This window comes from Hymenobacter sp. YC55 (genome assembly GCF_029433095.1).
GTDB lineage: Bacteria > Bacteroidota > Bacteroidia > Cytophagales > Hymenobacteraceae > Hymenobacter.
Genome location: NZ_JARNTX010000003.1, coordinates 515,036 through 572,706 on the forward strand (window position 1 = coordinate 515,036; position 57,671 = coordinate 572,706).

General features: G+C 59.0%; 38 protein-coding genes (2 of these 38 running past the window's edge). 24 read left to right on the forward strand and 14 right to left on the reverse strand.

The features are described from left to right. The 5 genes from P1X16_RS22425 to P1X16_RS22445 form a co-directional block, all read left to right on the forward strand. Window positions 1-1,484, forward strand: the 3' portion of a protein-coding gene (locus tag P1X16_RS22425) for a GAF domain-containing sensor histidine kinase (protein ID WP_277233977.1). 274 nt of this gene lie to the left of the window's left edge; 1,484 of the gene's 1,758 nt are visible here — the last part of the coding sequence; the start codon falls outside the window, past its left edge; its stop codon occupies window positions 1,482-1,484. A gap of 311 nt (window positions 1,485-1,795) precedes the next feature. Beyond that, on the forward strand, window positions 1,796-4,168 hold the full coding sequence (locus tag P1X16_RS22430; RefSeq protein WP_277233979.1) for a glycoside hydrolase family 127 protein: 2,373 nt from the start codon (window positions 1,796-1,798) through the stop codon (window positions 4,166-4,168). A 49-nt stretch (window positions 4,169-4,217) separates the two neighbouring features. Continuing rightward, the gene (locus tag P1X16_RS22435; RefSeq protein ID WP_277233981.1) at window positions 4,218-5,873 is read left to right on the forward strand and encodes a M1 family metallopeptidase; all 1,656 of its coding nucleotides are present in this window, start codon (window positions 4,218-4,220) and stop codon (window positions 5,871-5,873) included. Between the two features lie 113 nt (window positions 5,874-5,986). Next, entirely contained in the window at window positions 5,987-8,122 is a 2,136-nt protein-coding gene (locus P1X16_RS22440) for an alpha-L-arabinofuranosidase C-terminal domain-containing protein (protein ID WP_277233983.1), read from the forward strand. Between the two features lie 617 nt (window positions 8,123-8,739). Beyond that, window positions 8,740-12,711 carry a T9SS type A sorting domain-containing protein gene (locus tag P1X16_RS22445; RefSeq protein ID WP_277233984.1) on the forward strand — a complete coding sequence of 1,324 codons (3,972 nt, stop codon included), beginning with the start codon at window positions 8,740-8,742 and terminating at the stop codon, window positions 12,709-12,711. 78 nt (window positions 12,712-12,789) lie between these two features. On the opposite strand, the gene P1X16_RS22450 is transcribed toward P1X16_RS22445, so the two are convergent. Then, window positions 12,790-17,118 (reverse strand): hypothetical protein, encoded by a 4,329-nt coding sequence (locus P1X16_RS22450; protein ID WP_277233986.1) that lies wholly within the window; start codon window positions 17,116-17,118, stop codon window positions 12,790-12,792. Further along, on the reverse strand, window positions 17,118-18,719 hold the full coding sequence (locus tag P1X16_RS22455; RefSeq protein ID WP_277233988.1) for a hypothetical protein: 1,602 nt from the start codon (window positions 18,717-18,719) through the stop codon (window positions 17,118-17,120). Before P1X16_RS22455 ends, P1X16_RS22450 begins: the two co-directional genes overlap by 1 nt. 466 nt (window positions 18,720-19,185) lie before the next feature. Between P1X16_RS22455 and P1X16_RS22460 the strand changes: the two genes are divergently transcribed. Further along, the gene (locus P1X16_RS22460) at window positions 19,186-20,250 is read left to right on the forward strand and encodes an SLATT domain-containing protein (RefSeq protein WP_277233991.1); all 1,065 of its coding nucleotides are present in this window, start codon (window positions 19,186-19,188) and stop codon (window positions 20,248-20,250) included. Between the two features lie 107 nt (window positions 20,251-20,357). Continuing rightward, window positions 20,358-22,118 carry a hypothetical protein gene (locus P1X16_RS22465; protein ID WP_277233993.1) on the forward strand — a complete coding sequence of 587 codons (1,761 nt, stop codon included), beginning with the start codon at window positions 20,358-20,360 and terminating at the stop codon, window positions 22,116-22,118. A gap of 144 nt (window positions 22,119-22,262) precedes the next feature. Here the strand turns inward: P1X16_RS22465 and P1X16_RS22470 are convergent, their stop codons facing one another. Further along, on the reverse strand, window positions 22,263-22,619 hold the full coding sequence (locus tag P1X16_RS22470; protein WP_277233995.1) for a hypothetical protein: 357 nt from the start codon (window positions 22,617-22,619) through the stop codon (window positions 22,263-22,265). Between the two features lie 490 nt (window positions 22,620-23,109). On the opposite strand from P1X16_RS22470, the gene P1X16_RS22475 reads away from it, so the two are divergent. From P1X16_RS22475 to P1X16_RS22490, 4 genes are all read left to right on the forward strand, one after another. Next, a complete protein-coding gene (locus tag P1X16_RS22475) occupies window positions 23,110-23,271 on the forward strand; it encodes a RagB/SusD family nutrient uptake outer membrane protein (protein ID WP_277233997.1) in 162 nt (53 codons plus the stop codon). A gap of 159 nt (window positions 23,272-23,430) precedes the next feature. Then, window positions 23,431-26,430, forward strand: a complete 3,000-nt coding sequence (locus P1X16_RS22480) for a glycosyl hydrolase 115 family protein (protein ID WP_277233999.1) — start codon at window positions 23,431-23,433, stop codon at window positions 26,428-26,430. Between the two features lie 303 nt (window positions 26,431-26,733). Beyond that, window positions 26,734-27,330 (forward strand): hypothetical protein, encoded by a 597-nt coding sequence (locus P1X16_RS22485; protein ID WP_277234001.1) that lies wholly within the window; start codon window positions 26,734-26,736, stop codon window positions 27,328-27,330. Window positions 27,331-27,573: 243 nt separating this feature from the next. Then, window positions 27,574-27,924, forward strand: coding sequence for a nuclear transport factor 2 family protein (locus tag P1X16_RS22490; RefSeq protein WP_277234003.1), 351 nt, complete (start codon window positions 27,574-27,576; stop codon window positions 27,922-27,924). 404 nt (window positions 27,925-28,328) lie between these two features. On the opposite strand, the gene P1X16_RS22495 is transcribed toward P1X16_RS22490, so the two are convergent. Continuing rightward, the gene (locus P1X16_RS22495) at window positions 28,329-30,014 is read right to left on the reverse strand and encodes a glycosyl hydrolase (RefSeq protein WP_277234005.1); all 1,686 of its coding nucleotides are present in this window, start codon (window positions 30,012-30,014) and stop codon (window positions 28,329-28,331) included. A gap of 327 nt (window positions 30,015-30,341) precedes the next feature. Then, a complete protein-coding gene (locus P1X16_RS22500) occupies window positions 30,342-31,217 on the reverse strand; it encodes an AraC family transcriptional regulator (RefSeq protein ID WP_277234007.1) in 876 nt (291 codons plus the stop codon). Between the two features lie 361 nt (window positions 31,218-31,578). Between P1X16_RS22500 and P1X16_RS22505 the strand changes: the two genes are divergently transcribed. The 8 genes from P1X16_RS22505 to P1X16_RS22540 all read left to right on the forward strand — a co-directional run bounded on the left by P1X16_RS22505 (window position 31,579) and on the right by P1X16_RS22540 (window position 44,677). Further along, a complete protein-coding gene (locus P1X16_RS22505) occupies window positions 31,579-33,414 on the forward strand; it encodes a sodium:solute symporter family protein (protein WP_277234009.1) in 1,836 nt (611 codons plus the stop codon). Between the two features lie 197 nt (window positions 33,415-33,611). Next, complete coding sequence (locus P1X16_RS22510) at window positions 33,612-34,829, forward strand: glycosidase (protein ID WP_277234011.1); 1,218 nt, start codon at window positions 33,612-33,614, stop codon at window positions 34,827-34,829. A gap of 13 nt (window positions 34,830-34,842) precedes the next feature. Next, window positions 34,843-36,069, forward strand: coding sequence for an AGE family epimerase/isomerase (locus tag P1X16_RS22515; protein ID WP_277234013.1), 1,227 nt, complete (start codon window positions 34,843-34,845; stop codon window positions 36,067-36,069). 351 nt (window positions 36,070-36,420) lie between these two features. Next, window positions 36,421-39,441: a TonB-dependent receptor gene (locus P1X16_RS22520; protein ID WP_277234015.1), complete on the forward strand. Its 3,021-nt coding sequence runs from the start codon at window positions 36,421-36,423 to the stop codon at window positions 39,439-39,441. Between the two features lie 24 nt (window positions 39,442-39,465). Next, window positions 39,466-40,941 carry a RagB/SusD family nutrient uptake outer membrane protein gene (locus tag P1X16_RS22525; protein WP_277234017.1) on the forward strand — a complete coding sequence of 492 codons (1,476 nt, stop codon included), beginning with the start codon at window positions 39,466-39,468 and terminating at the stop codon, window positions 40,939-40,941. 13 nt (window positions 40,942-40,954) lie between these two features. Continuing rightward, a complete protein-coding gene (locus tag P1X16_RS22530; protein WP_277234020.1) occupies window positions 40,955-41,833 on the forward strand; it encodes a hypothetical protein in 879 nt (292 codons plus the stop codon). An 82-nt stretch (window positions 41,834-41,915) separates the two neighbouring features. Continuing rightward, a complete protein-coding gene (locus tag P1X16_RS22535) occupies window positions 41,916-42,878 on the forward strand; it encodes a glycosyl hydrolase (RefSeq protein ID WP_277234022.1) in 963 nt (320 codons plus the stop codon). A gap of 110 nt (window positions 42,879-42,988) precedes the next feature. After that, entirely contained in the window at window positions 42,989-44,677 is a 1,689-nt protein-coding gene (locus P1X16_RS22540) for a DUF5060 domain-containing protein (protein WP_277234024.1), read from the forward strand. A 130-nt stretch (window positions 44,678-44,807) separates the two neighbouring features. On the opposite strand, the gene P1X16_RS22545 is transcribed toward P1X16_RS22540, so the two are convergent. Continuing rightward, a complete protein-coding gene (locus tag P1X16_RS22545) occupies window positions 44,808-45,248 on the reverse strand; it encodes an SRPBCC domain-containing protein (RefSeq protein ID WP_277234026.1) in 441 nt (146 codons plus the stop codon). A 299-nt stretch (window positions 45,249-45,547) separates the two neighbouring features. On the opposite strand from P1X16_RS22545, the gene P1X16_RS22550 reads away from it, so the two are divergent. Further along, window positions 45,548-46,066 carry a GNAT family N-acetyltransferase gene (locus P1X16_RS22550; RefSeq protein WP_277234028.1) on the forward strand — a complete coding sequence of 173 codons (519 nt, stop codon included), beginning with the start codon at window positions 45,548-45,550 and terminating at the stop codon, window positions 46,064-46,066. 740 nt (window positions 46,067-46,806) lie between these two features. Here the strand turns inward: P1X16_RS22550 and P1X16_RS22555 are convergent. The 5 genes from P1X16_RS22555 to P1X16_RS22575 form a co-directional block, all read right to left on the reverse strand. Continuing rightward, a complete protein-coding gene (locus P1X16_RS22555) occupies window positions 46,807-47,001 on the reverse strand; it encodes a hypothetical protein (protein WP_277234030.1) in 195 nt (64 codons plus the stop codon). A gap of 367 nt (window positions 47,002-47,368) precedes the next feature. Continuing rightward, a complete protein-coding gene (locus P1X16_RS22560; RefSeq protein WP_277234032.1) occupies window positions 47,369-47,830 on the reverse strand; it encodes a hypothetical protein in 462 nt (153 codons plus the stop codon). Between the two features lie 77 nt (window positions 47,831-47,907). After that, window positions 47,908-48,480 carry a Crp/Fnr family transcriptional regulator gene (locus tag P1X16_RS22565; RefSeq protein ID WP_277234034.1) on the reverse strand — a complete coding sequence of 191 codons (573 nt, stop codon included), beginning with the start codon at window positions 48,478-48,480 and terminating at the stop codon, window positions 47,908-47,910. A 263-nt stretch (window positions 48,481-48,743) separates the two neighbouring features. Then, window positions 48,744-49,307 (reverse strand): cysteine hydrolase family protein, encoded by a 564-nt coding sequence (locus P1X16_RS22570; protein WP_277234037.1) that lies wholly within the window; start codon window positions 49,305-49,307, stop codon window positions 48,744-48,746. A gap of 298 nt (window positions 49,308-49,605) precedes the next feature. After that, window positions 49,606-50,181, reverse strand: coding sequence for a DUF308 domain-containing protein (locus P1X16_RS22575; protein WP_277234040.1), 576 nt, complete (start codon window positions 50,179-50,181; stop codon window positions 49,606-49,608). 464 nt (window positions 50,182-50,645) lie between these two features. On the opposite strand from P1X16_RS22575, the gene P1X16_RS22580 reads away from it, so the two are divergent. After that, window positions 50,646-51,254: a Crp/Fnr family transcriptional regulator gene (locus tag P1X16_RS22580; protein ID WP_277234042.1), complete on the forward strand. Its 609-nt coding sequence runs from the start codon at window positions 50,646-50,648 to the stop codon at window positions 51,252-51,254. Window positions 51,255-51,625: 371 nt separating this feature from the next. On the opposite strand, the gene P1X16_RS22585 is transcribed toward P1X16_RS22580, so the two are convergent. Together P1X16_RS22585 and P1X16_RS22590 are read right to left on the reverse strand one after the other, a co-directional pair. Continuing rightward, on the reverse strand, window positions 51,626-52,033 hold the full coding sequence (locus P1X16_RS22585) for a carboxypeptidase regulatory-like domain-containing protein (protein WP_277234044.1): 408 nt from the start codon (window positions 52,031-52,033) through the stop codon (window positions 51,626-51,628). A gap of 46 nt (window positions 52,034-52,079) precedes the next feature. Then, window positions 52,080-52,544 carry an energy transducer TonB gene (locus P1X16_RS22590; protein WP_277234046.1) on the reverse strand — a complete coding sequence of 155 codons (465 nt, stop codon included), beginning with the start codon at window positions 52,542-52,544 and terminating at the stop codon, window positions 52,080-52,082. 447 nt (window positions 52,545-52,991) lie between these two features. Between P1X16_RS22590 and P1X16_RS22595 the strand changes: the two genes are divergently transcribed. Both P1X16_RS22595 and P1X16_RS22600 read left to right on the forward strand, forming a co-directional pair. Continuing rightward, complete coding sequence (locus P1X16_RS22595; RefSeq protein WP_277234048.1) at window positions 52,992-53,906, forward strand: response regulator transcription factor; 915 nt, start codon at window positions 52,992-52,994, stop codon at window positions 53,904-53,906. A 343-nt stretch (window positions 53,907-54,249) separates the two neighbouring features. Then, the gene (locus P1X16_RS22600; RefSeq protein WP_277234050.1) at window positions 54,250-55,029 is read left to right on the forward strand and encodes an SDR family oxidoreductase; all 780 of its coding nucleotides are present in this window, start codon (window positions 54,250-54,252) and stop codon (window positions 55,027-55,029) included. Window positions 55,030-55,146: 117 nt separating this feature from the next. Here P1X16_RS22600 and P1X16_RS22605 read toward each other — a convergent pair whose 3' ends face one another. Further along, entirely contained in the window at window positions 55,147-55,590 is a 444-nt protein-coding gene (locus P1X16_RS22605; RefSeq protein ID WP_277234052.1) for a hypothetical protein, read from the reverse strand. A gap of 88 nt (window positions 55,591-55,678) precedes the next feature. On the opposite strand from P1X16_RS22605, the gene P1X16_RS22610 reads away from it, so the two are divergent. After that, on the forward strand, window positions 55,679-57,671 hold the 5' portion of the coding sequence (locus tag P1X16_RS22610; protein WP_277234054.1) for a hypothetical protein. Its footprint extends 68 nt past the window's final position; only the first 1,993 of its 2,061 coding nucleotides appear in the window; its start codon is at window positions 55,679-55,681; its stop codon lies off the right edge, out of view.

Here is a 57,671-nt window from a genome sequence, read left to right on the forward strand (position 1 = left end):
CGCTGGGCCAGCCGGCCGAGCCCTGGTGGCGAGAGATGTGGCCGTTTCTACTCGACATCTTCGAGCCGGTGCTAACGGGCAAAACCACTTACTTCGAAGATCAGCTGGTGTTACCCAACCGGCGGGGCTTGGTAGAGGAAGCGTACTTCACGTTCTCCCACAGCCCGATCTACAACGAAGCCGGCCAAGTAGGCGGCATCTTCGTGACGGCCCTGGAAACGACGGCCACCGTGCTGCAGCAGCGCCGGCTGGCCTTACTCAATCAGCTAACTGCGCAAACCGCGCTGGCGGCCCTGCCCGCCGAAGCGGCCCAACACCTGATTGCGGCCCTGGCCACCAACGCCGCCGACATTCCGTTTGCGCTACTCTACACCCGCGCCGCGGCGGCTCCGCACGCGGAACTGCGGGCCTGGTTTGGCTTGCCTGCGGGCGAGCCCACGGCCCCGGCGGTTATTGATTTGACGGGGCTCGCCGCCGATACCAAGGACTGGCCCTTGCTCCCGGCCCTGCAACAGGAGCAGCCCGTGCTAGTGGACTCGCTGGAAGATCGGTTTGGGCCCTGGCCCGCGGGCGACTGGCCTACCCCGCCCACCCAAGCTTTGTTGATGCCATTGCGGCCCGGTGCGGCGGGCGACTCGGCCGCCGTGCTGGTGGCCGGCCTCAGTGCGCGCCGTCCCTTAGACCAAGCCTACCGCGACTTTTTTTCGCTAGTGGCCGATTACGCCGGTCGGGCCCTGGCCCGGGCTGCCGACACGCACGAGGCCCAGCGCCTCAATCAGGCCCTGCGGCAAACAAACGCCTCGTTGGATTCTTTTGTGCACATCGTGGCGCACGACCTCAAGAGCCCCGCCAACAATCTACGCGGCCTGTTAACTCTCTACCACGAAGAAGCGCCTGGCGTAACGCGGGACCATGTGGTTACCTTGCTTGACCAGGAGGTGCACCGGCTTACCGGCACCGTACAGGGGCTGCTCGACGTGCTCCACACCCAGCACGGGGAAATTACTGCCCCCGCGCAGGCCGTGGCCTGGGCCACCATATACGCCCGCGTGCAGGCCGAAGTGGCCGACTTGCTTGACCAGCAGCACGGTACTCTGATCACCGATTTCCATCTCGCCCCGACCATCCGCTACCCGGCTGGTTATCTGGAAAGCATCCTGAAAAACCTGGTGCAGAACGCTCTTAAGTACCGGGCCGTGGAGCGGGCGCCCGTGGTCGAGGTGCGCACCCGGCGGCACGAGACCATGGTGGTGCTCACCGTGACCGACAACGGCCGCGGAATCGATCTGGCCCGCGACCGGACTCGTCTGTTTCAGCCCTTTACGCGCCTCACGCCCGAGGGCGAAGGCAGCGGCCTCGGGCTGCACATGATTCAAACGCTAGTCTACCAGCGCGGCGGCAGCTTGGAAGTGGAAAGCGTCCCCGGGGTGGGCTCCACCTTTACTGTGCGCCTGCCCGAAGACTTCCACTTGCTCTCCCCCTAGCGCGCACCCCGTGCTACTTCCCCAATATCCTCGGGGTTAAGGCGCTGGGTAGGCAGCTAGATCTTTTTACAACGGCGAGCGGATTCGACGATGAAAGGCTATATTGATTCTTTTACACAATCGATTAAGTAATCAACTCAGCCTTACAGGCGCGAACCCTGCTAGAGTTTTTTGTACAAGAGATTGTGCTTACAATTTCAAGAGATCATCAAAAACCGGTACAACAGTGACCTTGGAGCTGGTGCACCCCGGCTTGCCCTATACCGCTACTTCTGCTTGCTTTTCCTTGTCCTGCCCCTTGCCCTTTACCTATGACCTTATTCTCGACACGCGTTTGGTGGTTGCCGGTACTGATTGGAGCTTTAGGCAGCTCAGTAGCGCAAGCCCAAACCTACTTGCCGACCCCCAACGACACGCGCATGAAGGTGCAGCCCCGGGTACCGGTGAAAGCTTATGCCTTCAACCTCGCCCAGGTGAAACTGCTCGACAGCCCGTTCAAGGTAGCCGAGCAGGCCGATACCAAGTACCTGCTCAAGATCGAGCCCGACCGGCTACTGGCCGATTTCCGGGAACACAGCGGCTTAACGGCCAAAGCGAAACGCTACGGCGGCTGGGAATCGTCGGGGCTGGCGGGGCACACGCTAGGCCACTACCTGTCGGCTTGCGCGCTGGCTTATGCCTCCACCGGCAACCCCGAGTTCAAGCAGCGCGTCGACTACTTGGTAAACCAACTCGCAGAGTGCCAGAAGGCCCGCAAAACCGGCTACGTAGGAGCCATTCCCAAGGAAGACCAGCTGTGGGCGGAAGTAGGTAGCGGCAACATCCGCTCGCGCGGCTTTGATTTAAACGGGGCCTGGTCGCCCTGGTACACGGTGCACAAGATCATGGCGGGCTTGCTCGATGCCTACTTGTACTGCGACAATAAAACGGCCCTGGCCGTCAACCAGGGCCTGGCCGACTGGACTGGCAACACCATCAAGAGCCTCGACGAGGCCAAGATGCAGCAGATGCTGGTGTGCGAGTACGGGGGAATGGCCGAAACCCTGGCCAACACCTACGCCCTGAGCGGCGACAAGAAGTACCTCGACCTGTCGTACCGCTTCTATGACAAGCGCATCCTCGATCCGCTGGCGGCCCGCACCGATATTCTGCCCGGCAAGCATTCCAACACCCAAATCCCGAAGGCCATTGCCAGCGCCCGCCGCTACGAACTAACCGGCGATAAAAAGGACGCCGCTATTGCCGAGTTTTTCTGGCAAACCGTAACCGAAAACCACTCCTATGCCACCGGCGGCAACAGCAACTACGAGTACTTAGGCGAGCCCCGCAAGCTCAACGACAAGCTCAGCGAAAACACCACCGAGACTTGCAACACCTACAACATGCTGAAGCTCACGCAGCATCTGTTTGCCCAGCACCCCTCGGCAACGTTGATGGACTACTACGAAAAAGGGCTCTACAACCATATTCTAGCCTCGCAGCACCACGAAACCGGCATGACCACGTACTTCGTGCCCCTGCGCATGGGTGGTCGCAAAACCTACGGCGACGAATTCAACACGTTCACCTGCTGCGTGGGCTCGGGCATGGAAAACCACGTCAAGTACGCCGAAAACATCTATTGCCAGGGCGCGGACGGCAGCCTCTACGTTAATCTGTACCTCCCCTCGGAGCTAAACTGGCAGCAGCAGGGCGTAATCCTGCACCAGCAAAGCCAGCTGCCCGCCAGCGAGCAGGTAACGTTTACGGTGACGGCCGCCAAGCCCCGCGCCTTTAAACTGCGCCTGCGCCGCCCCCGCTGGACCAAGAATCCGCAGGTGCGCGTGAACGGCAAAGTGGTGGCAGTACCCCCCGATGTGGAAGGCTACCTCGTGCTCGACCGCAGATGGAAAAATCAGGATCGGGTGGAGCTGACTTTGCCCGTCGCCTTCTACACCGAAGCATTGCCCGACAACCCCAACCGACGGGCAGTGTTCTACGGCCCCACGCTGCTGGCCGGGGTGCTCGGCAACACCGAGCCCGAGCCAGTTACTGGCGTGCCGGTCCTGGTAACGGCCAACAGCCGCGTCAACGACTGGGTGAAAGTTGTGGATGCCAAGCAGCTGCGCTTCCAGACCGCAAACTTGGCAGTGCCGCACGACGTGCCGCTGATTCCCTTCAACCAGACCGGCAACGAGTACTACACCGTGTACTGGGACGTTTTCACGCCCGACCAGTGGGCGGCCCAGCAGCGCGTCTACGAGGCGGCCCGCCAAAAGCAGCAGGAACTGGAAGCCCAGACGGTGGACGTGCTGCGCGTAGGAGAAATGCAGCCCGAGCGCGACCACAACTTCACCATCACCGACAAAGCCGAAACCGGCGAGGAACACGGCCGCAAATGGCGCATGGTCAACGAGGGCGGCAACATGAGCTTCAGCCTACAAGTAGCGCCCAGCAAAGTAAACACGCTGCAACTCACGTACTGGGGCATGGACAACCGCGGCCGCGTGTTCGACGTGCTGGTTGAGGGCGAGAAGATTGCCACCGAAGACCTCAACCAGTACAAAGAGAGCCGCTTCTACGACATCTCCTACCCGATTCCGATTGCCTTAACCAAGGGCAAGCAGCAAGTGAAAGTAAGCTTCCAAGCCAAACCCAACAACAGCGCCGGCCCGGTCTACGGCATCCGCAACGTGCAGCAGTAGGTTGTAGCTTGGTTGCAAGTACTACCCCACCTTTGAACGACTCTCTGGTATGGCCCTGAAAAAAGCTTTTCTCGTGCTGGTCGGCGCCGGCTTGCTAGGTCGAGCGCAAGCCCAAACTCCCGCCCCCGTTGCTTTCACCCGGGCCGATACGCTGCGCGGCGCCCTCACGTCCCTGCGCACCTGCTACGACTTGCACTACTACCACCTCGACGTACAGCTCGACCCGGCCCGCAAGTTTATCAGTGGCTCCAACCTGTTTCGCTTCACGGCCACTCAGGATTTCACTTGCTTGCAGTTCGACCTTTTCGCCAACCTGACCGTCGACAAGGTGCTCTACCAAGGCAAGCCGCTGCCGTTTACCCGCGAGGCGAATGCCGTGTTCGTTACGTTTGCGCAGCCTGTCAAGCAGGGCACCCAGGACGAATTTACGGTGCACTACTCGGGCAGCCCTACCGAGGCCAAGCGGGCGCCCTGGGATGGCGGCCTGGTGTACGCCCACGACCAGCAAGGCCAACCGTGGGTGGCCTCGGCCTGCCAAGGCGTGGGGGCCAGCATCTGGTGGCCCACCAAAGACCACCAAGCCGACGAGGTGGACAGCATGCTGATCAGCGTGACGGTGCCCAAGGGCCTCAAAGACGTATCCAACGGCCGCCTGCGCAAAACGGTTAAACTCAAGGGCGGGGCCACGCGCTTTGACTGGTTTGTTGCCAACCCCATCAACAACTACTGCGTGGCCCTGAACGTGGGCGACTTCCAGCACTTCAGCGACTCCTACCAAGGTGAAAAAGGTCGGCTAACGCTGGATTACTGGGTGTTGCCCGAAAACGTAGACCAGGCGAAAAAGCAGTTCTCGGTTAACGTAAAGCCCATGCTCAAGAGCATGGAACACTGGTTTGGGCCGTATCCCTTCTACGAAGACGGCTACAAGCTAGTGGAGTCGCCGCACCTGGGCATGGAGCACCAGAGCGCCGTGGCTTACGGCAACAGTTTCAACAACGGCTACCGGGGCCGCGACTTATCGGGTACGGGCTGGGGCTTGAAGTGGGATTTTATCATCATCCACGAAAGCGGCCACGAGTGGTTCGGCAACAACATCACCAGCCAGGACCTGGCCGACATGTGGGTGCACGAGAGCTTCACCAACTACTCGGAAAGCTTGTTTGTGGAAAGCTTGTTTGGCAAGCCGGCCGGCCAGGAATACGTGCACGGCACTCGCCTGGGCATCGCCAACGACGCCCCCATCGTGGGCGTGTTCAATTTAAACAACAAGGGCTCCGGCGACATGTACCCCAAGGGGGGCAACCTGCTGAACATGACCCGCACCCTAATCAACGACGACGAAAAATGGCGGCAGATTTTGCGGGGCCTCAACCAAACCTTCTACCACCAAACTGTCACTGGCACCCAGGTCATCAACTATATCAACCAGCAAAGCGGCCAGGATTTCACCAAAATGTACGAGCAGTACCTGCATTACCCCAACATCCCGACCCTGGAAGTGCGTTTCGAGAAAGGTGAGGCCCTGGGGCGGTGGGTAGCCGACGTGCCGGGTTTTACCATGCCCGTGCGGGTGCGCCAGAAAGGCGGCGAGTACCGCTTCGTAACGCCCACTACCAGCTTCAAACCCCTCGGCATCGCGGGCCTCACCAAAGACAACCTTGAGGTCGACACCTTCAACGCCTACATCGGGGTGCTCCTCGACTAAGCACTCACGGTAAGGTAGGCGGCTCGCCGCCGCGGCAGGAGAAACGCGCAGATGCGCAGTTTCTTTCTTACCGGACCCCAGCAAAGCCTTTAATTCTTAACTAAAACCATCACATGACAAAGTATACTCTCGCAAGGATAGTGCTGACAATGGGCATTGGGGTAGTAGGACTAATAGGTTTTGCTGGAATTCGGGCCAACGCCCAAACGCCCGAGTTAACCTTGGACTTAACTAAACCGGGAACCCCGGTTAGTTCCATGCTCTATGGGTTGATGACCGAGGAAATCAATCATTCCTACGATGGCGGCTTGTATGCCGAGCTTATCAGCAACCGCATCTTCAAAGACAATCCTACCACGCCCGAAGGCTGGAGTCTGGTACAGGATAATACCGGCTCGAAAGCGGCTATCAAGCTCATGGCCCCCACGCAGGACAACGTTCCGTTTGCCGAACGCCGGCACGCCATCAACGAGGCCCTCACCACTTGCTTGCGCCTCACGGTTGAAAAAGTTGATGGCCGAGTAGGCGTCGCCAACGAAGGCTACTGGGGCATCCCCATTCAGCCCGCTACCACCTACCAGGCCTCGTTCTACCTCAAAGGCACGGGCAGTATTCCGCCGCCCCGGCCCCGCCCGGGGCAGCCCACCCCGCCGGCCGAGCCAGTGGTGGGAAACAACACCGCGGGCCCCATCAAGGTAAGCCTCGAGAGCAGTGACGGCAAAACAGTGTACGCCTCCGGAACCGTCAACCTTGAAAAAAGTATCCTTTGGAAAAAATTTAACTTAACCCTGACCACCGGGGCAACGGTGAAGCCCACCAAAGATGCCCGGTTTGTAATTTCCACCGACCGCACGGGCCTCTATTACTTCAACTTGGTTTCGCTTTTTCCGCCCACCTACAACAACCGGCCGAATGGCAACCGGCCGGACCTGATGAAAATGATGGTGGACCTGAAGCCCAAGTTCCTGCGCTTTCCGGGCGGCAACTACCTGGAAGGCCCCTTGCTCACGGATGCCTTTCCGTGGAAAACAACCCTGGGGCCGTTGGAAAGCCGGCCGGGCCACCGCGGCTCCTGGGGCTACCGCGCATCGGATGGCATGGGGCTGCTCGAGTTTTTAATGTGGTGCGAGGAAATCAAGGCCGAACCCGTCTTGGGTGTATTCGCCGGTTACTCTTTGAACGGGGATCATATCGACGCGGGGCCGCTGCTTAAGCCCCATGTGGAAGACGCGCTCAACGAAATCGAATACGTGATGGGCGACGCCAGCACCTACTGGGGCGCCAAGCGCGCCGCCGACGGGCATCCGGCGCCGTTCAAGCTTACCTACGTGGAGATTGGCAACGAAGACTGGTTTGACCGCAGCAACAGCTACGATGGCCGCTTTACGCAGTTCCGGGAAACTATCGAAGCGAAATACCCGCAGCTGCATTGCATTTCCACGATAGCCGATGCGCAGTTTCCCAAGCAAAAAGTAACCAGCGGAAAAAAGCCGGAGGTGCTCGATGAGCACTACTACCGCAGCGCCTGGGAGATGTGGCAAAATGCGTCGCAGTACGACAGCTACGACCGCAACGGGCCCAAGATATTTGTGGGCGAATGGGCCACGCGCGAGGGCGTACCCACCACCAACTTGAATGCCGCCCTCGGCGACGCCGCCTGGATGACGGGCATGGAGCGCAATGCCGACCTAGTCGTCATGTCGTGTTACGCCCCCTTGTTTGTTAACGTCAGTACGGCCACTGCCACCGCCAAAAAAGCCTGGCAGTGGGATTCAGACTTGATTGGGTACGATGCGCTGACCAGCTACGGTTCGCCCTCGTACTACGTACAGAAAATGTTTAGCCAGTACCTGGGCACCCAAATCGTGCCCACGACGGGGGCCAACATCCCGACCCACACCCGCCCCCTTACCAAGCAAGACAGCGCGGCCGGTACCACTCCGAAGCCTATTCCGACCCTATTTTATGCCGCCACCCAGGACGAAAAAACGGGGGCCGTCTACCTGAAAGTCGTTAACACCACGGCGAAAAAACAGCCCGTTGCCATCCATTTGAAGGGCGTCACGAACGTGGCGTCGACTGCAACGCTGGTGACGCTCAAGGGCGCCAAGCCCGAGGACACCAACACTATTGCGGAGCCTAAAAAGATTGTTCCAATTACCTCGAAAATCAAGCGGGTGGCGCCGCAGTTCACCAGGACTCTCGAGCCTTACTCGGTGAGCGTCATAGAGCTGCAAACCAGGAAGTAGAAACTCGGACCGTAGCCTAGTAGAAGAAGCTGGTTCAGTTGAGCCGCGTTGGAATGCGGGTGGGTGGTTTTAAGGGGGCGGTTGGCAACGTAAGGGCTGTCTTGCACGCGGCCTAGAAGTTACTTTACGAGCAGCAGTACGCAACGCGGCACCGGCAGCAAGATTTTCTACTAATAAAGGTGCCCCGCAAGGTGGGTTTGCAACTTGTCGTGGTGGCTGGGGTCGGCAGCGACAACGCTACTATAAGTTGCTGGCCGGCCGGGTCGAGTGCCAATTCCGCCTCGTCCCCTATCCGCAGGCGGTACACGCCGGGGGCGAGGCAGCGCCGAACAAGCACTTACCAACTTGCCACCAAGCCCCCAAGCTGCGCTGGCTGCAACCTTTACAACATCCCCAATTTCTCTTTCAAGGAAATCCAGGCCGGCATTGCTTGAAATAATTAACTATTTCAGGAATAACTTGACTAATTTCTCGATAAAATCAAGAATCATGTATTTACTATTCTTAACTTACTACCCTTATCTGTGTTGGGCGTGATTGGTTGAACCTAGCAGGAATAATTGCATTATTCTCCTAGCCAGAGCGGTGCATTTCTGCGTAATTTAGTTGCAAAGCTTATGAGCCACCTTCTACTGTTTAGTACTCTAAACTGGCGCAAAAACGTATTCGGAAGCTGCCTAGGACTTTTCTGGTTGCTGTTAGGGTTACTTCCTACTTATGCGCAGGCGCAAAGTTCGACGCCCTTCACGGTGCGCGTAACGCCGGTAGGGCCCCTGAATCTGTGCTCCGGGCCGCCTCTAACGTTGACTGCCACGGCGGTGTACCCCCCGTTCAACGTTGGCACGGGCTTCAACGACAGCAACGAGGGGGTCAGAGCCCTGCTCGTGCAACCCGACGGCAAAGTGCTGGCGGGGGGCTACTTTGCCACTTACAACGGGGTTCGGCACAACCGCATCGTCCGCCTCAACACCGACGGCAGCCTAGACCCTACCTTTCAAACTGGCACCGGCTTCGTTGACGGGGTAATCAGCCTGGCCTTGCAGCCCGATGGCAAGGTGCTGGTGGGGGGCTTTTTCACTTCCTATAATGGCACAAGGCGCAACCGCATTGCGCGCCTCAACGCCAACGGCAGTCTGGACCCAAGCTTTGACGCGGGTACCCGAATAGGTAACGGCGGCGTGCTAAGCCTGGCCTTGCAGCCCGACGGCAAAGTGCTGCTAGGGGGCTTCTTCAGCAGCAACAATGGTACTTCGCCCACTCCCAACAGCATCGTCCGCCTGAACGCCGACGGCAGCCTGGATCCGACATTCAACATTGGTACGGGCTTCAACAACGGCGTAAGAGCCGTGGCCTTGCAGCCCGACGGCAAGGTGCTGGTGGGGGGCTTTTTCGACTCTTATAACGGCAACGCCAGCAAGCGCGTAGCCCGCCTGAATACCGACGGCAGCTTCGACTCCAGCTTTAAAACCGGTATTGACGCGGCGGTATACGCCCTTACGACGCAGCCGGCGGACGGCAAGGTGCTGGTCGGCGGCACCTTCACTTCTTTTAACGGCAGTCCGCGCAACCGCATTGCCCGCCTCAACCCCGACGGCAGCCTGGACTCGACTTTCGACGCCGGCTTTGACGATGAGGTGTATGACATAGCCGTGCAGCCGGATGGCAAAGTGCTGGTGGGCGGCACCTTCACTGCTTCCAAGGGCGACTCAACCAAGCGCATGGCCCGCCTCAACCCCGACGGCAGCCGGGATGTTACCTTCCGCATGGGTTCGGGCTTTAATACCGGTAAAAGCCTCGGCAATTACGCCCTCGGGGTGTACGACGTAGCCTTGCAGCCCGACGGCAAAATCCTGGCCGGCGGCAACTTTTCAACTTACAACCGGGCCCCGCGCAACCACATTGCCCGCCTGGAAACCGATGGCCTCCTCAATACCAACGCCACCGCCCTGCCCGGCACGAGCACCACTTCCTGGTGGAAAGACAACGCGCCGGTTGCCGGCGCGGGCAATACGCTTACCGTGACCAGCCCCGGGGACTACTATGCCAAGGTGACGGTAAACGGCACCGAGGTAGCTTCGGATATAGTGAAAGTGAACCCTCCCCCGGGCCTGGCCAGCGCCAGCCCGACTCCTGCCTTTGGCGGCGCCGGCACCACCATTACGCTCAACGGCACCAACCTGCAAGGCATAAAGCGCGTCCTTTTCAGAAGCGAGAACCTGCGAACCTGCACGGCAGCCTTCGTTTTGCTCTCGCCCACGCAGCTTCGGGTTACCGTGCCCGACAGTGCCGCCACCGGCCCTTTAACGCTTGTGGACTTGTGCGGCGCCCCCAACGGAAACACCGTTAGCTTTCGGGTGCTGCCCGTTGTCACCAGCTTCTCGCCCCAAACCGGAACCACCGGCACCACCGTTACGCTGAGCGGCACGGGCTTCCCGTTGAATGTGCCAGTGGCGGTGCGTTTCCCGGGCGTTGGTACGCCAATGCCCGTCACGAGCGCTGCCCCGCGGCAACTCCAGGTACTAGTGCCCGCTGGCGCGACCACCGGGCGGCTGACGCTGCTCACCCCCACCGACACGGTCACGAGCGCCGATGATTTTGTGGTGCCCAACATGGGCGCCAGCGATTTGCTGGTCACGGATACCCGGTCGCTGCCAGCCGGCACCTACCACAGCATCACGGTGGCAAAGCCGGGCGTGCTAACGCTAAGCGGCAACGCCACAATCACCGGTCAGCTGAGCGTGCAGGAAGGCGCCACGCTGCATACCGGCACCAGTCTCGTTTTGGGCGCGGGCAGCTTTGCGTTAGCAGCCGGCGCGACGCTTAGCACCAGCCATGCGGAAGGCATTGCCAGCAGCGGGCCCAGCGGGGCGGTGCAAACCGCCACGCGCTCCTTTTCTACCGATGCCACGTACAGCTATACCGGCCCGCACCGGCAAGTGACGGGCACTGGTTTGCCCAGCCGGGTACGGGCCCTAACGACGAGCAACCCCGTTGCTCTCGAACTCACCGGTCCCGTTCTCATCGCCCAAACTTTAACCTTGGCCGGGGCCGGCAACCTGCACCTAAACAACCACGCCCTGACCTTGCAATCCGACGCTAGCGGCACCGCGTTGGTGGTGAACAGCGGCACGGGCACGGTGGTCGGGCAAGCCACCATGCAGCGCTACATCAACCCGGTTATAAACCGCGCCACCGGCTTCCGCTACTACGGTTCGCCGGTGCGCGGCGCCACGGCCGGGGTTTTGGCGGGAGCCGCGGTATATGATTACGACCAAAACCGGTCGGCCACCCAGCGTGACACCTTGCCCCTGATCACCTACGGCTTTTCCCCGCAGCCCATTGCCGCTACCACCCGGCTAACCAAAGGGCGCGGCTACGCGGCGGCTATTCCGGCGGCCACCACCGTGCATTTTACGGGCACCCTCAACAACGGCGACACCACCTTAACGCTGGCGCGCAACAACAGCACTTTTGCTTATTACGCCGGCTGGCACTTGGTTAGCAACCCCTACCCTTCCCCGCTCGACTGGAACAAGGTGCTGCCCGCCGACCGCGCGGGCTTGGAAGCCGCCATTTACGTGTACGAGAGCACCGGCCCGGGCAAGGGCTACTACCGCAGCTACGTGAACGGGGCGGGCACGGCTAGCCCTATTATCGCGGCGGGGCAGGCGTTCTTTGTGCGGGTGAAAAAAGGCAATGAGAGCGGCAAGCTCACGTTCCGCAACTCGCAGCGGGTAGTGGATTACGCCACCCAAGTGAATTTCAACCGGGTAGCCCGAGCCAGGGAAGAGTTTGGCGTAACGGCTCGCCTTAGAGACGGCAACGGGTGCAACGCCTTGGGCTGCAAGGGGCTAAGCTCGACGGCCGCTACCGAGGAATCCAACGTAAACTTCAGCTGGGTGACCGTATACAGCGATTCCGCGGCCTCCCCGGCGCCTGTTGCTCAATCGGTGTTCAATCCCGAATACGATGCCGAAGCCAACAACTTACAAGCCCGGGGCAACGTGGTGTTGAGCATTGCCAACAACATCGGGCAGGAACTGTCGGTTAAGGGCGTTAGTCGGATGGCCGCGGCCATTTTCCCTCTCACGCTCCGGGTCAATGCCCCCGGCCGCTACATCCTGGCCCCCGACCAAGACCTGCTCAATAGCTTGCCCCAGTCGTTGTGCCCGTATATATACGACCGGGCAACTGAGCGGATGGTGTCGCTGCGCGACTCGGCGTTCAGCGTCAAGCTACTGGCTTTAGACGTGCTCAACCCTATTGCGGACCGCTTCGAGCTGCGCTTTAGCCAGCCCCATCCCATGGGCACCACCGCCCCCTGGTCGCCAACGGGCAACGTAGCCGTGTATCCCAACCCGGCCGGCGAGCAGGTTAAGGTATGGGTACCGGCCGTAAAAGGTGCGCCGCGGGTGCACGCCACGCTTCTCAACAGTCTCGGCCAAGTAGTTCGCCAGCAAGAAGACCTCCTCCCGGCAACCGGCACAACCCTGCAACTGGATGTCAACAACCTAGCCGGTGGCGTTTACATTCTGCGCTTGCAAGCCGGCGCGGCCCACGTTACCCGGCGCCTTCTAGTGCAGCATTAATTGCACGCCAATCAAACGCCCAAGCGCCGGCAGCCTGCACAGCGCTGCCGGCGCTTGGGCGCTTGAGTATACTGCCTGTCAATCGGTTAAGCCGCTGTAGTCGTTGGTGAGGTAGAGCATGGACAGGTCGTCGTAGTCTTGCCAGCCGTCGTTGGGGCGCGCTATTTTCAGATGCGCCAGCCCCGTCAGCACGCAATTGAAATACAGCTGCCGCTCGTCCTCGGGGGTGTAGGCCGGGGCGTCGCGCAGGGCCTGGTAGCTCTGGTCGGCCAGGCTGCGGCCAATGGCCATGGAATAAAAGCCCCGCTGCCGAATGAAGGTGGGGCCTTCCTGAATAAGGAACGCCGCGGTTTTGGCAAATTCAAGCGCCTGCTCCCGATGCCGCCAGTAAAACAAGCTAATGCTACTGCCCACGGCCATGGCGGGGGTTTGATGAACCGTTTGCTGATAGGTTAGTAAGAAGCTGTCGAGCCGGGTTAGCTGGCCCTGGTTGTTGGTCAGCATAAGCTGCTCGCCGGCCCGAATGTGGGTGATGGTGGAGAGTGGGGCGGGCAAAGCCGCCGCGAGCTGCCAGGCCTCGGGCACGCGCCCGGCCCGCGCCAGCGCGGTAGCTAAGTCGGTAAGCGCCACCTGCAAAGGCTCCTGCGCGTAGCGAGGCTGCTGGGTTAGTTGGGGCAGAAAAGGCAAAATGTCGCGCTTTAGGGTTAGCTCGCGCAGTTGCTGCTCGTTTTGCAAGGCGGCCGAAACACGGTACAGCAAGGCATTGCGGCGGGTACGCGCCGCATCGTCGGCTAGCGGCAGCTGCACCAGCGCCCGCATCCACGTTAAGTTGGGCGCATTGTCCTTGATGCGGTGCAAAGCCTCCTTTTGCAACGAAAACTCGCGGGTACTGGACGCGCGGTCGGGAAAAGCGGCTTCCAGAAAAGTAATACTGTCTAGTTGCCGGATCACTTTCCGATCCGGGGCGGGCCCCAGGACGGCTCGCCGGAGCTCATACGCAAAGAACGAGTTGAACGCGCAGGTGTAGTAGGCTTCAAACTCCAGGGTTTTCGGGCGCGTGGGGTGCTGCAGGTAGCGGACCGGGTCCTGGGCCACCGCACTAGCTTGCGGCCCGCCGACAACTTCGGCCGAGCCTAGATTCCACTCCAACACATTGATTGCTTCTTGCCCGGTACGCCGACTTTGCAGTTGGGTAAGCGCTTGGCTGAACTCGTTGAATGCCTGCGTTGCCGCGCCGGGGCTCTGTTTTATTTCCGCTAAGTACACCCCGTGGTTTTTGGCCAGAAAAGCTGTCAGAAAAGCTTGGTTGCGAGGGCGGCTGGCCGAGTTAAACGCGGCTTTTTCCACGAAGAGCGGTTCGGCGCCGGCAACGGTTGGCACGGCTTGCCGTAACGCAACCCAGGCCTTGTCGCGGGCCGAGGTGGCAACCGAAAAGCTTACCCGGTCCAGGTTCAACCGGTTGGGACTAACCAAGCCCAATTTGATTCCATCGGTTGCCACCACCTTGGCCTCGTAGTCGTGGTAGGAAGGACTTACCATGTACACTCTAGGGGCCGGGGTTACGCTGAGCAGGCTGTACACGGTGGCCGCGTACACTTCGTTGAAAGAGAAGTCTCCTACCTTGCTACAGCTTTGCAACAGCGGATAAACGGTTTCGGGCGTGAAGAGCTCGTATTTCACCAGGTAAGGCAGCAACGCTAGCCCCCCGTCGGTATCGGCGAGTTTGGTGGTTTGCGCGCGGAGCGAATCCAGGCACTGCGCCAGCTCGGCCGGTCGGCGCTGGGCGGCAAACATAATAGCCGCCAGCTGGTAGCCCCCGCTGTGCCCGATGCTGCCGCCATTGGCATAGATTTTCATGGCCGGCGGGAAAAACCGCAGAAACTGCCGGCGGGCCCCGGAAGTTGAAACCAAGGGGTTTAGCTTAGCGAGAAACTGCAGTTCGGTGGGGCGATAATCGCCTTGGGCCAGCAACACCTGGACGCAAAAGTTGAAGTCAACCGGGTGGGGCGGCTCGCCCTGGGTGGTGCTCACTTCCCGTTGCACGTAGGCGAGCAAACGCCCCAGCAGCTTTTGCTTGACAGCTTCCAAGCGCCGGGTTTCCTCGGTTGGGGACGTACGCCGACGAGTGCCCAGCTGCTTGTGCTGCGCGGCATACGCGAGGTGGTAGGTAAGCGCCATTACGGTCCGGGCCGTGAACACCGCTACTTCCCGCTGGGCCGCGCTCAACGTAGCTTGGCCTTGGGGGGGCACTGCTATACTACCGGCCTTGGTGAGGCGGTTGTCTAAGTCAAAGAGCAGGCGGCCGATCCAGGGGTGCTGCCGGCCGGCTACGTCGTAGTGCTCGTTGCTCACCCGCTGGTACATGGCCAGCTCGATGTTGAGGGGCAGGCTATAGCCCTCCAAGGCATCAAGCCGCTGCGAAAAGCCGTAGTATTTTGTATCGTGCCCCCCCCACCAAGGCCGGTACATAAAGCGTTTAAGCCGGTCGGCATCAATCAGAAAGCGGGCCTTGTTGTTGACCGACACGTAAGGGGAAGTCAGGTAAGGTAACCGCTGCTCGACAATCGAATACGCCACGTAGTCGGCTTTTTTCTGGCGGGCCGCCCACGCCAGCCACCCTATTCCCACGAGCAGCACGGGCAGCAAAATTGCCGCCGCTAGGCGCCCCAGGCCGTAGCGGGCCACCAGCAGCGACACCGCGAGCTGGCGGCGGCTCGCCGCCAGAAAGCGGGTCAGCAGCGCGCTATGCTCGGCGGCCTGCTCCTGGCGGTGCGCCGCGCTAGGTCCGGTTGCCACGTAGTGGGCCAGCCAACTCTCGCTTACCTTTTTGCGGCGGTTCCACTCCGCGAAGTAGGTGTAGGGCCCGATGGGCAGCAGAAAGCCGGGATTCTCGGCGTTGGCTTGCCAGCGGTCGGCTTGTTGCATCAAGTCCTGGGCGGTGCGCACATCCGCGGCTTCGCTGTTGGCCCACTCGGTGAGGTGGTTCCAGTTGCGAATCAAGCTCTCGTGGGTGATGTCGAGCACGGTGTCGGGCGGGGGCACTTGCTGATCGTTTTCTTCGCCCAGCAGAAAGGGCGAGAGAAACGTGGTGCCCGCTTCCCGGAACGGGCGCAACACCCGGCAGATCACCGGCCAACTCAGCAATGGGTCATTGAGAATGGCGGTAATTTCGGCGCCGGTTAGGCGGTTGCGCACCACGCGCTGCCCGTTGGTGCGCGTGAGCAGGCGAAACGTTTGCTCGATAACCTGCTCCACCGTTCCGGCGGGCAGCGGGGGCTCGAACGCTTGGTTGTAGCGGGCACTGGCTTCGTAGTACAGCTGATTGGCATGCGCATCCAGCACGTTGCGCAGCGAGGGGTTGGCCAGTAAAAACTGTTGCTGAGGCCCCGAGAGGGTGGCTTGCCACTGGGCGAAACGGGCCTGGTCGGCGGCGGGCAGCTCGTCGCTCAGGCCCCCCACCATGGCGTAGTGCAGCAAGTCCATTTCCTCGCGCCCCTCGTTGGCCGCCAGCCAGATGCGGCGCAAAGCGTGCTGCAGCACCGGCAGTTGGTCTTGGCCGCTGTGCATGTCGTAGAGCAGGCGCTGCACCAGGCGCTCACTGATGCGGTTGCCGCTTAGCAGGGCGGGCTCCTTGATAACTTCCACGAACTCGTGGCGCAGCAGCCGCGGCACAAAGTACTGGCTGGCCCCGATCTGTTCGACCAGCCCGCGAAACTCGGCACACTGCCCCACAAAATCGGAGCGCATGGTGCAGATGATGTAAATAGGCAAGTTGGCGGCCTGCGCGAGCTGCGTTGTTTCCAGCAGCAGATTAACCACGGTCTGGGCGGCCGTGTTGGGTTCATCGCCGACGTAGTTTTCCGGGTTGGTGAAAAATTCCTCGAATTGATCGACCACCAGCAGCAAGTTGGCCGCCCGCAATTGCTGCTCGCGCCGCGCGGGCGCAGCAGCACCAAACTCCGCAGCTGTTTCCGCGGGCGGGCAGAGCACTGAGGCCTGGTAGAGCTGCACCAGGGCCGAGAAACCTTGCTCGAGTTCGGTTTCCACCGCGGCCTCGCTGTTTTCCAGGCGCAGGGCGGCGGCCACGGCCCGGGCCATGTTGCGCAAGGGGCTCCGCTCGGGCCGAAAGGTGGCCACCACCCAGTTGCTGTAGCGGCTGCGCAGAAAACCGGCCCGGATTTCCGGCAGCAGGCCGGCAAAAACCAGGGAGGACTTGCCGTCGCCGGAAGCCCCGGTAATCATAATAAAGTGCTGCTCGGCTAGCAGGGCCCGGCATTTTTCCACGTGCGCTTCGCGCCCCCGAAAGTAGAGGGCTTCCTCCTCGGTGAAGGTGCGCAGCCCGGTGTAGGGACAAATGGGTTCCTCGGGGCCAAATAAAGACGGTTCGGAATCGCAGGAAGCCGTCATCAGGAGCGCACGTTGATTTGTTGAAACACGCGCCGCACTTCCTCGCTCACGCCCCGGTGAGATTGAATGCAAGAGATTACCCGCGGTGCCTTGAAGGCCCGCATTTTGTTTTGCGCGGGGTCGTCTTCACCCACAAACAAGATCGGCGTAAGCGAGTTGGCGCCGCCTACCAGGCGCCAGACCTGCTTGACAAAAGGCAAGGCCCAATCGGCGCTGTACTTGAAATACACCACCGCGAGCTTGCTTTTCGGAATGGTGCGCACCGTGATTTCCTTGTACAGATCTTCGCTGTCGGGCTCAATTACAAGCAGTTCCAGCGGGATTTCCTCGCTTAGCTGGTCGGTTATCTCGTTGGCCTCGTTGCTGTCGAGCTGGTTGTAGACAAAGAAGATATCGGTTTCTTTTTCGGCGCTAACCGGGGCGGGAACTGCTTTGGTGAGCGTGCTGCGCAAATCTTCTACCAGTTGCATGGCGTTCGGGGCGTTGGTAAACATGCACCGCTCCGTTAGCTCGTTGCGAATGGCATTCACAAACGCTTTCTGGGCGGGCCGGACCGCCAGCGTTTCGTCGGGGCAGTACCAAATAAACTGGCGGAACGCGTCTTGCGCGGCCGCCCGCTGCCGGGCCTGCTGGTAGGCGTACATGGGAAAAGAGCAATCCTCGTCTTCCTCGAAGCGCCGCCCGAACTCGTTGCCCAACAGGTGCACCGAGCACGTAGCGGCCGCTATTGCTTGCTGCGTCCGCATGCGAAACTCGTCTTCATCCAGCGGACAGTCCGTGCTCGGCACCACGTGCAAACCAGCTTTCGTGCAAATCAAAGCCAACTCTTCGCGCCGGGCCGCCAACTCCTTGGACGTCCAGGGCAGAAATACCACCGGGCCCTCGGGCATCATCGGCAGGGAAGCCACGGGGGCGGCAGCAATCGGCTTGCTGGGTCCCAACTCGAGCAGAGGGCCGGTCGCTGGTAGCGAGTAAGCCAAAGAGGCAATGGCGGGCCGCGGCTGCTTGGCGGCCGTTATCAGTTCCTTGATGGCGTTGGCCACCTTGTTGATTTGGTTGCGATACAGCAGTCCCCCACTCGAACGGGGCAGCTCGTCGTCTTTGGCCCGCAACGGCCGGTTTACGCCCAGCTCCTGGTAAACAAAATCAATGGTGCGCAGCTGCCCGCCCAGCGTTTGCTCGAGCAACTGCACGTCGCTGGCGTCAAGGTTGTGAATGCGCAAAGGCAAAATGCGGCAGCCCACGTTGCCACTTGGCAAGCGCAGGTGCAAGCCGAGCCGGTCTTGGCTGGCTTGCTGATAAAACGGCAGAAACTCGTGTTTCCAGGAAAAGCGTTCGGTGTCGCAGTAGGTCTGCGAAATCAGCGGAATTAAAATAAACGCGCGCAGGCGGTGCTCCAGGCTCGGGCCGACCAGCGCCGCATCGCCGAGGCCGTCGTTGACGTTTTTGTCGAAATAAATGCTGAGCCGCTCTTTTACGGTTGCCGCCAATTCCTCTTGTAAACGCGCTACAAACTCCGTGACCCAGCCATCAAAGAGATTGTCGTTATGACGGTAGCTAATGAAGATGTCATATTCAAATTCTGGGAGCAAGGCAGCCATAAGATCAAAGGGGCAAGAAGCTGCATTTCAAAGTCAGCGCTTCATCCAAATATAAACTTATTCAAGATTAAATGGCATCCTTATTACGCAGCACTTTCGCTATGTAGGTCCTGCTGCCTGGCACGTGCTTCCCTAAGCGTGGTCTTCTCGCTGGAGCGGGCCCTATACCTTGTAGCCGGTAGTGGAGACGACGAAAGGTGTAACTACATGCTGAAAGTGTTATTTTCTAATAATTTATTTCAATATTTAATTTCTTGCTTTTGCCTTGCTGCCAGAGCTCTTGCTGGAGGGCCTAGTTAAGTTAAAGCAGTCATCGCCGTAAGCCAGAGCGGTTATTCACTTCAAACAAGCGCAGTTGTATGGCAGGCCCAGGTACTCAATCCGCAGCAGCCCGAACGAAAGTAAGCCTGACCTGATGCTGTTACCGGCGTCCGTGCTTTCTCTTTCCAACGGCTTTCTTCCTGTTATGCTGCCTGCGCTGCCTAGCCCCGTACCCCCGGCTTTTCCCCTACCCCCTGCCGAATTGGCTGCTCTAACCGACGAGCTAAGCTGCCCGGAAACGAAGAGTCCGCATTTCAAGGTATTTGATGCGGCCGCCCAACAAGCGCAAAAGCAGTGGCGGGCATTGTTTCGGTGGTCGGTGTTTTTTCTGTTGGTTGTTTCCTTGTGCTCGGCCGCTACCGGCCTCGGGCCCTGGCTGGTAACGCAGAACGTGCTGTCAGCGGACCCCAGGGTTATTCGGCTCTTCGATGCAATAGGGGTGGCGCTAACCATGCTGGGCGTAGCGTTGGAGGTTGGGCTACAAGTGTATTGGCGCCGCCGCCTCACGCCCTGGGTGCTTACCCGCCAGCACGCGGAAACCCTGCGCAGCGCCGCGTGGCTCTACGTATTGGATTTGCCGTTGCCCCCGGGGGGGCAGCCCGTGCCCGCTGCGCCGGCCGACGCGGCCTGGCAGCAGTGGGTGGCAAACCTTGTTGCCGCCGAGCAGCGCCAACTTAACCCGGGCGGGCGGCCGCAACCAACCTTGCCGGCCGTGGAAGTTGAGCCTACCCCGGAACTGCGCGCCCAGCGAAACCGCCTGCGCCAAGTTGGGCTAGACGACAAACTCGGGGTTTACTGCGTGGCCCGCCTCGACTCTCAGCGCACGTATTTCGAGAAACGAGCCGAGCAATTACGCCGCAAAGCGCAGTTCTGGCGCTACGTCAGTTATGGTATCCTGCTAGCGGCTTTCGGGTGGAATTCCCTCCGCCTGCTGGCTATTGTCGAGAATTGGCCTACGGTTATGTCTTTTTTCAACTTCAATCTTTTTCTGGTTATAATCGGAAGCGCCGGCTTGGTAAAAGCCTTTGTTGAAACCGAGGGCTTGGAGCCTTTAGCCGCCCGGTATCAACACATGAGCGCGGCCCTGGCCGCGCGCCGCCGGCAGTGCCCTTTGGCGCCAGTAACTTCCGACGTCTTTCAGTTTTTCATAACCGAATCGGAGCGTCTGCTGCGGGAGGAAACCACGACCTGGTCTTCGCGGCACGGGTAACCGTGGCGGCCGGTTTAATCTTTGCCGACCACGTCTGTTCGGGACGCTTCCTGATTCTTGACTTGCGTTACCCGTTGTTTTTGCCGAGCACTTTCATTTCCTGATTTATGGCCCCTGCTGATGCCCCTGCTAGCCCGCTGCTCCCTAAATTCCTAACCATCGGCTTCGTGGGCAAGCGCAAATTACCCCAGGGCGACGCGGCCTTGCGCACAACGCTGGCTTGCGTGCTAGATGAATTGGAAACGGAATTTCCCGGGCCCGAATACGTGCTAGTGGGCCTGTCGTCGTTGGCCATGGGCGCGGATCTTGTTTTCGCCGAGCTTATCGCCCAGCGCCACGTGGCGGCCTCGCGCAGCAAGGAGCGGCCCAGCTACGTGCAGCAAATATTTCTACCCTCTCAGGAAGCCGGATTTTTCTTGCCCGATGATTTTCGCCTCAGCGAAACAGAACCGGAAACAGCTGTGCGCCAACGGCTAACCCAAGCCCGCGCGTGCCTGCACACGCAGGCGGTACTGGAAGTGCGAATCACGGGCGTCGATCCGGACCGCAACGAACGATTTGCGGAAACGGCCTACGAAATTGTCAGTGAGTGTGATGTGCTGGTGGTGGCTTGTACGCAGGCCGAGAAAGCGGCAGTGCTTGGGTCTGGGCCGGCCGCGGAGTTTGCCCGTGGCGGTTCAGCTGAAACTCTCCAGCATGCCTATGCCACCGGCAAGCGGTTGTTGGTAATTGAAGTGGACGCCCCAGTGGGGTTGGATAACGTCTTACCCGTAACGTCTAAGCTGGCGCCTAGGCTGGAAAACAAGTTGGTGGAAGCCACGCCCACCGCCCTCGGATTTCAGCACCTCACCAGCCCTCCCATGGTGCCGCTGTCGGAGTTGCAGTATCCTACGGTCCTGGCTTACATCCATTCCGAAGCCGACAAAAGGGCGGTTCACACCAAAACCCGCTTTGTGTGGTACAGCGAGTGGGTGCTGGGGGGGCATTTGCTGGCTACGTTTGTCGCGGCCCTGGCCCTGGCGTTTGGTTTAACGGAGGCTTCTGCCCTCGGGGCAGCAATTCTTAAGTTCTCGCTCTTGCTGTTGGTGCTTGGGTTGGCGTGGCGGCTGCATCACCGCACCGAGCAGAGGGAGTGGCTGGAAGCCCGGTTGCTGGCGGAGCTGACCCGGGCGGCCCAGAATCTGCTTTCAACCGTTCCTGCCACGGCCGCTACCCCCCAACCGCCCTTGTACCCTGGGGGCCCGCGCCACCTGCGGGAGTTTCATTTACCGGAGCTAAGCTCGCTGGCCAAATCCCTGTACATGCTGCACTTGCGCGAATTCTGCGTCAGAGTAGGCAAAAACCACTACGACTACGGCGCCCATACTGCCACTACGGCCAAAGAAATGGCCCAGCGCTACGTTAGCCAGCGGCTCGATGCACCCAAGCAGGCAGGTGGCCAAATCAAGTATTTCGAGCAAGCCCGGGATTTGGCCAAACACCGCCTGCACCGAATGGAGCGGTGGTTTTTCCTGTTTTCAATTTTAGCTACCATCTGCGCTTTCGGGGCGTTGCTGCTCGCCCTGCCGATGGTGGGCGCAGGCCCCGACGTAACCCATAGTTGGTACTACAAGCTTCTGTTCAAGTTTCTGCCCCTCACGCTGCCCGTCGCCGCGGCCAGCCTCATAGCCTGGATTAGCTTGCGCGACTTAGACCGCGAAGCGGAGCGCTACGCCGATATGCTGGACTATTTGAAAGACGCGCGCGAAGAGTTGTTGGAGTCCAACACGACCGCCCAACTGCGGCGCCGGATTGACCGCCTGGAAATGACCTTACTGCAAGAGTTGGTTGAATGGCGCGCCAAAATCAAGGCAACCCACGCCGGCTAGTTGAAACTTCGCTACCTAAGTAAAGATACTGTTCCGGTAAGAGCGGAAGCCTCGCAAGGGCCTAGTTGTTTAGCGGTTTGCCGTTAGCAGCTTTCGCATCGTACCAACCTGCAGTCGTAAGTTGCGGCTTGGCCTGGGCCGCGCTTAGGCAATCCACATCAGGGGCTGCACCGGCGCGTACAAGCCTAGGCGGCCGGCATAGGGCAGGTACAGGGAAGCTAAACGCTCCTGGTAGAGTTGGTGCACATTGCAGTACCAGCGTTGCAACTGAGCTACTTGCTCGCACTCGTGCACGCTGGCGCTGGCGCGCACCCGCTCGGCCTCGCTGAAAAGAGCAGTTTGCGCCAGCGCGTTTAGTATGCCGGTGCGCAGGGCGTGTAACAGATCTTGCCGCAGAATGCGCGCTTCGGCCTGCTGTTGCAGATACCGGCTCAGGGGGCCAGCAGACGTGGGGAGGGCGGCCACAGGCCGAACAGGTGGGGAGCTAGTTCGGGTTTTCAAACCTTAAGAAACTGATAGGCAGCGAAGCTAGGGGTTAGCGAGCAGGTTTTTGAAAAGCGAGGTTGAAACAATACCCCGATTCCTCATAGGCTTTTGCAACGGCCTTGCCATAAACTAGCCAGAGAATAAAATCCTCGGCCTACTCGACTGCAGTAGTATAAAGGTAACCAGAGCATTTCGTTCGGCTAGTTTTCCTTTCAGAACGGCGCATTGCTCCTGCCCTTGCGCACTTGCCGTCCGGCGAAGCGTCTACCAATCGATGCACGGCTACCAGAGTGCTTTTTCTGCTATTAACCGGATTCGTTTTGCTTAGCCGCGCTGCCCCGGGCGGTGACACGTATCGCCGGCTGCGCCTCCGGCTAGGGTGCAGGCATGAGAGTGCAGGATACTAAAAGGTAACGGCTGCCTTAAAATCGTTCGTTAAAGCGGCCAGGTACGCGGGAAAAGTTGTTGCCCGCGCCAATTACTCGTTGCTGCCATCCATGCCGACGTGTTCCGGGCTGACAATCAAAAATTGGATGAGCGGGCACGGGAGTTTGCCGGCGAATCCAAGCGGTGGTTGGACTTGCAGCGCACCCACTGGTTGCAACGGGCAGTGGAGCAGAACAATCCAACCAATTCGGCGCTAGAAGGGGCCGCCCTTGACAAGTAGTATTTACGGTTTATCCCCCAAACGGCAAGTGACCAAGACACGAAAAACCACCCTCAAAAACTTGACTACCAATTGCTAACCTAGACACACCCGTTTACTCTGCCTCTGCTTTTAAACTTGGCGGGCTTTCTATACACGTTTACCTTTCCGAGTTAGTTGATGAAAAAGTGGCTAGTGGTTGTGTTGGTGTGTTTTGGGGTTGCGACGAGCAGTACGGCGTGGGCACAATCCACGGCCCCGGCGCCAGTCACTTTAATTGCAGGCTATAGCCCCGAGGTTTTTCCGGTGGTGCACGAGCGCCAAGCGGCCGCCGTTTACGTCGATGCGAAGGATGCGGAAGTGGTGCGCGTGGCGGCCGAAGCCTTAATCAAAGACGTAACCAGCATTACCGGAGCCACGCCAGCGCTCCGTTCCGCCACCGAGCCGCTGGCCACCTACGCGGTGGTGGTGGGGACGCTGGGCCATTCCAAGCTGATTGATCAGCTGGCAAACAGCGGGGCCAGCCAATTAACCAGCCTGCGGGGCCAGTGGGAAGCGTTTAGCATCAGCGTGGTCGATCAGCCCTTCGGCAAGCCCGGCAAAGCGCTGGTGGTGGCGGGCAGCGACCGGCGCGGCACCGCTTTTGGCGTGTTTGAGTTGGCGCGCCGGCTGGGGGTCTCGCCCTGGTCCTGGTGGGCCGACGTGACGCCGCTGCCGCAGCCCAATCTGTATCTGAGCGCCGGCAGCTTTCTGGCCGACACGCCTTCGGTGAAATACCGGGGTTTGTTCCTCAACGACGAAGACTGGGGCTTGCAACCCTGGGCCGCGCAAAACCTTGATCCGGACATCCAAGATATTGGGCCCAACACCTACGCCCGCATTTTCGAGTTGCTCTTGCGCCTGAAGGCCAACTTGATCTGGCCGGCCATGCACCCGAGCACCAAGGCCTTTTTCCACTATCCCGCCAACCCGAAAACAGCCGACCGCTACGCCATTTTGGTGGGCACCTCCCACGCCGAGCCCATGCTGCGCAACAACGTGGACGAGTGGAACGAGCAAACCATGGGCCCGTTCGACTACTTCCGCAACAAAGCAGCCGTTTATACCTACTGGGAGCAGCGCGCCAAGCAGGCCGGTACCCTGGAGGCCATGTACTCGCTGGGCATGCGCGGGGTGCACGACAGCGGCATGCAGGGGGCCAAGACGCCGAAAGAAGCAGCCCAAATGCTAGGCAGCGTGCTGGCCGACCAGCGCCAGATTCTGCGCCGCCACGTGGCGCCCGACCCAACGCGCGTGCCGCAGGTGTTTACGGCCTACAAAGAAGTGCTCGACGTGTACGACGCCGGCCTTAAGCTTCCCGACGACGTCATCCTGGCCTGGCCCGACGACAACTACGGCTACATCAGCCGCCTCAGCAATGCCGAGGAGCAAATCCGCGGGGGCGGCACGGGCGTGTACTACCACGCCTCGTACTGGGGCCGCCCCCACGACTACCTCTGGCTCAGTTCCACCCACCCGGCCCTGATTCGGGAAGAGATGATGAAAGCCCACGCCCTCAAAACGGACAAGCTGTGGGTGATGAACGTGGGCGACATCAAGCCGCTCGAATACAACATCCAGCTGTTTCTGGACATGGCCTACCACGCGCCGCCTTTCCAGCAAAGCCAGTACGTGCCCGTGCACTTAGAGCAGTGGGCGCAGCAGATTTTCGGCCCGGAGCACGCGGCAGCCATCCGGGCTATCCTGTGGGAGTACTACGACCTGGCTTTCGAGCGGCGGCCCGAGTTTATGGGCTGGAGCCAGACCGAACCCACCACCCAAACCCGCCGCACCGACTACAACCACTTCGACTACGGCGACGAGGCCCAGCGCCGGCTCGACCGCTACGCCGCCCTCGAGCAGCAAGTCCAGCAGCTGCGGGCGCGGATTCCGGCGCAGCGGGCCGCTGCTTTCTACCAGTTGGTGTACTACCCCGTGGTGGGCGCGGCGCGGATCAACCAGAAGTTTCTCTACCAAGACAAAAGCTATTGGTACGCCCAGCAAAACCGGGCCAGCGCCGCCGACTACGCGCAACTGGCCCGGCAGGCCTACGCCCGCATCGAACAAGAAACCGATTATTACAACCAGCAACTAGCCGGGGGCAAGTGGCGCGGCATGATGTCGATGAAGCCGCGGGATTTGCCTGTTTACCAGGCCCCGGCCGCCGCGCCGCGGCCGGTGGACACCACGCAGGTGTGGGGTATAGCTCCCGAAGGCCGCGGCGTAGCGAATTCAACCCAACTTAAACCATTCACGAGCAAGCAGGCGGCCTTGCCCACGTTTTACCCCTGGGGTCCGCAGACTTATTTCGTTGATTTGTTTCTGAGTGGCCGCCAAGCCGTGGCGTGGCAAGCCAAGACTTCAGTTAAATGGCTGGTGGTTTCCGCGAAAAAAGGGTACCTGACCTCGGCCACGGGGCAAAAGCAGTTCCGCCTACAGGTTCGCATCGACTGGAGCAAAGTACCTAAACGCAGCACTCCGCGCGGTACGATTACGCTTAAGGGCGTGGGCCAAACGTGGCAAGTTGCGGTGCGGGCGGCACCCGCTCAAAATGCGGAATTGCAGGCTTACGAAGGCTTTGTGGAAAGCAACGGCTATGTATCGCTGTTTGCCGGCAACTACAGCCGCAAAACCGACAAGCCGGCCAGTTCCTGGGTGCCCGTCGCCGAGCTTGGTTCCACGGGCAAAGTTGTGCAAGCCCAGCCGTTTCAGGCGATACCCTCAACTGATACGGGCAACATCCAGGTGGCGGCGCCGGTGGTGGAGTACGACTTCTACTCGCTCACGGCGGCTGTGCCCGAAGTCACGGTTTTCACTTTGCCAACCCACGAAACGACGCGCCTTACCAGTTTGCGCTACGGCATCGCCCTCGATAATAACCCCGTTGAAATCGTGGATTTCAAAACCGTGGGCCGCTCGGAAGAGTGGAAACAAAACGTGCTGCGCAACTATGCCCAGCGCAAAGTCAAGCAGCCGCTGATGCAGCCTGGCCGGCACACGCTCAAGCTGTACTTGATCGACCCCGGGGTCACGCTGGACCGCATCATTATCGACCTCGGGGGCCTGCGGCCAGCCTACGGCGTCATCCCCGAAACGCGCAAGGAGCAGTCCGCCGCGGCACCTGCCCTGCTCGGCAAGTAAGCGATGCCGCTAATTAACTCCCGCGGCCCCGGCGGGCATCTCTAGCCGGGACTTTCCAACTTAGTCCTGCATCGCGTTAGCCTGCCAACCCCGAATGAAAGCCCACTTACTGCTCGTGTACTAGGCCTTTCTGCGGGGCGCTCTTGTCGGCGGCTCCCCAAACGTCTTTGTCTTAGTTGAGCGAGTATTTGTGGATCATATTAAATATAGCACCGGCACAATAATCCCCTGGCGTTGGGCGTATGCACTTTCTCTTAGTTAAAGGTGAGCCAGCCTATCTATTCTTTATTTTCAGCCCGTATCATGACTACTTTGTGGTATAGCGCCTTCCTGCTAGCAATTCCATTCGGGAGTAGGGCACACTCCCTCCCGAGCGACTCCACCGCCGCGCCCCGGCGCCATTTGCTTACGTTGCACACCCTGCATATTGTCTCACCTCTCATTCCGGCCTTGGCTTATGAAGTGCCGGTGAGTTCGCGCTGGGCGCTGCGCGCCAGCTTGGGGGGAGACCATAACAGCTATCGTTATACTTTCAACTATTACGATGATATGGGGGTGCTGGTTAGCGGCTCTACCCGCTACCGCTACACCGGCCTAATCGCCGACGTTTCGCTCAACTATTATCTGCAGGCCCGTAAGCCCGCCTTGCTTGGGTGGTTTGTCGGGGGAGGGGTACTTGGTGCCTTTAGCCGCCGCCAAGTAACGCACGACAACACTGGTTTCGCTTCGCGCACGTCGCACGACTTTTTGGTTCGGCCGTTGCTGCGAGCTGGGCGGCACTGGGCGCTAGGAAAGCGCTGGCTTTTAGACACCCACGTAGCGGTTGCCGTGTCGAGCTACCCAACTCAACGAATAGCGCTCAATGAATTACTCGGTGTAGGCGCAGGCTACCGGTTTTGAGTGGTGTTAGCACTGCTTAAGTCGGGCAGCTCACTCGGGAAAACCCTAAAGCAGCACCGACACTTATGGTTAACAGAAAGGCTTATAGCCAGTAGTCAGGTACGCTACTGCAAGAGGTGTCGACCCTAGGGCAGGCTGATTTTATCGAACGAGTAGTGAACGGCAGCAAGCACTTTTTCTGGTGGCAGCGGGTGATAGTTGTGCCCAACCAGGATTAAGTTAGGTACCTCAACTGCTGTTCCTATGAATACTGCTCAAGACCTGATCCGACAAGCCTACGCGGCCTTCAACGCGCGCGACATCCCGGCCGTGCTGGCTACGCTCCACCCCCAGGTGCGCTGGGCCCGGGCTTGGGAAGGCGACTATGCCACGGGCCACGACGAGGTGCGCGCGTACTGGCAGCGGCAGTGGCAGGAACTCGACCCGCACGTCGAGCCCACCAGTATCAAGGAGCTACCCGATGGCAAACTGGAAGTTGCGGTGCAGCAAGTCGTCAAGGACAAACACGGAGCTCTCGTCTTTGCAGGGCCAGTCACGCACGTCTACACCTTGCAGGAAGGGTTGCTACAGCAAATGGATATTGCGCCGAAATAACGCCGAGCGCAATCAGAGTACCTATAAAGAACTATAGGCGGATAAGAAGGGGCAACAAGGGTGCTCCAGGCGTGACACGCCTGGAGCACCCTTGTTGCCCCGTTGTTTATAACAACCCGACAAGTGATACAAGCAACCACCTCATTTACTTGTGTCATCTTATAAGGCTGCCTTGACTACTTTTCTAAGTATTGCCGAGCGCTTCAGTGCTGGTGATTTCACAGCATGAAGCCTGTTATGCACTTTGCAGCTTTGGCTGGTGGTGTTATTGGCGCAGGAAGGCAGAGGTTAGAGCGTAATAGCTAATAAGGAAAAGCAGAATGCCTCTAGTCACGAGCATATCGGGTAGCCAGAACGCATGAAAGCTTGCGTAAGGCCGGCCCCGTTGCTATCCCGGCTTAACCCTACTGTTTCACAAACTTATGTACGGTGCGGCTATTCCCGTTCGTCACGGCTACGTGGTAGAAACCCGCGGGCAGCAACGACAACGGAAGCTGATGCCGCGGCCCGGTAGCAGGCTCGCTTAGTAGCTGTCGGCCTTGGTTGTCGAACAAAGTTACTTGACTTTGCTGCCAGCCTGGCGGTAGGTGCAGCGTTAAGTGGTCGGTGGCGGGGTTGGGAAATACCTGTATGGGTTGTTTTGTCGACTCAACTGAGTGGTTAATATTCGCCAGGGTCTGGACCACCGTGGCGGTGCCGTACACCTCGAACTCGAACAAGGAAAAGCCGTAGGTGGTCGCCCGATTGATGCAGTACACTTTCACGTAACGCGCGGTGGCCCTTAGGCCCGTGTGGTCATCTGCCGCGGCCGACGACTTGCCCCACACGTCCTTGATCGTCGTCCAGGTGGTGCCATCCGTGGAAACCTGCACCTGATAGTCGCGGGCGTAGGCGGCCTCCCAGGCCAGGCGCACCCGGTTGAGGGTGTAGTTGGCGCCCAGGTCCACGTAGATGTGCTGATTGTTGGCGGCGGCACTGGCCCAGCGGGTAGTGCCGTCGGCGTCCACGGCGCGGGGGCCGGTGTTGGTAATATTTTCCGAAGACGACACGTTCACCGGCCGGTTATACGCCAGGTTGGGCGCCGCGGGGGGCGTAGTGCCGCTGCCCCAGCCGGGCATTTCGCCGCGCACCAGCACATTGCTGGCGAAATAGATATTCTGGATGGCGGTGTTGGAGTTGCTGTTGAATACGAGTTCGGCCCAGCCCATAAAGAAGCCCCAGCGGGGCTGGGTGGCCAGCAGGCTGGCCGAGGGCAGCACCTCGCACTCCCCAATGGCAATGGGTTTGCCGCCGGCGGCATTCAGCATGGCGTTGTACTTGGCGCTGGTGTAGCCTTGGCCATCGGAGTAGTACATGTCCAGGGCCAGCACATCCCAGTAGGCATCGCCGGGGTTGTAGTTACTGAGGTCCGACGAGAGGGAGCTGAAGTCCTGCACGTCCCACACCCAAATCAGATTGGTGAGGCCCTTCACGTTTTGCAGGTAGTCGCGGGTGAGCTGGAACAGGCGGCGCGTACCGTTAACGCCGGGGCGGCCGGCCCACCAGAAGATGCCCTGGTTCATTTCGTGCAGGGGCCGGAAATACACTTCTACGCCGCTGTTTTCCAGGTCTTGGAGGTAGCCGGCCACAACGTCGAGGCGGGCTTTCCAGTTGTTGTTTAGTTGGGTGCCGTTGGTAATCAGCTCCTGCCACTGCCCGTCGGTGAGGTAGCTTTTCACGCCGCCTTCCCACTGGCAGGGCTCGGGCTGGGTGGGTGGGCAGGCGTGCCACATCAAATTGATAATGGCCCCGCGCGCCCACTGCGCCTTGGCCTCGTTGATCATGGTTCCGCGGCTCGCCACGTCCGACGAGGCAAACAGAAAGTCGCCGCTCCACAGCCCGGGGTATTGACCGGTAATGGTATTGATGCGGTTGGTTTGCACGGCCGGGTTGGAGTTGGGTTCCCGGTTGTGCTGGCCGGCCACCGTGCGCGCGCCGGCATTGCTGTACAAGTAATTCAAGCTTTTAAAGCGCGTCTGGGCCGATAACCGCAGGCTGCCAAGCAGGAGGCCAATGACGACGAGCGCCACCAAGAGTTTAGAAGTAGACATAGGGCATGGGTTGGGGGGAGAAAAAAGGCAGGATCGGGAACGAGGCAGCCAGTTAAGGCGCGCCAACGCGCGCCCCGCAACGGCATTCACCAACAAAAGCACCTGAAAAGCAGGCAAAGCAAGCGCTGCCCTACCAGCGCAGCAGCGGCCTACCGGTAGCGGGCGGAGCGCCGGACGGCACCCCGAAAAATCCTAGTAGCTGACTAGGAGTACCAAGCAAAAACAAAAAATCGGATGCGCCTGCTATTCGTTAAAAAATGCGCAGAAAACGATAAGAATTAGGCAGCGAGAGCCGGCCGGCATTCGGGCAACCTAGGGAGCCGGGCGCTAGATAAACAGCCGCGTGCCGGAGAAGCTCTGGCGGAATTCCTTGGGGGTGCAATTCTTCCGCTTCTTGAAGATGCGGTTGAAGTTGGAAATGTTGTTGAAGCCGCACTTGTAAGCCACTTCCGCCACGCTGTGCGTGGTATCGATGAGCATGCGTGAGGCGTGGCCAAGCCGAATTTCGTTGAGGCTGTCGATGAAGGTGACGCCGGTGCGCTTCTTGATGAAGCGGCTGAACGACACCTCGGGCATGTTGGCCACCTTGGCTACTTCGGCCAGCGTAATGGCGTGGCTGTAGTGCGCATTCATGTACTCGAATACCTTCTCGATGCGGCGGCTGTTGTAGTGCAGCCGGTCGTTGGTGAACGACGAGTCGGAGAGGGTGCGCATGTTGCGCGAGGCCGACAGATCGTGCAGAATAGAAAGCAGTTCCAGCACCGAGTCGAAGCCGGTTTTGCGCTCCAACGACAGGATGCGGTCCTTGATGCGCTCGGCCGCTTCGCGCGAGAACAAGATGCCCCGCTGGGCATTCTCGAACATCTTTTGAATGAAGTTGAGTTGGTTGCGGCGCAGAAACCGCTCGTCCAGCAGGTCTTTGTGAAACTGGATGGTTACTTCCCGAATTTCCTGGCTTTGGCACTGGTGGGTAAACCAGGCGTGGTTCAGGTTGGGCCCGATAAGCACCAGTTCCAGATCTTCAATTACGCCCAAATGGTCGCCCACGATGCGCTTGGCGCCGGCCGCGTTGATAATCAGATTAAGCTCGAACTCTTCGTGGTAGTGAAGTGGGAAAGAGAATTCCTGCTTCACCCGGGTGAAGAGCATAAAGCAGTCGTTTTGCGTGAGCGGGGTTATTTCCCGCATGATATCGTGCTGCATAATGGGAGTAGGATGAAGTAATAAATATACTGGTACCGGTTAAAATAGTATTAGCGCCTTGCACCTAGGATTTTTCATTTAAAACCTTATAAAGGCCTACAATCGGCTTGTTTAAAGGATTGGCGGCAGCTGTCGGTTGAATAAGTATAATACTATGCTAAAAAATCATTATTCCACCCTGCTGAAAGCCGATACTTTTGGAGCAGTTAGTTGGGGCAGTTACTAGCTGCTCGTCGGCTGTGTTGACTACCCCTATTTTGTGGCCTGGCTAGTTGCCTGGCCCGCGCAGGCTCCGCCGCCCTGTGGGCGGTAATACGGGCGCCTTCCACGCTGTCCTATCCTCTTCCACCTAGTCCTTGTCATGCGGCTACAGCTCCTCGACGTTCTCATCATCTGCGCCTACCTTCTAACCACAGTGTTTATTGGCCTGTGGTACCGCAAAAAAGCGCGTGAGAACAAGGACAGCTACTTGCTGGGCGGCAAGAGCCTGCCCTGGTACAAGCTCGGTCTGAGCGATGCTTCCGACATGTTCGATATCAGCGGCACGATGTGGATGGTGAGCTTGTGCTTCGTGTATGGCTTGAAAAGTATCTGGATTCCCTGGTTGTGGCCGGTGTTCAACCAGGTGTTTATGATGATGTACCTCTCCCGCTGGCTGCGCCGCTCCAACGCCTCCACCGGGGCCGAATGGCTGGCTACCCGCTTCGGCAACACCGGGCCGGGCGTGGGGGCTTCCCACAAAGTGGTTATTGCGTTTGCGCTGCTTAGCTGCCTCGGCTTTTTGGCGTACGGCTTCGTGGGGTTAGGCAAGTTCATCGAGATTTTTGTGCCCTGGCAGGTGGTGCAAGGCTACGTGCCGTTCAGCGTAACGCCGCAGTACGTGCCGCACGTGTACGGCATTGTGTTCACGCTCTTTGCCACGTTCTATTCCATTCTGGGGGGCATGCACAGCATCGTGCTCGGCGACGTAATCAAGTACGCCATCATGACGGTGGCTTGCCTGGCCATCGGCTTTATTGCCTGGGCGAAGATGCAAGGTGGCCAAGTGCTGCCCGTGCCGGCCGGCTGGGACAACCCGTTTTTCGATTCGCACCTGGAGCTGGACTGGTCGGGCCTTATCACCGAAGTCAACCAGAAAATCAAGGCCGATGGCTACTCCCTGTTCGGCATTTTCTTTATGATGATGGTCTTCAAGGGCATCTTCGCGTCGCTGGCCGGGCCGGCCCCGAACTACGACATGCAAAAGGTACTCTCGACCCGCTCGCCGGAAGACGCCAGCAAGATGAGCGGCTTCGTGTCCATCATCCTGCTGCCCATCCGCTACTCGCTGGTGGTGGGCCTCACGGTGCTGGGGTTGCTCTACTACCGCCAGATGAACATTCAGGGCCCCGACGGCGGCCCCGACTTCGAGAAGATTCTGCCCGTGGCCATCAACAACTTCCTGCCCACGGGTTTGCTAGGCCTGGTGCTGACCGGACTGCTCGGGGCGTTTATGGGCACGTTCAGCGGCACCGTAAATGCGGCGCAGGCCTACATCGTCAACGACATCTACCTGAAGTACGTGAACCCCACCGCCAGCACCCGGCAGGTGATTTCGCTGAACTACGTGGTGGGCGTGCTGGTGGTAGCCGTGGGCATCGTACTGGGCTTCCTGGCCAAGGACGTGAACAGCGTGCTGCAGTGGATTGTGTCGGCTTTGTACGGGGGCTACGTGGCGGCCAACGTGCTGAAGTGGCACTGGTGGCGCTTCAACGCCTCGGGCTTTTTCTGGGGCATGCTCACCGGCATTGTGGCGGCGCTGGTGTTCACGCGCTTCTTCGAGGGCGTGGAGTTTCTCTACTTTTTCCCGGTGCTGTTTCTGCTCTCGTTGGGCGGTTCGGTGGCCGGCACTTACGCCGCCCCGCCCACCGACGCGGCCGTGCTCAAGGCTTTCTACAAAAACGTGCGGCCCTGGGGCTTCTGGAAGCCTATCAATGACCTAGTGGTCGCCGAAGACCCCTCGTTTCAGCCCAACCGCAATTTCCGCCTCAACATGTTCAACGTGGTGCTGGGTATCGTCGCTCAGCTCTGCTTGACGCTGCTGCCCATGTACGTGGTGCTGCACCAGCAGCAGCCCCTGCTGCTTACGGTAGCCCTATTAACGGTCCTGATCTTGATTTTGAAACGCACCTGGTGGAACCGGCTGGCGGAATACTAACGCCGCGCCACCGGCCGGCCCGGCCAAAGCAAGGAGCTGCCTGAGAAAGGTGGTTTTTCGGCTGATGAAGTAGTGGGAAGCTTCGTCAGTTACCGGTCTGCCCGTTCCGCGCGGTGCAGGCCGGTTTGCCCGCCGGGTGCCCTGCTTGCTTTTGTTGCCCCTTATCAGCCCGCGTGGGTACTCCAATCAATACGTTTATGACTTTTTCCTTCGACCACCGCCTTCGTACCCTCACGGCCAACTACCAGGCCTTGCTTATGCGGCCCAACGCCGCCCAAGAATCCAGCAATGGCCTTTACACGCGCTATCGGTATCCGGTGCTGACGGCCGCCCACGCGCCCCTAACCTGGCGCTACGACCTGAACCCGGACTCCAACCCCTACCTGCTGGAACGCATCGGTGTGAATGCCGTCTTCAACGCCGGCGCCATCAAGTGGCAGGGCCGCTACGTGCTGGTAGCGCGGGTGGAAGGCGCCGACCGCAAGTCGTTTTTCGCGGTGGCCGAAAGCCCCAACGGCGTCGACAACTTCCGGTTCTGGGAAACCCCGATCCACTTGCCCGAAACCGCCGAGCCCGACACCAACGTGTACGACATGCGCCTGACGGCCCACGAAGACGGCTGGGTGTACGGCCTGTTCTGCACCGAGCGCCGCGACCCGGCCGCCTCCCCCGCCGACCAGTCGGCCGCCGTGGCCAGCTGCGGCATTGCCCGCACCAAGGACCTCGTAACCTGGGAGCGGCTCCCCGACCTGAAAACCCGCTCGGCCCAGCAGCGCAACGTGGTGCTGCACCCCGAGTTTGTGCAGGGCCAGTACGCATTCTATACCCGCCCGCAGGACGGCTTCATCGAGGCCGGGTCGGGCGGCGGTATTGGCTTCGGCTTGGCGGCCAGCATCGAGTTGGCCGAGGTAACCGAGGAAGTGCTGCTCGACCCCAAGCAGTACCACACCGTGTACGAAGTGAAAAACGGCCTGGGCCCGGCCCCCCTCAAAACCGAGCAGGGGTGGCTGCACCTAGCCCACGGCGTGCGCAACACGGCCGCCGGCTTGCGCTACGTGCTCTATTTGTTTCTAACCGATTTGCACGACCTGACCCGCGTCACGCACAAGCCCGCCGGCTACTTTCTGGCCCCCGAGGGCGAGGAGCGCGTGGGCGACGTGTCGAACGTGGTGTTCAGCAACGGTTGGATTGCCGACGCCGACGGCCGGGTGTTTATCTACTACGCTTCCTCGGATACGCGCATGCACGTGGCCACGTCCACCGTGGCCAAGCTGCTGGACTACGTGCAGCACACGCCCGCCGACAACTTCACGTCGGCCAGCTCCGTGCGGGCTATTCAGAACCTGATTGACCACAACCAAGCCGTAGTTTCCACCCCGGTGCCAAGCCACGCGGCGGGAACCGTACACGCGTAACTTTTCGCTGGCCATGGACTTGATAGCAGACTTTCAAATCGAACTCGACCGTATTCTAAGCTACTGGAGCACCCGCATGCCCGATGTGGCGCACGGCGGTTTCCACGGGCAGATTGGGGCCGACAACCAGGTGGTGCCCCACGCGCCCAAGGGCGCCGTGCTCAACGCCCGCATACTGTGGACGTTTTCCGCCGCCTACCGCCACCAGCCGGAGCCTGCGCTCCTGGACCTGGCCACGCGGGCGTACGACTATTTCGAGCAGCATTTTCTCGATGCCGAATACGGCGGCGTGTACTGGTCGGTAAACCACCTGGGGCAGCCCCTGGACACCAAAAAGCAAGTGTACGCGCTGGCTTTTGCCTTGTATGGCCTCAGCGAATACTACGCCGCCAGCGGCCACGCGCCGGCCCTAACGCACGCCCAAAACCTGTTCCGCGCCATCGAGCAGTTTAGCTTCGATGCCGAGCACGGCGGCTACCTCGAAGCGTTGGCCCGCGACTGGAGCCCATTGGCCGACCGGCGCCTGAGCGACAAGGATGCCAACGAAAAGAAAACCATGAACACCCACCTCCACGTGCTGGAGGCCTACGCCAACCTGTACCGCTACTGGCCTGATGCGCACTTGCAAGCTCAATTGCGCGAGCTACTCGAAGTGTTTTTAACTCACTTAATCGACGCTAACACCCATCACCTGCACCTGTTCCTGGACGAGTACTGGCAGGTGAAGTCCACCGCCGTTTCCTTCGGCCACGACATCGAAGCGGCCTGGCTGCTGCTGGAAGCCGCGGAAGTATTGGGCGACGAAGAGCTAATCAACCAGTTTCGGCAGGTGGCAGTGGACCTGGCGACTGCCGCCGCCCGCGGCCTCGACGCTACTGGTGGCCTGGGGTACGAGCATGACCCGGCCAACGGGCATTGGAACCGCGAAAAGCACTGGTGGGTGCAGGCCGAGGCCATGGTTGGCTTGCTGAATGCCTACCAGCTCAGCGGGCAAACACAGTTTTACGCGCAGTTTCAGGCCGTGTGGAAATTCACGCGGCAGCACCTGCTGGACCTCCACGAGGGCGAATGGTACTGGGGCGTTACGGCCGATTTGCAGCTTATGCCCGGAGAAGACAAGGCTGGCTTCTGGAAATGCCCTTACCATACGACGCGGGCGTGCCTGGAAATAATGCAGCGGTGCAAAAAACAATTACTCTTAGTTCCTCCAGCCGCTGCGGTGCCAACAAGCAACTCATAAGCCATTTTAGAGGCTCGCATTCAACTTCCACGGCGCTAAAAGAAAATCATAGGGCCGTAGTAGCAGGGACGCTTTACCTCCTTAGCAGCAGCAATAGATAAGTAATTGTTAAAAAAGTATTAACAAGTAAGGCATAGCCGGAATAGCTTTGTATAAGCTATTTACAAGAACAAATTGTGTTTTCGCTGCTGGCTGCTGGCCTTGTGCGTGCGTTGCTAATTATAACTATTGCAAGTTATAACCTTCTTTATGGGCGCCGAATCAGCTTGTGTTGCTTGCAACTGAGGCGCCACCCAATCAAGCTTTTCAACCAGATTCCCACTCGCAATTCTCACGCTTGATGTTACTCTTATGACTCACCGGTACACTTACCTACCCCTTTGCCTCGCGTTGGCGCCTGCGCTGACCCTGGCGCAATCGATTACGGTGCGGGGCACCGTGAAAGATGCCGTGACGGGCGAAACCCTGCCCGGGGTGACCGTGCTACTGAAAGGCACTGCCACCGGTACGGCCTCCGCCAACGACGGTTCCTACTCCCTGGCGGTACCCAACCCGGACGCCGTGCTGACTTTCTCCTCGGTCGGGTACGTGGCCCAGGATGTACCGGTGCGCGGCAGCAGCTCCGTGGACGTAGCCCTGAAAGCCGACACCAAAAGCCTGGAAGAAGTGGTGGTAGTAGGCTACGGCACGGTGGCCAAAAGCGACGTAACCGGCTCGGTGGCTTCGCTGAAAGGCAGCGAGTTGAACCGCACCCCGGCTTCGTCGGTGGATCAGCTCCTGCAGGGCAAGGTGGCGGGCGTGCAGGTGATTGTGCCCTCGGGGGAGCCGGGTGCGGGCGCCACGGTGCGCATCCGGGGCAACAGCTCCATCAACGGGTCCAACAGCCCCCTGCTGGTGGTTGACGGCTACCCCTGGGGCGAGGCCGGCAACCTCAAGCAAATCAACCCCGACGATATTGAAAGCATCGAGGTGCTGAAAGACGCTTCGGCGGCGGCCATCTACGGCTCGCGCGGCGCCAATGGCGTGATTCTGGTGACCACCAAAAAAGGCAAGGCCGGCAAAACGCGCATTACCCTGAGCACCCTCAACACCATTTCCAGCCTGCCCAGCAAGCTCGACGTGTGGTCGGACCCGGTGGACGTGGCGATTATCGACAACGAGGCGCGCAGCAATGCCGGCTTGGCGCCCTTGTTTACCGGCCAAAACTACCTGGGCACCTACTACCCCTCGGTGGCCGAGCTGCGGGGCGAGGACCCCACCAAGCCGCAGTGGCCCTACCGCACCTATTGGCCCGATGAAGTGTACCGCAACCCTTTCTCGCAGAGCTACACCCTCACGGCCAACGGCGGCACCGACCGCACCAAGTTTTCGCTTTCGGGCAACTACTACCAGGAGCAGGGCCTGGCCATCAAAAACGACTACGACCGCTACAACGGCCGCCTGAACCTCGACCAGAAGCTGTTCGACAACCTCTCCACCGGCGTCAACCTGATTCTGACCCACACGCGCCGCAACGGCGGGGGCCTGTCCGCCGACCGCTCGCCGGTGTTTCCCATCTACAATCCCGACGGCACGTATTTCCGCACCGGGCCGCTGGATTTCGGCAACCCCGTGGCCTACGCCAACGAGGTGCTCAACACCAGCAAAACCATCGACGTGCTAGGCACGCTCTACGTGAGCTGGGACCTTACCAAGTGGCTGAATTTCCGCACCCAGGTAAGCAGCAAGTACGGCAACTCGGTGGGCGACGTGTACGAGCCGCGCGCCATCACCGGTACCGGCAACCTCTACAACGGCTTCGGGGTTATCGACAACTACAACGGCACCGAGCTGCTCAACGAGAATTACTTCACCCTCAACAAGACGCTGGGCGACGTGCACAGCTTCAACGCGGTGCTCGGCTACACCACCCAGAACTTCAACGTGCGCACCTCGCGGCTGGAAGGCCGGGGCTTTGTGAACGACGGGCTGCTCAATGAAAGTCTGAACTCGGCCCAGAGCCAGTTCGTGACCAACGGGCAAACCAAGTCGCAGCTCAACTCCTACATCGGGCGCTTCAACTACTCGCTGCGCGACCGGTATCTGTTCACCTTTACGGGCCGGGCCGACGGCTCCTCGAAGTTTGGGGCCAACAACAAGTGGGCCTTTTTCCCCTCGGCCGCCGTAGCCTGGAAGCTGCACGAAGAAGCGTTTCTGCGGGCCGTGCCCAGCGTGTCGGAAGCTAAGCTGCGCGTCAGCTACGGCCTGACTGGCAACCAGGGCATCAACCCCTACCAAACCCTGGACCGGCTCGGGTCGGGCCGCTACTTCACCGGCGGGGCCTTTCAGACCGGTTTCGGGCCGGGCGTGTTCGGCTACGACGGCTTCAACAAGATTTGGGAGGGCGTGCCCAACCCTGATCTGAAGTGGGAAACCACCGCCCAACTCAACGCTGGCCTCGACCTCGGCTTTGTTAACCAGCGCCTGACGCTGAGTTTGGATTACTACTACAAGCGCACCCACGATTTGCTGCGCCAGACCTACATCACACCGTCCTCGGGCTACGACCGGCTGTGGGTGAACGACGGCGAAATCGAGAACAAGGGGGTAGAGTTGGGCTTGAACGCCGAAATTCTTAACGGGCCCCTACAGTGGAGCGTAGGCGGCAACTTCACGCTCAACCGCAACAAGCTGCTGAGCGTGGGCGACGACAAGTTCGTGTGGAACGGCAGCAGCATCGAGATGCTGCGCGCCCCGCTCAACGCCTTCATTGTGGGCCAGCCCATCAACGTGTTCTACGGCTACAAAACCGCCGGCGTAATTCAAACCGTGGAAGAAGGCCAGGCCACGGGCCTGACCGGCGACATGGCCAAGCCCGGCGAGCTGAAGTACGTGGACCTGAACAACGACGGCAAAGTCGACGACAACGACCGCACCATCATCGGCAACCCCAACCCCAAGTTCCTTTACAGCCTTAATACCAGCTTGCGCTGCAAGGGCTTCGACCTGTCCACCCAGCTCTACGGGGTGTACGGCAACGACGTGTTCGACTTCCGCAAGTTCTCGCCCAGCGGCCAGCTCCAGCGCTGGACGCCCGACAACCCCACCAACGCCTACCCGAGCGTAAACTCCAACCGCGCCTACTACGGCTCCGACTGGTTTGTGACCAGCGGCTCCTTTCTGCGGGTGCAGAACGTGACCCTGGGCTACAACTTCAAGTCCGGGCTGATCAAGGGCGTGGAGTCGCTGCGGGTGTACTTCTCCGGCAACAACCTCTACACCTTCACCAAGTTCCACACCGGCTTCGACCCCGAGGTGGGCGGCAACGGCCAGCAGTGGGGCTCCTACCCCCGGCCCCGCGCCTTGTCGCTGGGCGTTAACATCGGCATCTAATCCTTCCCGCAAAACTTCCCTCCCATGAAACTAACCAAAACTTTGGGCTTGGCCTTGGCGGCAACCTTGCTGGGGGGCTGCTCCCTGCAGGAAGAACCCTACGGTTTTCCTTCCACCACCAACTTCTACAAAACCGAGGCGGATGCCAACGCGGCGCTGATTTACGCCTACGCCATCCTGCCCGAAATCGAGTACTACTCGCGCAACTTCATCTTGGTGACCGAGCTGCCCACCGAGAACATCACCCTCAAGCCCGACGCGGGGGCCAGCAACTTCGAGTTCGACCGCCTGAATGTGCGCGCCGACAACCCCGAACTAACGACGGCCTGGCGCTACGCCTACATCGGCATCAACCGCGCCAACGCCGTTATTGCCAACGTGCCCGGCATTGCGGCCATGAGCGAATCTGCCCGCAATCAGCTGGTAGGGGAAGCGTATTTCCTGCGGGCCCTGCACTACTTCAACGTGGTGCGGCTGTTCGGGGCCGCTCCCATGCCCATTAAGCCGGTCACGTCTCTAGACCAGGTAAGCGCGCCCAAAGCCACCCTGCCGGAAATGTACGCGCTGATGGAAGCCGACTTGCGCCAGGCCATCGACCTGACCGACGCCACCCGCCGCGACGGGCGCGCCAACAAGGTGGCGGCCTGGAGTTTGCTGGCCAAAGTGTACCTGACCGAGGCCTCGGGCAAAGCCACTGGCTCGCCGGGCTACGACTTCGTGCCGGACGCCAACACCCTCTACGACCAAGCCAAAACCTACGCCAACTACGTGCTAACGCAGGGCGCCGGCTACGGCCTCGACCCCGACCTGAAGGCCATCTACGACGTAACCAAGAAGAATGGGCCGGAGCACATTTTCGACGTGGCCACCGACCGCAGCGGGCTCTCGGAAGGCAACTACTCCAAGCTGCCGCTGATGTTTATTCCCTACATCGACGGGGCCACGTTCAAGCTCGCCGACAGCACCAAGGTGATTTCCGGCTACAACCACTTCGTCACCGAGCCGGCCCTCTACAACAGCTTTGCCGCCACCGACAAGCGCAAAACCGACCTGATTCCCAACAAGGCCTACATCGGCCGCCGGGAAGTTACGCTGGGCATCACCGACTACAGCCGGCCCTTCACCCGCAAGTACCTCGACCCCGGGCAGATCGGGCAGCAAACCAGCGCCAACACGCCCGTGCTGCGCTACTCCGACGTGCTGCTAACCTACGCCGAAGCCTGCGGCCCCACCGCCGAGGGCTACACCGCCGTGAACCGCATTCGGACCCGCGCCGGCCTGCCCGCCCTCACGCCCGGTTTGAGCGTTACCGCCTTCCGGGATGCCGTGGTGCAGGAGCGCGCCTGGGAACTGGCTTTTGAAGGGCACCGCCTGTTCGATCTGCGCCGCACCCACAAAATGGAATCGGTTTTGGGCCAGCAGTACGGCAAGACCATTCAGGGCGACGCCTACTTCTTCCCCCTCCCGACCCGCGAAACCGACCTCAACCCCAACCTCTAACCTCGCTCCCACCATGCTACCACGCACACACGGTATTTTCTGGGCCGGCTCGCTACTAGGGCTTGGCCTGCTGGCCGGCTGCACCGACGACCCGTTCGAGGATTTGGAAAGCCACGAGCGCGCCATCACCTCCTTCGCGCTCGACAAAGGCCAGATTGGGGTGGCTGAAATCACGCGCACCCCCGACACCGGCAAGATTGTGGTGTACGCCGTGCGCGGCACCGACTTGTCCAACGTAGTGCCCCGCATCGAAACTTCCTACAAAGCTAGCGTGTCGCCGGCTTCGGGGCAGGCGGTAAACCTGTCGGCCAACAACCGCACCTACACCTATACCGTCACGGCGGAATCGGGGGAGGCGCGGGAGTGGACGGTGGAAGTACGCGACTACGTGTCGGACCTGGACGGGCGCTGGCAGGTTAGCAACCTCCAGTTTCAGTACTTTATCGGCGAAGGGGAAAGCTGGGGCTGGAACGGCACCAAGGACTTGTCGGCCAACATTCCGGATGCCACCAAGGAAAAAGACAACATCCTGGAAATGACCACCACCGGCGTTACGGCCGATGGCAAGGTAACGGGCACTTTCAACCACTTGCCGGGCCCCGACGGTTTGTTTGCCAACTTCATCTACAGCCCGACCGACTACAACTACAAATTTCGGAAGCTGCCCAAAAACCAGGGCACCTGGCTGCGCGACTTTGCCACCAATACCATCACCTTCAACAGTGGGCAGCCCGGCCAGACGCGCACCGTGGCTCTGGAGTTCAGCGCCGACAAGCGCACCCTGAAAATGCCGTTCAACGTGCAGCCCTACGACATCGACTGGAATGGCAGCGGCGGCAAGCAGGAGCTGGGCGGGGCGAAATTCGCCTGGTACCTGTTCGCGAAGCTGTAAGTGTATTTTGCGCCCGGGCAGCCCCACTCGGCGGCTCGGGTTGGTGGCGGGCCAGGTGGCGCGCCGGTTTATCTACTTCTGCATGTTTCTTCCCCGACTCCTCGCCGGCCTGCTGCTCGCCGGTGGCACCATCTTGTCCGCCGCCGCGCAATCCACCCGCGTGCTGCCCTACCTGCAACGCATTTCGGGCACTCAGACGCTGGCCGGTCAGCACAACAAAGAACCCAACGCCGAACCCACCAAGTGGACGGATTTCATCTACAAAACCACCGGCCGCTACCCCGCCCTGTGGAGTGGCGACTTTTTGTTTCAGCAGGAAAACATCGACAACCGCTGGAAGATGATCAAACAGGCCCGGCGCCAGTACCGCAAGGGGGCCGTGGTGAACTTGATGTGGCACGCCTGCCCGCCCACCTCGGGCGAGCCCTGCCAGTGGGACCCGGGCCTGCTCAATCAATTGCTCACCGACGCGCAGTGGCAGGAGCTGACAACCGACGGCACTCAACTCAACCAAGCCTGGAAAGTGCGCATGGACGACATTGCGCGCTACCTGCAATACCTAGAAGACAAAAACGTGGAAGTGCTGTTTCGGCCCTTGCACGAAATGAACCAGGGCAAGTTCTGGTGGGGCGGCCGGCCCGGTCCCAACGGTACCGCCCGCCTCTACCAAATCACCCACGATTACCTTACCACTACCAAGGGCCTCACCAACCTGATCTGGGTGTGGGACATGCAGGACATGAGCCGCGACTTCGCTGCCTACAACCCCGGCCCGCAGTACTGGGACGTGTTTGCCTTCGACGTGTACGACCAGGGCTACAACCAGTCGTGGTACGACTACATCCTGCCTATAGTGGGCTCCAAGCCCATTGCCATTGGCGAGTGCGCCACGCTGCCCACCCCGGAAGTTCTGGCCCAACAGCCCCGCTGGACGTTTTTCATGGCCTGGGCGGAACTGGTACAGGAAAAAAACTCGGTGGACGCCATCCGGCGCCTCTACACTGACCCGCGGGTGCTGACCCGCGAAGAACTACCAAAACGGTAATCTGCCGCGACGCGCAACCTAGCGCCTGCCGCCTGAACGGCCTTCGTCTCAACGTGCCCTAACGCCGAGACGCGAAGGGTCGCGTCCCTACAACTTGCTATACAACAAGCATGAATACTAGGAAAAGGCACCTGCTCGGGCTGCTGGCACTGCTGGCGGCCCCGGCCGCTTACGCCCAAAACATTCTTACGCAGGCCACGCTCACCACGGCGCCGGTACAGCAGTACGAGAAAGCGGAATGGGACATCACGCTCAATTCAACTTTCCAGAACCCTTACGATCAGCGAGAAATCAGCCTAGATTTGGTGCTGACCGCGCCCAACGGCTTGCCCGTGGTGGTGCCCTGCTACTTCGAGCGCGCCGCCCAACCCACCTCCCACTGGAAAGCGCGGTTTGCCCCGCAGCAGCTAGGCACCTACACCGGCTTTTTCCGGGTTACGCGCAAGGCCGGCACCGAGCAACTGGCCGCAACTCCCTTTACCGTAGCGCCGGGCCGCAAGCCGGGCTTTCTGCACCCCAACGACCTGTACACCTTCCGCTTCGACAACGGGGAGTTGTTCCGGGGCATCGGCGAGAACGTGGCCTGGGAGTCGCGCTCCTTTGAAAACCAGAAGTACACCTACGAGTACCTGCTGCCCACACTGGCGCGGAACGGAGCCAATTTCTTCCGCACCTGGATGTGCTACTGGAACCTGCCGCTGGAGTGGCCGAAAGTCAGTGCCACCAAGCGCTACGCCAACAGTACCGAGTACTTCCACCCCGGCGCCATCAAGCGCATGGATGAGCTGGTGCAGCTCACCGATTCGCTGGGGTTGTACTTCATGCTCACCTTCGACTGGCACGGGCACCTGATGGAGCAGGGCGGCTGGCAAAACAGCGCCTACAACCAGCGCAACGGCGGCCCGGCTCGCACGCCCACCGAGTTTTTCACGCTGCCGGCCGCCCGCGAGAAGTACAAAAACAAGCTGCGCTACATTGTGGCGCGCTGGGGCTACAGCGCCAACATTGCCGCTTGGGAGTTCTTCAACGAAGTCGATAACGCCGCCTTCACCCAGCAAGACAGCGTGCTGATTCCGCACGACGCCATTACGCTCTGGCACGGCGAAATGAGCCGCTACCTCAAGGATATTGACCCCTACCAGCATTTGGTTACCACCAGCATTTCGCACCGCGACATTCTCGGGCTGAACTCGGTAGCTTACTTCGACTTCCACCAGAAGCACATCTACAAACTCACCGAGAAGATTCCGGCCATCTATCCCAGCTACATCCAACCTTTCGGCAAGCCCTACGTGGTAGGCGAGTTCGGCTACCGCTGGGAAGACGCCGACCCCACCTTCAAAGACGGGTTCAAGTACGACTACAAGCGCGGCCTCTGGTACGGCCTGTTTAGCGCCACCCCCATCCTGCCCATGACCTGGTGGTGGGAACTGTTCGACGACCAGCAAATGACGCCCTACTTCAATTCGGTGCGCACCATCAGTGACCGAATGCTGGCCGCCGGCCACGGGCAATTCGAGCCCTTTGCCGTGTCGGCCGGAGCGGTGCAAAGCTTCGGCGTGCGCTGCGGCACCACTTACTTCGTGTATTTGCTTAACAACTCCGGCGCCGCCATTACTACGCCCGTGACCTTGCCGGTAGCCAGCGGCGGCAAGCTAACCGGACAAGCCTTTCAACCTATCACGCAGCACTACCAAAAGCTAAAGGGTTTGCGCCAGCAAAACCACGTAGTAACTCTGCCAGCCCTGACGCTGGCGGCCAAGCAGGAACGAGTGCTTATTCTGGCGGGCAAACGGTGAAAACAGCCTGTAGTTGAAGGCAGGGCGCGGCAACGCGTCCCTTTCTACGCGCCCCAACGTATGCTCACTTACTCGACTAGGCCGGGCACCGGGCAGGCAAGTACCGCTCTTGCCAACCTTAAGCTCTCGCCTACCTGCTAGTTAGATTATCAAGGTTTTTTTCGAGGTAATATTTCAAGTTGCTTCCCAGGATGCGCTGCCAGCCCGCTTCAAACCTGCTCCTGGCGAAATGGGGGTCAGGCGGGAAACTTGCCAAGCCGGAATGAGTGAGTTTCAGCCGGGTCCCAGCTCCTTCGGCCACTAACTCAAAGGTTACTTCCGAGCCACCCGCATAGCCCTTGTACTGCCAACTATGGGCTAGCTTTTTTTCTTTCTCGACTTGCGTTACCCGCCAGTCTTTCTGGTAAGGCGAGTTGTCAGCCACAAATTCAAACGCGAAGCCAACCACCGGCTGAAATTTTTCGAGCTGTGGAAAGTACCACGCTCTCATGTGGTTTTCATGGGTCAAGGCAGCCCAAACTTTTTCAATCGGAGCTTTGTAGCACTGCTCCATGACGAAGGGATTGTCCATTTGTGTTTTGGTTTAGCGTTGGCGCCCGACACCCGCCCCGTGCCGGTGAAGTACGCGCTGACGGACTATGGCCGCTCGTTCAACGAAGCAATTGGCGAGATGGTAGCTTAGGGGGATTGCATCAGGCCTCGTTAAGTGAGTGGTGTGCTAAGATTAAATCAGTTATAGTAGCCTGTTTACTGGCGGTTGGGTGACTACTTACCTCCGCTGGATAGGAAAATGATGGGCAGTTACTATCTTATCGGTTGGCTTTACAGCGAGCAATTGTATTACCCCCAACACGCACGTAGCTAGGAAAAATGACGGGGCAAAATTTCACGCCGTTTCCAATCTTGAAAACCGAAAGGCTGACGTTGAGGCAGCTCAGCAGCAGCGATGACAATGAAATATTTGCTTTGCGCACAAACGACAGCGTTAACAAATATTTAGACCGACAACCAAGCACATCAATTGATGATGCAAGGAATTTCATTGTAGCTATCAATGAAAACGTCCAGAGCAACAAGTCAATTTATTGGGCAATTACGCTTACTGATACCAATAATATGATTGGAACCATCTGCTTATTTAACTTTTCGGAAAATCATTCAAAGGCAGAAATTGGGTATGAACTACTGCCGGACTTTCAAGGGAAAGGAGTAATGCAAGAAGCAATTTCAAGTGTAGTTAACTTCGGGTTTCAACAGGTCGGACTAAAGGCAATCGAAGCTTATACTCGCTTCGACAACCAACGCTCCACTAAAGTTTTAGAGCGTTTAAACTTCAAGAGTACTAGTACTGTCGACGAAAATATCACGCTGTTTACATTAAGCAGCTAGCGTTACGCCTGTTGACGCTCTTACCGCCACTTGTGGCCTTATTGCTGAAAGCCTAAACAAGTAGAGCAATATGTCTACTACGTGATAAGCCGCAACTACACCCGCTCCTGAGCACAGATAGTAAGGTCAGTCAACCTGTCTACCTAGTTAACTGATTAACAATTTATTGGTTCCTCAAATGGCTCTTAGCATGTAGCTGCTTAAAAGCAAAGTCATATTCATAGTAGTATATCCAACTAAGCAGCAACCCATAAGGCAATGCACAGAAACTGTTATCTGTACTGCCTTAAATCTGTTCTTATTTTTTTATCCTGTTTTATGGTAGCAATACATTTCAATTCTACTATCAAAAATACAAAGCCTACTTCTTTATGGGCCTAGCTGGCGTAGGAAGTTGTGAAGGACGGCTTGAGCGACGCAAGCGGCGGTTGAATCTGGCCGTATCTTTCAGTAAGTAAGGATAATTGGATGCCAGCGTTTTCGATGAGTCTCGTTCAGCTGATTTAGCACCCTGTTTTGCGAGGTGAGTTTTCCCTTTCGTTGTAGGAGCCGTTTGGGCATGGACTGGCAGGGCGAAACCTAAGAGCACTGTTGAAATAAAGAAATATAGCTGGTTTTTCATGGCAAGAAGTTGATTGGCAAAAGGTAACTGTACTACTTAACGCCTGCTAGTTTGTCCGAGTTAGCGTTGCCTCTTTCCCGAGACCTCGCTTGGGGTGCAATAGCTTGTTACTGCGTATTTATTCTTCGTAGGTAATGAGCAGCGACAAGATAATCTCGGGGTGCAACGACTCCCCAATCGGCGTTGTTTGGTGTTGCATGGCCAGGATTCGGGCCCGCGGAGTGTCGGCTTGAAATTGCGTCAGCAATTGTCCCCAAGCGTGACCTAGGCTTTCCGGAAAACAGCGCTGCACACGAAAGGCAAATTTGGTCATCGTTCTAGGTTAAGTCTTTTAAAAACAGTGGAAAACCTCTCTCCTTGCTACTGCGGTGGTGTGATGTAAGTACGCTAATCTGCTTGAAAAGAAACGTGGTATGGGGCTGGTACTATTAACTTCTTTCTTGGCCGACCGGCTACCTGCTGTAGCAAGCAGCAGAAACAACCCTATGAAACCAGCAGGACTACTGTTCACTTAAGCAAACTGGCAGCGCCACTGTCATAACGGTCGGTAAGATCTCCTAAACTGAGGGCCTTTGAATACCGAGCGTAAGCCTCAAAACCACTTCTTTCAGTGGTCTGCCATCGCCACGGCAGACCACTGAAAGAAGTGGTTTTGAAGCACTCGTAAACCTTGGTTGTTGCTACTGAAAGCTCGCTTGGCCAGCCATTGGCTGGGTCATCAGCAAGCGCCAGTCAGCTAGGGCAGCTTGGCGAATAGGTTCGGCTACAGTGGCATAAACTGGATTTTCCACCCAACGGCGAAATACTGCCAGGTTGCGGTATTCCACCAAGGCGATGTCGTCCCACAACTCGCCCGCGGGGGCGACCAGGGTTGCCAAGGTCGCGCCGTGAAAGAAGACCTTCGCTTCCTCGGGCGAGTTGTGCGCCAGGAAGGCTTGAATATAGGCCTGGTACGCTTCCTGACCGGAACACGGCGCTTGGGTGGAGTTCGGCCCGAAATCGGCCTGCGCCCGGTAGCGGAGCAGGTTCAGCATCAGCACCGGTTGGTCGGGGGGTAGTGTGCGGGCTACTGCGAGCAGCGCTTCGCGGTTGATGTCGAGAGGCTGAGCGGCAGTTACAGCGGCGGGGTTGGGAGTTGTCATGGCATCAAGAAAAAGTGTCTCGCAAAGGACGCTCTTGGCTTGGCCGCCACCCCTTAAACTAGTTTAAGAACGGGGAGCTAGGAATTCTTTTTGCGCAGCATGCTCAGGAACTCGGGTGTAACGCCCAAGTAGGCGGCAATGTGCTTTTGAGCCACGCGCTGGTGCAGCCGGGGGTGCTGGTGCTGAAAGCGCGCGAAGCGTACCTCGGCCGTGAGCTTGAGCAAGGCTTCGATGCGGCGCTGCAAGTGCTGAAAGCCGTTTTGACTCAGGATCCGGAAGAAGCGCTCGAACTTGGGCACCTGCTGGCAGAGAGCTTCCATGTGCTCCAGGCTCAGGTGTAGCACCTGCGTGGGTTCCAGGGCTTGCAAGCTGAGCGTGGCCGGGGTGCCGTGAAAGAAAGCCGTGCTATCCATGCACCACCAGCCTTCGGTGGCAAAAGCCAGGATGTGCTCTTTACCCCGGGCATCGGTGGCATAGGTGCGCACGCAGCCCTGCACGACAAAGGTGAGGTAAGGCGCCCGCTGGCCAGCTTGCAGCACGAAGCCGTAGCGGGGCACGTGTTGGGGCACGAGTAGAGCGGTAAAGTAGGCTTCCTCGTCGGGGGTGAGCGTGATGTGGCGGGCGACGTTGGCCAGGATGTCGGGGTACATAGCAAAAGCTAAACAAGCGCGTCATTCAGGGGTTCTCGACTAGGCTTCCGTCCTGAGGCATAGGCATAAGAGGACGCCCGCGGGCTTGGGCACCCAAACAAGCGCCCCTTCACCCAAGCGGCAACAAGGTCTTACAAGCTAATTTAAGGTGCTTGCAAGCTTGCGCGCCTACTTTAGCGGCTAAGGAAATGCACCCCGGCGTATTTGGAGCGACGCTCGGCTGTTAAACTCGCCTTTGCGTTACGTTCATGCGCAGGCACACCCTAAGCAGATACCTTTTCCAGCAGTTGGTCGGTGGTTAGCACCGTTGCAAACTCGCCGTGCAGACTAGCCAATGCCACTTCGTGCACTTGCTGAGCGGGGTAGCGTTGGCCATCGAAGCCCGTTTTATCGAACGCAGCCGTGGCATCGGCAACGAGGTAGGTTTCAAAGCCGTAGTTGCCCGCCATGCGGGTGGTCGTGGACACGCAGTGGTCGGTCGTCAAACCAGCTATAACCAAGGACCGGATTTGGTTTTCAGTTAAGTGGTCTTGCAAGCTGGTGCCGATAAAGGCGCTATTAACCGTTTTGCCGAAAACCAACTCTCCTGCTAGCGGCCTGACTTCCTCCTTGAATTCATTGCCGACTTGCCCGGCCCGAAGAAGAGAGGTTGGCAGCGCCGAGTTGTGTTGAACGTGAACGACGGGCCACCCCTGGGTTCGCCAGTGAGCTAGCAGCCGGGCGGCATTCGCTTCCGCCTGCGGGTTGTTGCGGCCACCTCCCCAGTAGGCGTGGTCATCGAATCCTTTCTGAATATCAATCAGCAAAAGAGCGGGGATTTCTTGCATGAAAAGAGAATAATGTGGTTACGCAAGCAGGGACTAGGCTCCTTTCCCGAGAGCAGTACCCTATTTCTGTTTTGAAGGCGCTCCTGAAAGGAAGGAGTTTCTGTTTGAAAGCAAGTTCCGAAGTCTTTACAGCTATTCATAGCCGAGGGCGGCATTCGGCCATGTATTCAGCGCTTGCAAACCGAGAAAAGCTACGTTTTCCAGCCACTCCGTCTGCTTGAGCAGGGGCACTGCTATTGCTGCAGGTTCACTTACCCGGCCGCTCTATACAATTCAATAACTTCTACTGCTTTCTTCTTTATTCGGTGGGATAGGCCGCTTTGCGCAGGCGTAAGGCAGCCAGCAGGAAGTAAAATGCCCCAACCGCCGAGTAAGCGGCTACGTTGGTTACTCCCTTGGAAGGGTCGTGGGCTTGAAGTACAAACAACACCCCGGCCAGCATCGACTGCCCACCGCTGAGTATCATCGGCCACTGCCCACCCAGCTGGCGCCGCCGACGCAGGCCAAGCAGCAGTTGAATTAGGCCGGTTAGCACGGCCCAGACCCCGAAAACGATGAGCACCGCCGGAATGCCCTGGCGCAACGCTATGCCCACGGCCACCGTCGTGAGGCTGCCAATTGCTATGTTCACGTATTGCGGAAGCAGCGTACCCCCGGTGCCGCGGTTGGCCCGGATGTCGCCGAAGGTAGCCAGCACGTCCCAGGCTGGGTAAAGCAGCAGTAAAGCGGCCGTGAGCGAGGGTGAGGATTTAACGAACACAAACACAAGGCTAACCCAAACCACGGAGAAAGCGGCCCGCACGAAGTACAACGTGCGCAGGGCATGGGCGGTCTGAACGGGAGCTGGAGCGGGCGAGGTTACGGAAATGGGCATGGCTTACAGTTGCTTGGTAAAACGGGTTGGAAAAGGGTATCAGCAGCGGCACTTAGTAGGCAGCTCCACACCGAAGGCCGCTGCTGCGTCGGGTGAAGAGCAGGATTTTGGGGCAAAGCCGCCTAGGTAGTTTCACTGTTGTTTGCTAGCGGCAAGGGCCCCTTGGGCCGCATGGTGGCCACCGGGTTTTAACTGAGTAGCAGACATGAGCTTCGTTGAGGCTAGGCGCTAAGACAAAGGTCACGCCCTCCCACATCCTGTTTTTTCACCTAGGTTAAAAAGTGGCAGCCAATACGTTTCTTACTTCACGCACCGGATTATCCGGCTGCTTAACCGCCCCGCCAGAAAAGTTAGTGCCTTGTTGGTGCAGCGGGGAATTACGAGCTCAAGGCGACAGTCCCGCCCGCTCAACGCGAAATAGTGAGGTGCTACAGTGGGCGCTTTCCTGTTTAACTTGCTGTTGTATGGTTTCATCTCCCGACGTCTCCCCTCGCCACCAGCTCAAGCAGCAGCTGCAAGCTTTCGCCCACCTTTCCGACGAGGACCTGCGCCTAGCCGAAGACCACTGGACGCTGCGCTCCATTCCGCGCCACGAGTTTTTCAACTTCCGCAACTCCGTGTGCCAGTACATCGGCTTCATCGTAAGCGGCCTGTTCCGCGTCTACTACGTCGACCCGGCCACGGATATGGAGCACAACGTCGCGTTTGTGCCCGAGGGCACGTTTCTCACCTCCCTCAAAAGCCTGGTTACCCAGGAAGCGTGCCCCTACTATATTGCCGCGCTGGAAGATGCCGACCTGCTGGTAATCAGTGTCGGGCAGTTGCACAAGCTCTACGAGCAGTCGCACGGCTGGGAACGGTTTGGCCGCCTGTTGGCCGAGCAGTACCTGGTACTGCACCAAGCCAAGGCCGAAGCCATGCTTTTCCAGACGGCGGAACAGCGTTACTTGGCGCTCCTGGCGCAGTTTCCGGGCGTAACCAACCGGGTTTCCTTGGGGCATATTGCCTCGTATCTAGGGATTAAGGGGCCTTCACTGAGCCGCATTCGCGCGCAATTAGGAAAATCTGCCTGAGCGACAGAAACCGAGCTATTGCCTCCTTCTGGGTAGCATGCTATGAAAATGTTGTTGGCATATCTTCCCCCACGGCACAGCTTCCGCGTCAGCGCCTAAAGGCCCACGACCTTCCTGGTGGCAGGTTACTGAACCCTGCTGGCGCTGGGTGAGCACCGTGCTGATGACACTGATTTTCACTTTTGCGGTGCACGAACTGGGCGCATGGTGGAAAAGACTGCTGTTGGAGTTCCTGACTACGGCCGGCCACTGGCATATCAACGTGGCCATTCGCTTCGCGCCGGCTATGCTTTACGAGAGGGGGTATTACTTTCTGGGCTGGCGCCGGGATGTTATCCAAACCGCGCTGCTGGCAAAAGCAACGGCCGTTTTCACTCGCTGCTGTCTCCCCGGCTTACTGCGGCAGCACCAGGTCGCCGCGCGCGCAAAGGCGGCCGCGTAGAGTGCAGCCGCACCTGTAGCGGCAGGCGGGTGGTATCACGCAAGGCCACTTCTACGGCCAGAAAGGTGGGCGCTTCGAAGCGCAGCCGGGCGGCGCCCGGGGGCAGGTCCGGGAGCAGAAACTGGCCCTCGGCATTGGTACTGGTGCTGAAAGTAGTGCCCGGCACCCAGACGCTGACCCCGGCTAAGGGTTGCCCGGTAGCCGTAACCACTTGCCCCCACCAGCGCGTTCTTGGGGGCGCGGATTGCGCGTGGCTTGGCCAGGAAAGCAACACGCATAGCCAAGTGAGCAGCAGCTTGCTTATAAAGGATTGCAGGGCGAAAGCACGAAAAAGCATAATGGATATTTCCTGAAAGAGGTAGTGGCAACGGGCCAGGCCAGCCTCAGTCGACTAGTTTAAAGACGATAGGTAAAGTGTAGGCCACGCGTACGGGACGGCCGTTGATGCGACCCGGCGTCCACCAGGGCATAATTCGGACTAGGCGCAGTGCTTCCTCATCTAACCCGGCCCCGAGGCCGCGGACCACTTGCGGGTCCAGTAAGCGGCCTTCCTCGTCCACAACGAATTGGACATGCACTTTGCCTTCAATGGCGTTGTGCGCTGCTTCTTTGGGGTACACCACCTTTTGCTTCAGAAATGCCAGTAAGGCCCCACTGCCGCCCGCAAAAGCCGGCATCGTATCGGCCGTGTGGTAGACTTGGGGTGCCCCAGTAGGCGTCGCGTTGGCAGTACTTCCTTCAGGGGCCGTAAGCGCAACGGGCGTGGCAACCATTCCCGCCATTGATTGGCTTAGCGCCGCCGGAGCGAGCAACACCAATCCAAACACACAAAAAGAAATATAACGCATGCGAGATTCTATAACTTAAGTAAGCAAATCTATCGGCTACCCTCTTGACTCTGAAGCAAATGACATTGTCATATTGTTGTGTTTGTGTGAAGTCGTGCCGTGATAAGCACACCACACTTATGCTGATATACTCTTAGCTGTCAAACACTTGCTTGAAACATTGGTGTTGAGTCAGAACCGGTACAACGAAGAGTTCTGCCGCCGGCTGGCGCAACGGCCGCTTCTTGCTACTAGTTGGGGCTGTGGCCGACTGGTAGCGCGTGCCGCAGATAGTGGATTTGGTTACAAAAAACCTGCTTAAAGTTAACTGTGCTGTTACGCCTCCCCAGACCTTTGCAACACCTTCTTATGCTGCTGCAAACACAGTGCTTGTGCGTTATCACTTAGGCGTAGCATTCACCACAGAAGCTAACCCGCCCGAGTTGCGGGTGCCTACTTACATCAACCATGGCCAAGCCCTATATCATCGCGTCCATCTCCGAGTTGCACCGACTGCTGGAAATCGGCAAGCCCGAGCATCCCTTGGTGAGCGTCATCGACTTCTCGCACATCACCTGCTTTTCCGACGAGAAGCTGCGGAGCGTGGTCTACCACTTTTACTGCATCGCCCTGAAAAAGAATTTTCAGGGAAAAATGCGGTACGGGCAGAACTCGTATGATTTCGACGAAGGGGTGATGACCTTTTTTGCCCCCGGTCAGGTGGTTACCACCGACATTGTCGACGGCTTGCACCTGACGGGTTGGTGGCTGGTGGTGCACCCGGACTTTATTGCCAGCTCAACTTTAGCTAAGAAAATCAAGGAGTACGATTTCTTCTCTTACGCCGTCAACGAGGCGCTGCACCTGTCGGAAAAAGAAGAAGGGGTCGTGGACTTTATCATCCAGACGCTGCAGCAGGAGTACCGCGCCGGCATCGACTCCTTCAGCCACACCATCATCCTCTCGCACATCCAACTGCTGCTGGATTACTGCCAGCGGTTTTACAATCGGCAATTCCTGACGCGCCGGGTGGTGCACCACACGCTGCTGGAGAAGCTGGAGGCCTTGCTGACCTCGTATCTGGGCAGCGAGCAGTTAAGTGAAGTCGGCCCGCCCACAGTTCTCTACCTAGCCGAGCAGTTGGCCATGTCGCCCAACTACTTAAGCAGTTTGCTGAAAAGCTTGACCGGCCAGAACGCGCAGCAACACATTCACCAGCACTTGCTGGAAAAAGCGAAAACCGTACTGACAACCAGCGAGTTGAGCGTAAGTGAAATTGCTTTTTTGCTCGGCTTCCATCACCCGCAGTCGTTCACCCGCCTGTTCAAAACGAAAACCAGTCTCTCGCCGCTGGATTACCGCAAAGCTTATCGTCTAAACTAAGTTGTAGGCCTTACACGCTAAGAGGCTGGCTAGAAAAGCAACCCGTTGAGGGCTGAGGCCTGGCTTGTGCATCCAGCAAGCCCCGACCAAGGTGTTGAATGCCATGCGCTTGAAGTTAAGGCTAGGGGCGGCGCGCTTTCAAGCGCATGATGCAGTACGCCAGTCAGCCTAGGGCCCGCATCCTACCTACTTCAGTGCTTTTTCTTAACGCAAACGAAGGCAACGCCTACCGCGCCGCGGGCCTCGGACTGCCCTCTAATCAACAAGTAGCAAACAATTAGTGCACTGCGCCGCGGCAGACAACTCTTGAGTACCCATAGTCTTTTCATACAGAATTAAACGCATGTCAACTACCTCGCAGAAAGTAGCCATTGTTACGGGCGGTGCCACGGGCATCGGCCGGGCCATTGCCCAAGCCTTAGTCGCCAACAACGTGGCCGTCGTTATTGCCGGCCGCGACCAGCAGCGCGGCGCCGCCGCCGCCGCTGAGCTAGGCGCCAACACTTTGTTTGTGCCCACCGACGTTAGCCAGGAAGGCGACGTGCAGCAACTAATCGCCACCACCGTGGACCGCTACGGCCGTCTGGACTACCTCATCAATAATGCGGGCGTGGAAGCCGGCATGGGGGGCTTCGAGGGCACCGAAGCCGCCCTGATTGACAGCGTGCTGGCCGTCAACGTGAAGGGCGTGTTCCTGGCCATCAAGCACGCCGCCCCGGTAATGGCGCGCCAGCAGAGTGGCACCATCATCAACCTGGCTTCCTTTGTGGGCACCACCAACCCCATTCCGCAGGCTGCCATCTACGGGGCCAGCAAGGCCGCGGTGCTCAGCCTCACGCAAGCCGCGGCGGCGGGCTACGCCGACCAGAACCTACGCGTGTACGCCGTCTGTCCCTGGATGACCGACACGCCCATGGCTGACCGGCAGACCAACAGCGACCCAGCGGCCAAGGCGCAGTACGCGGCAGCCATCAACCCTAGCAAGCAGCTAGCCACCCCCGAAGACCTGGCCCGCGCCACAATTGACCTCTTGGAAGGCCGCACCGAACTGCCCAACGGCGAGGCCGTGCTGGTAGACCACGGCAGCGCCCTGAACCGGATAACGCCCATGACCGTGGCGTAAAGTCCTGAGCAAATGCCGCGGCCGCGCTCATCCGGCAAAAGTTGAGCCGGCTCGACGTGCTAGTCAACAACGCGGCCACCGCTCACGCAGGTAAGCCCGGCCGCTCCTACCAAGAAATCAGATAGCACAGCCGGGCGAGCGGCGCTCGACGAGGTACGGGCCGTCTTCGAAACCAACGTGTTCGGGGTTATTGCCGTTACGCTGCCTTTGGCCATCGAGCTGAAGTAAATCAACATCAAGGTCAATGTGGCCAGTCCGGGCTACACGAAAATGGCGACGAGTAATTGCCAGGGAACTGCTACGGCCGAGCAAGGAACGCAGGACACGGTGCGGATGGTCCTTGATGTAGTCGGGCCAACGGGCACCTGCACCGGACCGGGGGCACGCTTCCCTAGTAGCCGGTGCCGAGGCATTACAACCGGTGCCACCGATTAAACGCGCGGCCTCCTCCGGGGCGCCTACCCTATCCAAGTGAAAAAAGCCCCGCTCGGCTAGCTGCCGGCGGGGCTTTTTTGCGGGGTACGAGTTGCTTCTCCCACCCGGATGGCGTACGGCAATCAACTGGGCAACTACCTGCTTGCAAGCAGTTCTCGCCCACTTTTAGCATACCCTCTAGTATCTTGAGGCGACACTTGGAATCCCGTAACCTATGGCGTTAGCTTCTTTAAAGCATTGGCTGAGCGCGCAAGCCTCGCTGGTAGTACTATTCGTGTTGATTACCGGTGGCGTCACGCCCACGCAAGCGCAAGACTTTCAGCACCAGCAGGAGTTATTCTGGCACCCGAATACGGACAATAGCATCACCTGGGATCTGACCCGGGAAACAAGGCTGCCCCATGATGATAACATCGAACTGTCGGGCACGCAGATTTCCGGCATTATCCGCTACGAAGTCAACAAGGCCAAGCAACTGAAAATCACCCGCGACATTATCTTTCCGCAACTGCGCAAGTACACCAAAGCCAACGAGTCGCTGTACCGCGCTTACCTGCGCAACGACTACACCGATGACCTCTTGCCCGTTGTCACCCTGGCCGACAAAAAGTACGAAGCCGGCGTGCTGGATTCCGTCAACATAAACGGCAAACTTTCCTTTTACTTCAAGGAAAGAGACGGCCTGACCCTGGTCCGCTCCTTCTTTCCCTCGATGACCGACCGGTGTCTGGTTGAAAAGTGGACCTTGCGTAACACCAGCAAGAAACCCTGTACGCTAGGAATTGGGGCCACCGAACTTAAACAAGTCGAGGTGGGGTGGCACGGCACGTACCACCGGCGCATCTTCACCGATGCCCAGCGACAAGTCACCTTGCCCCCAGGAGCGCACTATACATTCGGGATTTACTTTCTGGCAACAATAAACGACGAACCCGAACCAGCCGTTTCCGTGGCCGCAATTGAACAAAGCCGCGATACGTTTCTTGATAGTATGGCCGCTAATCTGCAGCTGCACTCGCCTGACCGGGTTATCAATACCTTGTTCTACTTCTCTAAGATCCGGGCCGCGGAAAGCATATTCCGCTCTAGATACGGGCTGGTTCACTCCCCGGGTGGCGGCAACTATTACGTAGGAATCTGGGCCAATGACCAGGCAGAATACAGCGGCCCCTTCTTTCCTTATCTGGGGTATCAGGCCGGCCAGCAGGCGGCCATGAACGCCTACCGCATCTTTCAGCGCAACCTGCCCAAAGACGGCGGAAAAATATGGGCCTCTTTTGAAATGGACGTCACCTTTCCCTTCGGGGAGCGAGACCGGGGCGATGCCGCCATGATTGCCTTCGGCGCCACGCACTTTCTGCTCGCTTCGGGCGACCTGAAAAAAAGCGAAGAGTTATGGCCCTTGCTTGCGTGGTGTTTGGAGTACTGCCGTAAACGCACCACGTCGGCGGGCGTCGTAGCCTCGGAAAGTGATGAGTTGGAAGGGCGTTTTCCGGCGGGCTCTGCCAATCTGGCCACCTCCTCCTTGTACTACGGGGCCTTGATCCAAGCGGCCCGGTTAGCGAAAGCCATGCACAAGCCAGCTGCCCTTAGCGCCACTTACCAGCAGCGGGCGAAGCTACTAGCCCAGGCGATTGAGCGGTATTTCGGAGCCGAGATGGAAGGCTTGCCTACGTACAAGTACTACAAGGAGAATACCACGCTCAGAAGCTGGATCTGCCTGCCTTTGGTAGTTAACCTAACCCAGCGCAAAGACGGCACGCTGGAGGCCTTATTCGATAAGTTGTGGTCGGCGAACGGCGTTTTGACCGAGCGTAAACCAGATACCAGCGCCCCCGCCGTATTCTGGGACCGGGGCAGCCTCTATGCGTTTCGCGGCGCGTTTAAAGCGGGCGCGGCCGATCGGGCCTTAGACCGCTTAACTTCCTATTCTACCACGCGGCTAACCGGGTTTCGGGTACCCTACGCCGTGGAAGCCTGGCCGGAGAATGGCATGGCGCACCTTTCCGCCGAAAGCGCCTTGTATTGCAGGATATTCACCGAGGGTATCCTAGGCCTCGAACCAACCGGGTTCAACTCCTTCACCTTGCGCCCTAACTTGCCAGCCAAGTGGAACTATCTAGATATCAACAATATCCAGGCATTCAACACAACCTTCGCCGTTAACCTGCGCCGGAACAAGAATAAGCTCGAATTACAGGTTGTTC

Coding starts and splice junctions, on each gene's coding strand:
- P1X16_RS22430 (WP_277233979.1), top strand. CDS start 1,796: ATGACCTTATTCTCGACACGCGTTTGGTGGTTGCCGGTACTGATTGGA.
- P1X16_RS22435 (WP_277233981.1), top strand. CDS start 4,218: ATGGCCCTGAAAAAAGCTTTTCTCGTGCTGGTCGGCGCCGGCTTGCTA.
- P1X16_RS22440 (WP_277233983.1), top strand. CDS start 5,987: ATGACAAAGTATACTCTCGCAAGGATAGTGCTGACAATGGGCATTGGG.
- P1X16_RS22445 (WP_277233984.1), top strand. CDS start 8,740: ATGAGCCACCTTCTACTGTTTAGTACTCTAAACTGGCGCAAAAACGTA.
- P1X16_RS22450 (WP_277233986.1), bottom strand. CDS start 17,118: ATGACGGCTTCCTGCGATTCCGAACCGTCTTTATTTGGCCCCGAGGAA.
- P1X16_RS22455 (WP_277233988.1), bottom strand. CDS start 18,719: ATGGCTGCCTTGCTCCCAGAATTTGAATATGACATCTTCATTAGCTAC.
- P1X16_RS22460 (WP_277233991.1), top strand. CDS start 19,186: ATGCTGCCTGCGCTGCCTAGCCCCGTACCCCCGGCTTTTCCCCTACCC.
- P1X16_RS22465 (WP_277233993.1), top strand. CDS start 20,358: ATGGCCCCTGCTGATGCCCCTGCTAGCCCGCTGCTCCCTAAATTCCTA.
- P1X16_RS22480 (WP_277233999.1), top strand. CDS start 23,431: ATGAAAAAGTGGCTAGTGGTTGTGTTGGTGTGTTTTGGGGTTGCGACG.
- P1X16_RS22485 (WP_277234001.1), top strand. CDS start 26,734: ATGACTACTTTGTGGTATAGCGCCTTCCTGCTAGCAATTCCATTCGGG.
- P1X16_RS22490 (WP_277234003.1), top strand. CDS start 27,574: ATGAATACTGCTCAAGACCTGATCCGACAAGCCTACGCGGCCTTCAAC.
- P1X16_RS22495 (WP_277234005.1), bottom strand. CDS start 30,014: ATGTCTACTTCTAAACTCTTGGTGGCGCTCGTCGTCATTGGCCTCCTG.
- P1X16_RS22500 (WP_277234007.1), bottom strand. CDS start 31,217: ATGCAGCACGATATCATGCGGGAAATAACCCCGCTCACGCAAAACGAC.
- P1X16_RS22505 (WP_277234009.1), top strand. CDS start 31,579: ATGCGGCTACAGCTCCTCGACGTTCTCATCATCTGCGCCTACCTTCTA.
- P1X16_RS22510 (WP_277234011.1), top strand. CDS start 33,612: ATGACTTTTTCCTTCGACCACCGCCTTCGTACCCTCACGGCCAACTAC.
- P1X16_RS22515 (WP_277234013.1), top strand. CDS start 34,843: ATGGACTTGATAGCAGACTTTCAAATCGAACTCGACCGTATTCTAAGC.
- P1X16_RS22520 (WP_277234015.1), top strand. CDS start 36,421: ATGACTCACCGGTACACTTACCTACCCCTTTGCCTCGCGTTGGCGCCT.
- P1X16_RS22525 (WP_277234017.1), top strand. CDS start 39,466: ATGAAACTAACCAAAACTTTGGGCTTGGCCTTGGCGGCAACCTTGCTG.
- P1X16_RS22530 (WP_277234020.1), top strand. CDS start 40,955: ATGCTACCACGCACACACGGTATTTTCTGGGCCGGCTCGCTACTAGGG.
- P1X16_RS22535 (WP_277234022.1), top strand. CDS start 41,916: ATGTTTCTTCCCCGACTCCTCGCCGGCCTGCTGCTCGCCGGTGGCACC.
- P1X16_RS22540 (WP_277234024.1), top strand. CDS start 42,989: ATGAATACTAGGAAAAGGCACCTGCTCGGGCTGCTGGCACTGCTGGCG.
- P1X16_RS22545 (WP_277234026.1), bottom strand. CDS start 45,248: ATGGACAATCCCTTCGTCATGGAGCAGTGCTACAAAGCTCCGATTGAA.
- P1X16_RS22550 (WP_277234028.1), top strand. CDS start 45,548: ATGACGGGGCAAAATTTCACGCCGTTTCCAATCTTGAAAACCGAAAGG.
- P1X16_RS22555 (WP_277234030.1), bottom strand. CDS start 47,001: ATGACCAAATTTGCCTTTCGTGTGCAGCGCTGTTTTCCGGAAAGCCTA.
- P1X16_RS22560 (WP_277234032.1), bottom strand. CDS start 47,830: ATGACAACTCCCAACCCCGCCGCTGTAACTGCCGCTCAGCCTCTCGAC.
- P1X16_RS22565 (WP_277234034.1), bottom strand. CDS start 48,480: ATGTACCCCGACATCCTGGCCAACGTCGCCCGCCACATCACGCTCACC.
- P1X16_RS22570 (WP_277234037.1), bottom strand. CDS start 49,307: ATGCAAGAAATCCCCGCTCTTTTGCTGATTGATATTCAGAAAGGATTC.
- P1X16_RS22575 (WP_277234040.1), bottom strand. CDS start 50,181: ATGCCCATTTCCGTAACCTCGCCCGCTCCAGCTCCCGTTCAGACCGCC.
- P1X16_RS22580 (WP_277234042.1), top strand. CDS start 50,646: ATGGTTTCATCTCCCGACGTCTCCCCTCGCCACCAGCTCAAGCAGCAG.
- P1X16_RS22585 (WP_277234044.1), bottom strand. CDS start 52,033: ATGCTTTTTCGTGCTTTCGCCCTGCAATCCTTTATAAGCAAGCTGCTG.
- P1X16_RS22590 (WP_277234046.1), bottom strand. CDS start 52,544: ATGCGTTATATTTCTTTTTGTGTGTTTGGATTGGTGTTGCTCGCTCCG.
- P1X16_RS22595 (WP_277234048.1), top strand. CDS start 52,992: ATGGCCAAGCCCTATATCATCGCGTCCATCTCCGAGTTGCACCGACTG.
- P1X16_RS22600 (WP_277234050.1), top strand. CDS start 54,250: ATGTCAACTACCTCGCAGAAAGTAGCCATTGTTACGGGCGGTGCCACG.